37 protein-coding genes, 1 tRNA gene and 1 pseudogene are annotated in these 43,497 nt (G+C 55.5%); 24 read left to right on the top strand and 15 right to left on the bottom strand.

What is annotated here, in order from left to right; all coding sequences use genetic code 11:
• Positions 1–4,361: hemagglutinin repeat-containing protein (locus PH552_RS32350; RefSeq protein WP_285166637.1), on the top strand; the 4,361-nt coding region annotated here is incomplete at its 5' end.
• Between the two features lie 366 nt (positions 4,362–4,727).
• Here PH552_RS32350 and PH552_RS32345 read toward each other — a convergent pair.
• A pseudogene (locus PH552_RS32345) lies at positions 4,728–4,859 on the bottom strand (IS3 family transposase); the annotation flags it as partial.
• 461 nt (positions 4,860–5,320) lie between these two features.
• On the opposite strand from PH552_RS32345, the gene PH552_RS32340 reads away from it, so the two are divergent.
• Together PH552_RS32340 and PH552_RS32335 are read left to right on the top strand one after the other, a co-directional pair.
• Positions 5,321–5,779, top strand: a complete 459-nt coding sequence (locus PH552_RS32340; protein ID WP_285166636.1) for a hypothetical protein — start codon at positions 5,321–5,323, stop codon at positions 5,777–5,779.
• A 798-nt stretch (positions 5,780–6,577) separates the two neighbouring features.
• On the top strand, positions 6,578–7,411 hold the full coding sequence (locus PH552_RS32335; RefSeq protein WP_285166634.1) for a hemagglutinin repeat-containing protein: 834 nt from the start codon (positions 6,578–6,580) through the stop codon (positions 7,409–7,411).
• Positions 7,412–7,781: 370 nt separating this feature from the next.
• Here PH552_RS32335 and PH552_RS32330 read toward each other — a convergent pair whose 3' ends face one another.
• Positions 7,782–8,258: a hypothetical protein gene (locus PH552_RS32330; RefSeq protein ID WP_285166632.1), complete on the bottom strand. Its 477-nt coding sequence runs from the start codon at positions 8,256–8,258 to the stop codon at positions 7,782–7,784.
• Between the two features lie 652 nt (positions 8,259–8,910).
• Positions 8,911–9,516, bottom strand: a complete 606-nt coding sequence (locus PH552_RS32325; RefSeq protein ID WP_112341701.1) for a TetR/AcrR family transcriptional regulator C-terminal domain-containing protein — start codon at positions 9,514–9,516, stop codon at positions 8,911–8,913.
• A gap of 75 nt (positions 9,517–9,591) precedes the next feature.
• Here PH552_RS32325 and PH552_RS32320 point away from each other — a divergent pair, with 75 nt between their 5' ends.
• Positions 9,592–10,809 (top strand): TCR/Tet family MFS transporter, encoded by a 1,218-nt coding sequence (locus PH552_RS32320; protein WP_113251717.1) that lies wholly within the window; start codon positions 9,592–9,594, stop codon positions 10,807–10,809.
• 48 nt (positions 10,810–10,857) lie between these two features.
• Here the strand turns inward: PH552_RS32320 and PH552_RS32315 are convergent, their stop codons facing one another.
• Positions 10,858–11,775 carry a DUF1003 domain-containing protein gene (locus PH552_RS32315; RefSeq protein WP_113251716.1) on the bottom strand — a complete coding sequence of 306 codons (918 nt, stop codon included), beginning with the start codon at positions 11,773–11,775 and terminating at the stop codon, positions 10,858–10,860.
• Between the two features lie 451 nt (positions 11,776–12,226).
• On the opposite strand from PH552_RS32315, the gene PH552_RS32310 reads away from it, so the two are divergent.
• The gene (locus PH552_RS32310) at positions 12,227–13,183 is read left to right on the top strand and encodes a phytanoyl-CoA dioxygenase family protein (protein ID WP_285166630.1); all 957 of its coding nucleotides are present in this window, start codon (positions 12,227–12,229) and stop codon (positions 13,181–13,183) included.
• A gap of 34 nt (positions 13,184–13,217) precedes the next feature.
• Here the strand turns inward: PH552_RS32310 and PH552_RS32305 are convergent, their stop codons facing one another.
• The 5 genes from PH552_RS32305 to PH552_RS32285 all read right to left on the bottom strand — a co-directional run bounded on the left by PH552_RS32305 (position 13,218) and on the right by PH552_RS32285 (position 16,115).
• Positions 13,218–13,727 carry a DoxX family protein gene (locus tag PH552_RS32305; protein WP_183765683.1) on the bottom strand — a complete coding sequence of 170 codons (510 nt, stop codon included), beginning with the start codon at positions 13,725–13,727 and terminating at the stop codon, positions 13,218–13,220.
• Positions 13,728–13,745: 18 nt separating this feature from the next.
• On the bottom strand, positions 13,746–14,501 hold the full coding sequence (locus PH552_RS32300) for an HvfC/BufC N-terminal domain-containing protein (protein WP_285166628.1): 756 nt from the start codon (positions 14,499–14,501) through the stop codon (positions 13,746–13,748).
• Between the two features lie 10 nt (positions 14,502–14,511).
• Complete coding sequence (gene bufB / locus PH552_RS32295; RefSeq protein WP_285166626.1) at positions 14,512–15,369, bottom strand: MNIO family bufferin maturase; 858 nt, start codon at positions 15,367–15,369, stop codon at positions 14,512–14,514.
• A 145-nt stretch (positions 15,370–15,514) separates the two neighbouring features.
• Positions 15,515–15,802 carry a BufA1 family periplasmic bufferin-type metallophore gene (locus PH552_RS32290; RefSeq protein WP_112341694.1) on the bottom strand — a complete coding sequence of 96 codons (288 nt, stop codon included), beginning with the start codon at positions 15,800–15,802 and terminating at the stop codon, positions 15,515–15,517.
• Positions 15,803–15,848: 46 nt separating this feature from the next.
• Complete coding sequence (locus tag PH552_RS32285; RefSeq protein ID WP_112341693.1) at positions 15,849–16,115, bottom strand: BufA1 family periplasmic bufferin-type metallophore; 267 nt, start codon at positions 16,113–16,115, stop codon at positions 15,849–15,851.
• Between the two features lie 292 nt (positions 16,116–16,407).
• Between PH552_RS32285 and PH552_RS32280 the strand changes: the two genes are divergently transcribed.
• The 7 genes from PH552_RS32280 (at position 16,408) to rfbC (ending at position 21,631) form a co-directional block, all read left to right on the top strand.
• Positions 16,408–16,974: a sigma-70 family RNA polymerase sigma factor gene (locus PH552_RS32280; protein WP_169646416.1), complete on the top strand. Its 567-nt coding sequence runs from the start codon at positions 16,408–16,410 to the stop codon at positions 16,972–16,974.
• On the top strand, positions 16,961–17,596 hold the full coding sequence (locus tag PH552_RS32275) for an NrsF family protein (RefSeq protein ID WP_285166624.1): 636 nt from the start codon (positions 16,961–16,963) through the stop codon (positions 17,594–17,596). The genes PH552_RS32280 and PH552_RS32275 overlap by 14 nt, the downstream gene beginning before the upstream one ends.
• 240 nt (positions 17,597–17,836) lie before the next feature.
• Positions 17,837–17,910 (top strand) — tRNA-Gln (locus tag PH552_RS32270).
• Between the two features lie 177 nt (positions 17,911–18,087).
• The gene (rfbB, locus tag PH552_RS32265) at positions 18,088–19,155 is read left to right on the top strand and encodes a dTDP-glucose 4,6-dehydratase (protein WP_285166622.1); all 1,068 of its coding nucleotides are present in this window, start codon (positions 18,088–18,090) and stop codon (positions 19,153–19,155) included.
• The gene (rfbD, locus tag PH552_RS32260) at positions 19,152–20,039 is read left to right on the top strand and encodes a dTDP-4-dehydrorhamnose reductase (RefSeq protein WP_285166619.1); all 888 of its coding nucleotides are present in this window, start codon (positions 19,152–19,154) and stop codon (positions 20,037–20,039) included. The genes rfbB and rfbD overlap by 4 nt, the downstream gene beginning before the upstream one ends.
• A 100-nt stretch (positions 20,040–20,139) precedes the next feature.
• Complete coding sequence (gene rfbA / locus PH552_RS32255) at positions 20,140–21,027, top strand: glucose-1-phosphate thymidylyltransferase RfbA (RefSeq protein WP_285166617.1); 888 nt, start codon at positions 20,140–20,142, stop codon at positions 21,025–21,027.
• Between the two features lie 55 nt (positions 21,028–21,082).
• Complete coding sequence (gene rfbC, locus PH552_RS32250) at positions 21,083–21,631, top strand: dTDP-4-dehydrorhamnose 3,5-epimerase (protein ID WP_285166615.1); 549 nt, start codon at positions 21,083–21,085, stop codon at positions 21,629–21,631.
• Positions 21,632–21,645: 14 nt separating this feature from the next.
• On the opposite strand, the gene PH552_RS32245 is transcribed toward rfbC, so the two are convergent.
• The gene (locus PH552_RS32245; protein ID WP_285166613.1) at positions 21,646–22,122 is read right to left on the bottom strand and encodes a phosphomannose isomerase type II C-terminal cupin domain; all 477 of its coding nucleotides are present in this window, start codon (positions 22,120–22,122) and stop codon (positions 21,646–21,648) included.
• 184 nt (positions 22,123–22,306) lie between these two features.
• Here PH552_RS32245 and PH552_RS32240 point away from each other — a divergent pair, with 184 nt between their 5' ends.
• The 7 genes from PH552_RS32240 (at position 22,307) to PH552_RS32210 (ending at position 31,135) form a co-directional block, all read left to right on the top strand.
• Positions 22,307–23,431, top strand: coding sequence for a glycosyltransferase family 4 protein (locus PH552_RS32240; protein ID WP_285166612.1), 1,125 nt, complete (start codon positions 22,307–22,309; stop codon positions 23,429–23,431).
• A 339-nt stretch (positions 23,432–23,770) separates the two neighbouring features.
• Positions 23,771–24,745, top strand: a complete 975-nt coding sequence (gene gmd / locus PH552_RS32235) for a GDP-mannose 4,6-dehydratase (RefSeq protein WP_285166610.1) — start codon at positions 23,771–23,773, stop codon at positions 24,743–24,745.
• Positions 24,746–24,772: 27 nt separating this feature from the next.
• Positions 24,773–25,738, top strand: coding sequence for a GDP-mannose 4,6-dehydratase (locus tag PH552_RS32230; RefSeq protein WP_285166608.1), 966 nt, complete (start codon positions 24,773–24,775; stop codon positions 25,736–25,738).
• Between the two features lie 91 nt (positions 25,739–25,829).
• Complete coding sequence (locus PH552_RS32225; protein ID WP_285166607.1) at positions 25,830–26,117, top strand: hypothetical protein; 288 nt, start codon at positions 25,830–25,832, stop codon at positions 26,115–26,117.
• Between the two features lie 13 nt (positions 26,118–26,130).
• Complete coding sequence (locus PH552_RS32220; protein WP_285166605.1) at positions 26,131–29,055, top strand: glycosyltransferase family 4 protein; 2,925 nt, start codon at positions 26,131–26,133, stop codon at positions 29,053–29,055.
• A gap of 45 nt (positions 29,056–29,100) precedes the next feature.
• The gene (locus PH552_RS32215) at positions 29,101–30,222 is read left to right on the top strand and encodes a glycosyltransferase family 4 protein (RefSeq protein ID WP_285166604.1); all 1,122 of its coding nucleotides are present in this window, start codon (positions 29,101–29,103) and stop codon (positions 30,220–30,222) included.
• 139 nt (positions 30,223–30,361) lie between these two features.
• Complete coding sequence (locus tag PH552_RS32210; protein ID WP_285166603.1) at positions 30,362–31,135, top strand: FkbM family methyltransferase; 774 nt, start codon at positions 30,362–30,364, stop codon at positions 31,133–31,135.
• Positions 31,136–31,230: 95 nt separating this feature from the next.
• Here PH552_RS32210 and PH552_RS32205 read toward each other — a convergent pair whose 3' ends face one another.
• The 5 genes from PH552_RS32205 to PH552_RS32185 all read right to left on the bottom strand — a co-directional run bounded on the left by PH552_RS32205 (position 31,231) and on the right by PH552_RS32185 (position 37,152).
• The gene (locus PH552_RS32205; RefSeq protein WP_285166601.1) at positions 31,231–32,919 is read right to left on the bottom strand and encodes an HAD-IIIA family hydrolase; all 1,689 of its coding nucleotides are present in this window, start codon (positions 32,917–32,919) and stop codon (positions 31,231–31,233) included.
• Positions 32,897–34,348, bottom strand: a complete 1,452-nt coding sequence (gene rfaE2, locus PH552_RS32200) for a D-glycero-beta-D-manno-heptose 1-phosphate adenylyltransferase (protein WP_285166599.1) — start codon at positions 34,346–34,348, stop codon at positions 32,897–32,899. The genes PH552_RS32205 and rfaE2 overlap by 23 nt, the downstream gene beginning before the upstream one ends.
• A gap of 1 nt (position 34,349) precedes the next feature.
• A complete protein-coding gene (gene rfaD / locus PH552_RS32195) occupies positions 34,350–35,324 on the bottom strand; it encodes an ADP-glyceromanno-heptose 6-epimerase (protein ID WP_285166597.1) in 975 nt (324 codons plus the stop codon).
• A 225-nt stretch (positions 35,325–35,549) separates the two neighbouring features.
• Positions 35,550–36,302 (bottom strand): ABC transporter ATP-binding protein, encoded by a 753-nt coding sequence (locus PH552_RS32190; RefSeq protein WP_285166595.1) that lies wholly within the window; start codon positions 36,300–36,302, stop codon positions 35,550–35,552.
• Positions 36,303–36,330: 28 nt separating this feature from the next.
• Positions 36,331–37,152, bottom strand: a complete 822-nt coding sequence (locus PH552_RS32185) for an ABC transporter permease (protein ID WP_285166593.1) — start codon at positions 37,150–37,152, stop codon at positions 36,331–36,333.
• A 794-nt stretch (positions 37,153–37,946) separates the two neighbouring features.
• Between PH552_RS32185 and PH552_RS32180 the strand changes: the two genes are divergently transcribed.
• The 5 genes from PH552_RS32180 to PH552_RS32160 all read left to right on the top strand — a co-directional run.
• Positions 37,947–38,966 (top strand): glycosyltransferase family 9 protein, encoded by a 1,020-nt coding sequence (locus PH552_RS32180; protein WP_285166591.1) that lies wholly within the window; start codon positions 37,947–37,949, stop codon positions 38,964–38,966.
• 378 nt (positions 38,967–39,344) lie between these two features.
• Complete coding sequence (locus PH552_RS32175) at positions 39,345–40,685, top strand: glycosyltransferase family protein (RefSeq protein WP_285166589.1); 1,341 nt, start codon at positions 39,345–39,347, stop codon at positions 40,683–40,685.
• Positions 40,678–41,808 carry a glycosyltransferase gene (locus tag PH552_RS32170; protein WP_285166587.1) on the top strand — a complete coding sequence of 377 codons (1,131 nt, stop codon included), beginning with the start codon at positions 40,678–40,680 and terminating at the stop codon, positions 41,806–41,808. The genes PH552_RS32175 and PH552_RS32170 overlap by 8 nt, the downstream gene beginning before the upstream one ends.
• Positions 41,809–42,007: 199 nt before the next feature.
• Positions 42,008–42,961 carry an acyltransferase family protein gene (locus PH552_RS32165; RefSeq protein ID WP_285166586.1) on the top strand — a complete coding sequence of 318 codons (954 nt, stop codon included), beginning with the start codon at positions 42,008–42,010 and terminating at the stop codon, positions 42,959–42,961.
• Between the two features lie 262 nt (positions 42,962–43,223).
• Positions 43,224–43,497 (top strand): transposase (locus tag PH552_RS32160; RefSeq protein ID WP_285166505.1); only part of this gene is annotated, 274 nt, incomplete at its 3' end.

The following is a 43,497-nucleotide window of genomic DNA, read 5'->3' as shown; positions in this document are numbered from 1 at the left end:
CACCGGTGCTGGTGCCGGTCGTCTATCTCTCGGCCGCTGATAAGGCGAAAGTCAATGCAGGCGGCGCCGTCATTGCCGGCAACAGCGTCAGCATCGATGCCGGCTCCGTCAACAATTCCGGTGCGATTGCCGCAGCGGATGGCATGACCATCAATGCGACCGAGATCAAGGCCAATGGCGGCACTTTCCTCGCCGGCGGCAACATGAACCTCAATGCCACCAATGGCATTACGCTTGCCGCCCAGACGATGACCATCGGCGGCCAGAATGTCGTCAACACCAATGCCGGCGTGTCGGCCGGCGGCAATCTGCAGATCGCCGCGGGCGGTACGCTGAGCTTGCAGGGCACCAAGATCGCCGCAGGCGGCAATGCCCAGCTTTCCGGCACCAATGTCAACCTTGCTGCTGTCAAGGTTGATAATGGTAGCCAGCAGAATGCGACGGGGGCCCGTGTAACCACCGGCGGCAATCTCACTATCGCCGGCACCAACGACGTCAACATCATCGGATCCTCCGCAAAGTCGGGTGGGAATCTTTCGGTGACTGCTACGAATGGAGCGGTCAATATCGTCTCCACCGATGTCGCCCGTCGCACCGACGACGGCTACACCAAGACGACCAGTACCGATCAGCAGGCTTCGCAGCTCTCGGCCGGCGGCAACCTCGCGATCACCGCAAGCGGTGACGCTGGGGTCAATGCCAATACCGGTGTCCTGATCTCTGGTTCCGACCTGACGGCCAAGGGTAATGTCGGCCTGACCTCGAACGGCGACATCAATGTTACCACGTCTCAGAGCCAGTCGAACTCGACTTTCGGCAAAAATTCCTCGTCCGAGCTGACGCATAATGGCTCGACGATTACGGCGGGCGGCGATCTCGTCGCCAAGTCGAACAATGACATCAACGTCATCGGTTCGACGATGGATGCCGACGGAAAGCTTGGCTTGCAGGCCGGGAAGAACGTCACCATCGCTGAAGCGACCGACAGCGCCACCCTCGATGTCAAAAGCTCCAGCAAGAAGAGCGGTTTCTTCGGTTCGACGAAGGAGAATGCCTCCGGTCATCTGGAGACCACGACGGCGGCTGGCTCGTCACTGTCCGGCAAGGACGGTGTGACGATCATTTCCGGCGGTGACACTACGGTCTCCGCCTCCAAGGTGACGGCCGGTGATGATACTCATACCGCCGATCTCAAAGTCCAGACCGGCGGCAACCTGATCGTCTCCGCCGGCAAGGACACCGAGACCGAGCATGACAGCGCCAAGCGCAAGGGTTTCCTGCGCAGCGGCAGTTCCAGCTATGACGGCTATAACGAGACGACCATCGGGTCGCAGCTTTCAGCCTCGGGCGATGTCAATCTGGATGCCGGCAAGGCGGCAGCGATTGTCGGCTCGAAGGTCAATGCCGATGGCTCGCTGAACGTCTCCGGCGAGAGCGTCTCGATCATCGGTGCGCAGGAAAACCACCAGTCCGACAGCAAGCGCAAGGATTCAGGCCTCTTCGTCGGCTCCGGCGGCGGCTTCATCTCGCTCTACGGCAAGAACGAGAAGCAGGGACAGCAATCTTCCACGGATAACATCGGCTCTACATTGTCGGCCGGTCAGGACGTCAACCTGACTGCGAGGACGACCGATCTCAATATCATGGGCTCGTCGGTTAGCGCCGACCGCGACATCAACCTGTCGGCCGCCCGCGATGTCAACGTCACCCCCGGCGCCGAAAGCTCGTCACAGTCCGAGCAGCAGAAGAAGTCCGGCTTCGGCATCCAGTTATCCCTCGGTCAAGGCTCTGCCTCCATCGGCCTTGGCTATGGCTCGTCCACCGACAAGACATCTCAGGCATCGGCGACAAATGCGGTTTCGACGCTTGCCGCCGGCCGCGATGTCAACATCCATGCCGGCAACGACGTCAATCTCCAGGCAGCGAAGGTCGACGCCGGCCGCGACGCCAACCTCTTTGCTGCAAACGACGTCAATCTGCTTTCGGCCGAGGATCAGAGCAATTATGCCGAGATGCACCAGCGGCTTTTTGCCGGCATCAGCCTCACCGTCTCGTCTGGGCTGATCAGCGCCGGTCAGAGCATCGCCTCGGCCGCTGGTAGCCTTGGTGGCTCGAACAGCCAATATGCGTTGGCTCCAACGGCTCTTGCCGGCTACCAGACATATAATACGCTGGACAAAATGGGGCTCTTGGGCGGCGTTGCGTCGCAGCCGCTCGCATCCACCTCGCTGACGATCGGCTTTACCTCGTCGAAGACCGAGCGATCGACGACCGTTGGCACGCCGGTCGTGACGGAGATTGATGCCGGCCGAAACGCCACCATCGTGGCCAAAAGCGGCGATATCACCGGTCGCGGTACCCAGATTACCGCAGGTTCGGCCGGCGATATTGACGGCGGCAATGTGCTGCTGTGGGCCGGTCGTAACATCGATCTCGAAAGTGCCCAGGCCTTCTCGAACTCGTCGGCGAGCACCAAGTCGGCCGGTGCCTCTATCGGCATCGATGCCGGCGGCGTGACCGCCGGCGGCAGCTATGCCAAGGGCAGCGAGAAAGCCACTGGCGTCACTCAGGTCAACAGCCATGTGCTCGGCACCGGCAACGTCAGTACTGTCTCCGGTGGTGACACGACGCTTGCCGGCGCGGTCGTCTCCGGCAACAGCGTCTCGACGATCGCGGGTGGCAATCTCAATATCGTCAGCCGTCAGGATACGGCCACCTATGACGAAAAGACGCTCGGTGCCAGCCTTGGCTTCTCCAATCTCACCGGTGTCTCTGGCGGCGTGCAGGTCGGCAAGACCAAGGGCACTTACGCCAATGTCGCCGAACAGTCGGGCATCGTCGCCGGCGATGGCGGCTATCACGTCACAGCCGGTGGCAATGTCGGTCTCATCGGCGGCGTCATCGCCTCCACCGCTGATCCCGCCAAGAACGATCTGACGGCCAGCTCGCTCACCTTCTCTAACCTCGAAAACACCTCGGAGGCCTCGACCTCCAGCTACGGCTTCAGCCTGACGCCTGGCGGCTTGCCCGTTCCGAGCATCGGCCAGCCGGCCAAGCAGAGCGATACGGGTGCCGCACTCGCCACCCTGACGCCTGGCAAGCTCACGCTCTCCAACCAGACCCAGGATCTCGCCAGCCTCAACACCGATCTTTCCAAGGCCAACGACACCGTCAAGCCCTTCGACATCGACAAGCTCAAGGCCCAGCAACAGAGTGCCGCGGCGCTGTCGGCACTCTTGAACATCGGCGTCGGTACGCTCTCCGATAAGCTCGGCTTTGACGAAGGCTCCGTGGAAAAGACCGCCTTGCATGCTGCCGTCGGGGCGCTGGTCTCAAAACTTGCCGGGGGCAGTGCCCTCACGGGGGCCGCCGCCGGCGCGGCCAGCGAACTCGCCAATGGCGTGCTGCAGGACGTGCTGAAGGCCAATCCAAATCTCAGCGCCGATCAGAAGAATGCCATCACTCAATGGGTGGCGGCCACAGTCGGCGGTTTGACCGGCGGCATGCAAGGTGCTGCCACCGGCCTGGACAACGTCAATTATAATTACCTCAACCACGCCGAGGCTATTGAGCTCAAGCAGGCGCAGGATAAGTGTGACGGCGGCGATGCAGCCTCTTGCAAAGAGGCGTTCGCGTTGACCCAGCTCGACATACAGCGTGATGCAAAGCTGCATGCCGACTGCACCGCCGATAGCGAAGGCGCGGCTTGTCAGTCGGACATCGCCGATCTTCGTGTGGCGCTCGCCAGCCTCTATAAGAACAATGATGGCCTCGATCCCGTGATGATGCACTGGGTCGAGCTCTATCAAACGACGATGCAGCAGGACCTCTATGACCCCAGCGGCGTCAAGCGCGCCATGCTGAATGTCGCAGTCGGGGCACTCCTCGGTGGGGGTGTCGCGGCTGAAGGTGCCGCAGCAGCGGAGGCCAACATTGTGCAGGCCGCGCGACTGCGGCAAGCAAATATGCTCAGTAAGAATGTCGGATATAACGTAAGTCCGACGAGTTGGGACAGTTATTCGACTATTGGTCGATCGGGAACTTTTATAACCGATCAACAGGCTATCACCGATATCCTGGGGCCACTAAACATCTATGGTGACACCTTTATAACTGCTCAACAACAGGCTCAGCTTGAGACTGCTATGGGATTGCAGCCAGGTTCACTCGTAGGCGGCTTTAAAGTACGCCAGGTTACCGGAATCACAGATATGTCACCGAGAAGTCCCTTGGAAGGAAACAATCTTTTTCAGGGACCTGGGCAGCATCTACCTGGAGGTGGGCCGGAGATGGTTGTTGACTCAATCCCGACAACTGACACAAAAAACGTAATCACAATAACTACGGTCCGAGTAAAATGAGCACAAGCGACTCCTCTATGAAAGCATTCGTTGCCGAAGCTTCGGCATCTTGCATTGTGGTCGTTATTTTAGATGATACTATCTCAGAGAAACTTGCCTCATTTGGATTTACTCCAAATGAAGAGGCGGGCTTGAACTCAGTTTCCGTGAATATCTCAAGTGTTAATGAGAAAGCGATGGTTTTTGCACGTTTGCGAGATTGCGGAGTATGCTTTGCTGCGGGGCCAGATTGGTCGCCATCCGAGGTATTTGAATTCCTGAGAAGCGAAGGTCTGTTGATCGGAAAATATCGAAGAGTCGCATGGTCCGGTCCAGGGCGATTCATGATCACGGAGAGTTGCTAGTCGCGCGCATTTCGGACGATCCTCAGATGCCGGCCTCGCTAAGAGAGCCAAGGGAGATCTTGATCCGCTTTTCGTTGTACCATCGGATGTAAGCATCCACCTTCCTGACGAACTGTTCGAACGTGATGTCCTTCCAATCTCGCTGGCAGAAAATCCCGCGTATATTGGCAAGTTTAGCTTAAGAAAGCGGCAAGCGGAAAATGCTGGCACAACGGTGTCAGATATTGCTGACTGCTATCTCAACTTATTGAAATGGAAAAAAGTAGTTGAAGGGGCCGCCCGTTCGATTCCCATCACATCAGGTTTTTTGTCAATTGTTCATTCGAGTGGGATCGAATTTCTCCTAGGTAATCGGATCCGCGGTCTGAGCCCATAGCGATTACCGGCCCGGTTCTCGGGCCAGTACAACCTCACATCCAGTCGCCGCACTTGGGCGGCAAGCACCAATTTCCCGCTTTCGCGGGCGCGGGCTCAGGAGAACGGGACCAATCTCAAGACCGGCGGTTGAAGCCAAAAGGAATCCCGGTCCGTTCACCTGGGTCCGTCAGGGCTAATCACTCCCTGAGGATTAGATCTGCTCAGGACCTCTATGACCCCAGCGGCGTCAAGCGCGCCATGCTGAATGTCGCAGTCGGGGCACTCCTCGGTGGCGGCGCAGCCGCTGCAGAGGCGGCAGTTGCCGAGGGTAGCGTAGTTGCCACAAAGAACGTTGCGACTCCGTACGGACCGGCTTTTCAATCGAACTCGCCTGCTGCCCTTGATGCCATTAAACAAGTTCAACAAGGAGCAACCTTGTACCGGATAGGTACATTGGGACAAAGCCAAGCTGCAGAAGCACAATTCTGGTCCCTACAGAATCCTCTGACTACACCGAATTATCCAAGCTTGTATGGCATTCCACCTGAAAACGTGACGAACGCAAATTTTGTAGAAACTGCTATCATACAACCCGGTACACAGTTTATTACTCGCGCAGCTCCGGCAGTCGGCACCAATCTCGGAGGAGGGATTGAAGTTGTCGTTCCAAGTGGTGGTGTTCAAATGCAATCTTTCAGCACACTGGGACCCAAATGATGAACGATCCATATCAAGAGGCTAGGTCGATCGGGGATTCTCTTGACAGAGTTGGGCAGCATGAATACGCCGAGCAAATCCGACGCGCTCTTATCGAAGGTTCAACCGGAACGGAGATCTACATGATTTTACGTTTGCGATTGATAAATATAGCTAGTGACCAGGCTATCGCCATGGACATTAGAACGCGAGTACAATTTCTCCGCGACTATCTTGATCGAGCATTGGCATCGTAGTTTTGCTTGTGGCGGATGTCACAACCTATGCCGCCATCGACCAAAGTTGGCTGAAATAGTGGGGCCGCTCCCCGAGGTAGGTTGGTAGGTGGGGGCGGTGGTACCACCGGGATTTTTGGGCTGACTGCTCGAGGATAAAAACGCCGTGAACGCTTGCAATTGGGAAATAATTGGCGGATTTGATTCGCCGGGCGAATACAAGCGTTTTTGCGTTTGGCTATCGGTACAGGTCGATCTGGGCGCTGTCGAGCGCATTCCAGTAACGAAACCAAGCATCGACCTTATCTCTGGACTCGAGGAGCGATGGTATCGTTGCATAGAATCTGGAGAGATATGGCGCTTGGTTGCTCCTGAAGCACCGTTTCGGGGTATGTGGGGACCCGTGAATTGAAGAGCGTTTTTAGAACAACGCGAGAGCCTTTTGGCCCTGCTTTGGAGCAAGCCTGACGAAACATTTCTGCAAAGGCTGTGGGCTCGCCTATTCAGAATTCCGCATTATGGAGCAGTTGCCGCAAGATTCCGATGATGGCTGCTGTTATTCCGGGGTATCGTTGACAGCCATGTGCTCGGCACCGGCAACGTCAGTACTGTCTCCGGTGGCGACACGACGCTTGCCGGCGCGGTCGTCTCCGGCAACAGCGTCTCGACGATCGCGGGTGGCAATCTCAATATCGTCAGCCGTCAGGATACGGCCACCTATGACGAAAAGACGCTCGGTGCCAGCCTTGGCTTCTCCAATCTCACCGGTGTCTCTGGCGGCGTGCAGGTCGGCAAGACCAAGGGCACTTACGCCAATGTCGCCGAACAGTCGGGCATCGTCGCAGGTGACGGCGGCTATCACGTCACGGCCGGTGGCAATGTCGGTCTCATCGGCGGCGTCATCGCCTCCACCGCTGATCCCGCCAAGAACGATCTGACGGCCAGCTCGCTCACCTTCTCTAACCTCGAAAACACCTCGGAGGCCTCGACCTCCAGCTACGGCTTCAGCCTGACGCCTGGCGGCTTGCCCGTTCCAAGCATCGGCCAGCCTGCCAAGCAGAGCGATACGGGTGCCGCCCTCGCCACCCTGACGCCTGGCAAGCTCACGCTCTCCCACCAGACCCAGGATCTCGCCAGCCTTAACACCGACCTCTCCAAGGCCAACGATACCGTCAAGCCGTTCGACATCGACAAGCTCAAGGCCCAGCAGCAAAGTGCGGCTGCCCTGTCGCAGCTTGCCAATATCGCGATCGGCGACATCGCCACGCATTTCAATCTTCCCGAAGGTGGCGTTGAGAAGACCGCGCTGCATGCGGCGGCGGGTGCGCTGACGGCACTGGTCGCTGGCGGTAACGTGGGTACCGGTGCCCTGGCGATCTCGTATGGTGCGGGTGCCCGCGAGGACATACGAAGATGAGTCATTTCAGGGGAACTGGACAATCAGGAAGCGGCGCTATGTCCCGGAACATGACCAGGATGTATCTTGCACCCTCGCACTCACGGCAAAGGGTGGAGCCATTGCTCAGGTGAAGACGTTGGATGATTGGGGTGTACCGGTTGGTGAAGACGGATTGTTTCCGGCGACCACTTCGGCCTGTCAGATCGTCTTCGGATCGTGAGCGAGTTGTTCAGCCGTGGCGCAGGTATTATGGCCCATACTGCCGTTGCAAGCCGCGGCATCCGATTCGAGGCCGCTTTTCCGCTTGCGCTGTGGCCGATCACTTCGCTCCACCCATGTCGGCGGGTTGCCGCGACATCGAAGAGATCTTTCGCAAAGCAGCAGGGGTCTATTCCGGGCCTAAATGCACTGCCATGGTCGAAATTACATCCGGAATGCTACCGGTAGGCGGCGCGTAGCTGGTAATCTTAACACTGCAAGCAGGTGTGGTGTTGCTAATGATCGTCCACAGGCTGCCCGCAGGTGTGTTGATTACGCCGATCGTCCCGCGCCCTGATTGGCTCATGATTTTCATGCTTGGATCGACCATCGACATGATCCTCGCCGTGCGCTGGTAATCGCCGACTTCGGGTAAGAAGAACACAACGGTAATTCGGCTGACATTGCCAGCCTGCGTCTGAGTTGAGCCCGCCACCCCGTCGGCTATTTTCATCCAATCCGGAACAGCAATGGCGCAGGCGCCTTTAGCGGCATGGAAACGCTTCCAACCTGCTGGAGGCGGGGAGGCTACGTGCGGCGCCGTCACGCAGCTGGAGAGAGTAGCCATCAGAGCAATACCGGCAGTAAAGGGCAGCAGACGGCGCATTGTAAATTCCTGAATGAGTGCGAATGCGATGCGGCAAAGGATTTGGCGCCGACCGGCGCCAAAAGATTGTTGTTGCGAGTATTCCACCGTGCCTATTCAAAGATGCACCCTTGCTCTGGCTTTAATGGGCTTTCACCCACAAAATACGCGTATCACCTTGGATTTAGGATCAGTCACGGACTGGACTGCGGTGCCACTATGGACGAAATTCAAACGCGTAGGCGTATCGGTAGCAACCCGTTCTTCACTTCCATAGTGTCGCGAATCTGCGGGTATTTTCAGCCCCGCGGTGGCAGAGGATGGGCCCCCTACAAGCTTTTGATATCGAGAGGCACCGCAGGCATCAGAAGTCGGGCCAGCCGCCGAGTTCGATGTGGACGAAGTTGCACATGCACTCAGAGAAAAAAGGGCTAAAAATACAGGCGCGGTCAGTAAAGGTTTCAAGGCTTCCCCCTTCAGGCTGCTAACTATCCAGAACTCTGGCATGTCAGAGTCAGAATCCGGTGTCATCAGGCTATCCACTGCCCCAATCAGTTGCAAGATGACAATTTCAGGTGGCATCGGCAAAACAGCGAGAACCGCACCCTCGCGTCGTAATGTCTGCTGGTTCGAGATGCATTTTCGCCCGGAACAGCACTGAGCGAGCATGTATCTAATTGCCGGTCTCAGCCCCGCCGATCAGCAGCTCGAGCCCGGCTTCAAACAAGGCTTTATGGCCCTTGGCGCGGTAGACGGACAAGGCTTTCGCCAAGTTCGGATGGTTTTCGGCGGCCGCATCGAGCGCCGACCGATCCCTGGATTCGGCTGCATCCGCCTGCTCCTCCAATACACATCCCACCACATAGCGGCTGATCGCGATCTGCAGCGCCAGAGCCTTTTCGGAATCGAAGCCGGCGGTATACAGGCATTCGAGTTGGGCTTCGATCGCACCGAGGTGCGAAAGATCGACTTCGGTTCCCGCATGAACGCGGGCACCATCGCGCCATGCCAGCAAGGCGGAACGGAAGCTGCTGGCATTGGCGCGCAGGAATTCCTGCCAGGTCTCTCCGGCAAGAGGTATGTTGCGCGTGTGATTCCGCCTCAGCATCTCGGCATTCATCGCCGCAAGCAGCGCCTGTTTGCCCTTGAAGTGCCAGTAGAGGGCAGGCTGCTGGACGCCGAGGCGCTGGGCGATCAGCCGCGTCGATAGGCCGTCGATGCCGACTTCGTTCAGAATGGTCAGCGCCGCATCGACGATCTGGCTTCGATCGATTTTCATAGGCTCTCCGATTGACAGTCCCGCATGCATAATTTATCGGCGATAAAGTTACTTATCAACGATAAGTTTTGCACTATGAACAAGATGCTTTTGACGGTCCTCTCCGTCGTCGTTCTCGATGCCGCCGGAACTGGTCTCGTGATGCCGATCCTGCCGGAGCTTCTACAGAGCGTGGCGCATACGCCCGAGCTCGGCTGGCGCTTCGGCGCGTTCCTTTCGCTTTATGCGGCGCTGCAGTTTCTCGCCTCTCCCATCCTCGGGACGCTGAGCGATGTCTACGGCCGCAGGCCGGTGCTGCTCGTTTCGCTGGCGGGCGGCATGATCGACTATGCCTTCATGGCCTTGGCGCCGGGTTTCTGGTGGTTGTTTCTCGGGCGAGCCTTTGCCGGCCTGACGGCCGCCAATGCCGCGGTGGCGGCGGCCTGTCTTACCGACATCATGCCGGAGGAGCGCCGGGCGCGGGCTTTCGGGCTCCTCAGCGCCTGCTTCGGCATCGGCTTCATTCTGGGACCCGTGATCGGCGGCATGCTGGGCACGATTTCGCTGCGAGCACCCTTCATTGCGGCCGCGCTGCTCGTGATGGCGAATTTCATCATTGCGCTGATCGTGCTGCCCGAGACGCGGACGGCGAAGCCCGAGCGAATCGACCCGTCCGCCTTTCATCCCTTGGCGCCGCTGCGCTGGATCGGCGCATTTCCGGCGCTCCTGCCGCTTCTCGTCCTATCCATCATCCTCAGTATCGTCGGCGAGGTGGGCGGCACCATATGGGTGCTCTACGGTCAGGACAAGTTCGGCTGGGATACGGCGACCGTCGGCCTGTCTCTCGCCGGCTTCGGCTTCTTCCACGCTCTCGCCCAGGCCTTCGTTGCCGGCCCGCTGAGCGAACGCTGGGGCGAGCGTTTCGCGCTGATCGTCGCGATCGTCTGCGATAGCGCTGCCTATATCGCGATCGCCTTCGCCACGCGCAGCTTCGTTGCCTTCCTGCTTTTCCCGCTCTTCTGCCTCGGCGGTATCGGCCAGCCCGCGCTGCTGTCGTTGATGACGAAACGGGTGGGCGCGGATGAGCAGGGGCGCCTGCAGGGGGTGCTGACCAGCCTGGCGAGCCTCGCATCCATGGTGGCGCCGTTGGCGATCAGCGAGATCTATTTCGCCTCAAGGCATGTCTTTCCCGGTCTCGTCTGGATTCTGGGCGCCTTGCTCTATCTCCTGTGCATTCCGGTTCTGTTCGCGCATCGGCGGCAGGCATATGAACCGCCAGGAGGCGTGAAATGTCGGCAAGGCGAGCAGCCCTGAAGGACAGTCGGTCGCTCCATGGTGAAAGGCGCCGCCGAGTGTCGGCGGTCAGGTGGCGGATTCATCCGGATCAGGGTCCCTGGCCTTGGTGAAGAGGCTCTTCAGCGCGCTGGTCTTCGCCTTTGCCGCCTTGTTGGCCTTGATCGCCCGGGTGGCGGCTTTGGCCTGTTCCAGCATCATCTCGATCTGGATCTGCTGGATTTCGGTCAGCCGCTCCCACTGGCGATTGAGGAGATGATCGACCTTTTCATGCAGGTGGCGGATTTCCAGTTCGGCCTTCAGGTTGACCTTGTAGTCGTTGAGGGCTCGCAGGCGGTCCTTCTCTTCCTGACGGCGCTGGCTCATCATGATGATCGGCGCCTGCAGCGCGGCGACCGTCGAAAGAACCAGGTTCAGCAGGATGAATGGATAGGCGTCGAAGGCCTGTTTTTCGCCCATGAAGAGATTGATGCCCATCCAGACGGCGAGAAACAGGCAGAAGGAAATGATGAAGGTCCAGCTGCCGCCGAAGGACGCCACGCCGTCCGCCATGCGGTCGCCGATGGAGCGATGGTCCTCATAATCCTCTTCGATGTTCTCGGCCAGCGTATCATGTGTCTTCAGGCTTTCGACGACCTCGTCCTCAAGGTTGGAAAGCTCGCCGCGCTCCACCGTCAGCAGCTCGGCGATATATTGAGCGCGATAATCGTCCATCACCTTGCGGCTGATATAGTCATCGGCGCGAAGCTCCGGATGCTTCAGCCGCATGAAATCCGCCAGTGAGGGACGAAGGTCGTCGACATGCACGGCATCTTTCTTCTTGAGCACCTGCCCGGTGATGGCGTCGATAAGCTTGACGGACTTGGCCTTCGCCTGGGCGAGGCTCTTCGTATAGTCGTCCATCTCCACCACGGTCGGGGTCTCGCCCTCGCCCGCGTCGAAATCGACGATCCCTTCCGCCGGTTCAAAGGTCTTCGCTTCTGCCATATAAGGGGGCCTTTTTGACGTTTTCTCGCTCATCTAACCAATAATGCGAACAGGAATGTGACTGTTGGAAGGCTGTCGAAATCGCAGCCGAATGAAACCGCTCTCCACCTCTTCAGCATGCTTAGCGCCATTATCCTAAGTAACGGCAAATGAAATGCGCTGTTCCCCGCATCTTCCGGCGTTTCGACGGTTATCGGGCAGGAAAAGCAACCATGCCGCGCGACCTCGCAAATGCTTTCGAAAGCGCTGCGTGTTTCCGCGGAAAATTCTACGATTACGATCAAGTTTTGCCTTTCAGGACCCTTGACTGGGGCGAGGCGACCGCTATTTGCCGCGCTGCAGCAGACATTCGCTGCTGCGAATAAACTTAGAGTTTCAACGAATTATATCGCATCAACAGGGGTGTTGGGCCTGTTGCCACGGGTTTTGCAAATATGCGGAAAGGATAGCTATGCACAATCCCCCGGCAAGAGACTTGGAGTCCATCGCCCGACAGGGCGGCCGCTTCAAGCGCATGGCTGTCAGGATACCGACGTACCTGACCGATCTTAAAGAAAATCCGGCTTGGTTGCCCATGTTCCTATTGGCCAGAACCCTGCCGTTTCGGCAGATCCATTGGCTTGCGACCAAGCAGGCCGTCAGGCTCCCCATTTCCGGCGCCTCAATGTTTGCAGGTATCGAGCGTAGCGTTGTCGTCGATGCCTTGCGGACGGATGGTATCTATCCGAGCCTGATGCTGCCGGATCATATCCATCGGGAGATCGCCGAATTCGCCGGAAAAACCAGCTGCTACGGCAATTTCAACAGGCAGCTCGAATTTGTCGCCAGCGAACACGGACAAGCGGAAGCCCGCTTCGGGCGGCCGATTCTGAGCGGACACTTCTTCGAACGCTCGCTTGATTGCGAAGCCGTCCTGGCGGTGCAGCGCGATCCGTTGCTGATCGATGTCGCTCGCCAATATCTCGGCGGGCAGGCCAAGGTGATCACTACCCGCATTTGGTGGAGCTTCCCGACCCAGGCTTCCGAAGCCGACAGAAGCCTTGCCTCGCTGGATAAATATCACTTCGATCTCGACGACTGGCGGATGTTGAAGTTCTTCTTCAATCTCGTCGACGTGGACGAGGGCACAGGCCCGCATGTCTTCATCAAGGGAAGCCACCGCCGCCGCCAGCTCCGGCATCAGCTGACTTTGCTGGTGGGGCATCCCGCGAACGAGGTGCTCGATTATTATGGACAGGCGAATGCGCTGACGCTGACCGGCAAGGCCGGATCCGGCTTCGTGGAGGATCCTTTTGGCTTCCACATGGGCACCGTGCCCACGCGGAAGCCGCGCCTGATGATGGAGGTCGGCTTCGGCGTCTCGAAGCCGTCGCGGCGCCGCTTCCATGGCGAGCCAGTCCTGCGATAGGCCTTGCTTGATTGTCATGCCGGGAGCGCCGCTATCAGGCGTTCCCCTTGGTCCCGTCTCGGGACGAACGGCTGAACCGCCTGGCGATCAGGTGATCGAGCGCGATGCGCCCAGGCCCGCCAGCAATGATCACCAGAAAGCAGGTTGCCCAGGTGCCGTGCGTCGGCCAGGCATCGGGATAGACGAAAATCTCGATCACCAGCGTCATGCCGAGCAATGCCAGCGCCGACAGCCGGCTTGCGAGGCCGATCACGAGCAAGAAGGGAAAGAAATGCTCACTGAAGGCGGCGATATGAGCGGCAATCCAGGGATCGACCAGCGGCAGTTTATATTCCGTCTGAAAGAGATAGACGGCATTGTCGGTCACATGCCAGCCCTCCACCTTGGTCTGGCCGGATTGCCAGAAGACGGCGGCAATCGACAGCCGCGCTATGAGGGCGATCAGGTCGTGCGGAATGCGGTCGAGCAATCTCAGAGCGTCATGAAGCTTTTGGGGCACGGTTTCGCGTTCGGCCGGTGCGGCCGTCATCATCTGGTTCTGCATCTTCATTCCTCTTGGCGTTCAGCGAATGGCCATGAAGGCGCCTGCCGTGAACGCACCGGCGAGGTTGGCGGAAAGATCGAAATCTGCAGTTTCGGCGAGGGACGTCTCGAAGGCGCTGCCGAGCTCGGCGCCGGCAAATAGCTTCTCGAGAAAGCTGGCGCCGCCCGGAGGGAGACGATGTACTTCCACGATCATCTCCGGACGAACGACGAGAGCATCCTCGCCCGTCCAATCGGCAATATTGGCAAGCTCGATTTCGCCGGTATTCATCGCCCAGATGGTGACGGCCGGATGGGCGGAGCGAACGACGGAGGCCGAGGGATGCGGCGTGAATTTCAGCTTCGAAAGCCCCTCCGGCTCGACGATCGCCAGCAAGGCGGCATCGGCCGGCAATGCATCGGCCGCGTGATAGGCCCGGCCTCGGGCTGCCTCCAATCTCATGACGTCGGGCAGATAAGGGATTTTTCGTGTCGGTTCGAAACCCTCGACGAATTCGGGAAAATCATCGCCATAGGCAAGCAGCAGCGGCGATCGCGGCGGATGCAGCCGAATGAATTCATGCGCCATGGCTGCGAAGAATTCCTTGCCGACGATCCTTTCCGCCGCCGGAAAGCGCGAAGTGAGCGCGCCGATCAGGCCGATCGCGACATTGTTGCGATAGACGCCGAAGCGTCGCGCAGGCTGTGGGCCATTCCAGGCCATCAATCCATTGGGCACCGCGAGATCGGGATTGACAAGCGCTGCGGCGAACTCGCTTTGCGTGGTGAGAGACATCGATCCCTCCTCAGGCCGCCCGACGTGCGGCGACGGCGCGCTTCAAGATGGCTTCGGCCGCTTCGGCCTCGGCCCTCAAAACCGGCCATTCCGGCACGTCGTTATCCCACTCGACCAGGCTGGCCACTGGACCGATCCGGCCAATGAGCTCTTCATAGAGCGCCCAGACGGGATCCTTCACCGGTGTATCGTGGCTGTCGATCAAAAGCGGCGCACCTGAGTCGTCGACGGTTTCCGAATGGCCGCTCAGATGGATCTCGCGCACCCATTGCACAGGAAAGCGCTCGAGATAGGCGCGCGCATCCATGTGGTGGTTGGTGGCGGCGACGAAGACGTTGTTGACATCGAGCAGCAGGCCGCAGCCGGTGCGGCGGGTAACCTCGGCCAGAAATTCCGTTTCCTCGATCGTGCTTTCCTCGAAGAGCAGGTAGGTAGCCGGATTCTCCAGCAGCATCTGGCGGCCGAGTATTACCTGAACCTGATCGATATGGTCGCAGACCCGCGCAAGCGTCGCCTCGGTATAGGGCAGGGGCAGCAGATCGTTGAGAAAGGTCGTGTCGTGACTCGACCAGGCAAGATGCTCCGAAAAACTCTCCGGCTCGTAGCGATCGCAGACGATCTTAAGGCGGGTAAGATGTTCGGTGTCCAAAGGCTGCATCGAGCCGATGGAAAGGCCGACGCCATGGATGGACAGGGCATAGTCGCCGCGCAGCCTGCCGAGTTGGGCATGCGGCGGGCCGCCGGCACCCATGTAGTTTTCGGCATGGACCTCGAAAAAGCCGATCGGCTGCCTTTCCGCATTGATCGCGGCGAAGTGCTCCGGTTTGAAGCCGACACCGGCATGGCGAGGAAGTTCTGACGGTTTCATTGCGGCCTCCGGGTTGGAGCAGTTCCAGCAAAATACACGGCGGTCTTGGATCTGGAATTGCGTGAAAACAAAGAGATCATTCCGTTCGGGAGGCGGGCGGCGCCCCTAAAGAAAAATGCGCCGCCCACGTGTTCGCGCTGCCTTGTCAGACGGGCGCCGGACCCTGCGTCAGGGTGCCGTGACCGCTCGGCGTCTTGATCGTCTCGCAGGTTCCAGCGGGAACCAGCTTCCACGAATTGCGCTGGTAATCGACCTTCGATGTCCCGGCGCAGGTCGTGCCGGGACCGGCGGCGCAATCGTTCTGGCCCTTGAGGGCAACGCCGTAGCATTTTTCCTTGGCATCGGCGGCCGAGGCGGTCGTCGTTGTGCCGGTGACAAGCGTCACTGCGGTGGCAACCGATGCGGCCAGGGCGAGTGCGGACATCTTGCTCATGACATGTTCCTTACGAGAGATGATTGACGATCAATTCGGTCTCGGATCAGGCCGGGGTCAGCGAGCCATGGCCCTTCGGCGTCTTCATGGAGGTGCAGGTGCCTGTGGGAACGAGCTTGAAGGACATCTTGTCGTAGCTCATGGTCGATTTGCCGGCGCAATCATGCTTGCCGGCGGCGCAATCGTTCTGACCCTTGAGGGCGACGCCGTAGCATTTTTCCTTGGAGTCGGCCGCCGATGCCGGGACAGCGATGGATGCAAGTGCCGAGGCGATCGAGCCGGCGATGGCCAAGGTGATGATGCTGTTCTTCATGGATCTGTCTCCTTGATGGATGCGAGCCGCCATTGGCTTGCATCAAGGTCTACGGAGCGTCCCGGCCGGATGTTACAGCCATATCGGACTTTTTTCGAGATGACGTCCATCATGCTGCGCCGGCTATCTGCCCTGGCCGGACTTATATGCGCCCCACGGCGGGTCAGCCTGATGTCGCGTATCGGCAAAAGACGCGGGAGTTCAACGATTCCTGATCGAGACGAAAGGGCTTGAAAAATAAGTGCCGTTGCCGGTAACGAAATCCTGCGGTTCCGCGTATAGGAGATGTCGGATGAATCATTCGGCGCGCGAAGAGGAATGGGCAGTCTGGATGCGCGCCGCCATCAACGGCGATGCGCAGGCCTACCACCGTTTCCTGTCCTCGGTGACGCCGCATCTGCGCGCCATGGCGAAAAGGCGCTGCGATCAATTCGGTGCGCCGGTAAGCGAGGCTGAGGATGTGGTTCAGGAAGTGTTGCTCGCTATCCATCTGAAGCGCGGTACATGGGATTCATCACGCCCGATCGGGCCTTGGCTGTCGACGATCGTGCGCAACAAGCTGATCGACAGCCTGAGAAGGCGTGGGCGACATATGAGCGTACCGATCGACGATGTCATCGATTTCCTGGAGGCGGAAGAGCATGCCGACGCCTTGGATCGGTTCGATGTCGATCGTATGTTGGAGCAATTGAAGGATCCGCAGAAAACCATCGTGCGCTCGATTTCCGTCGAGGGAACCAGCGTGCGGGAAACGGCGGACCGGCTGAAGATGACGGAAGGGGCGGTGCGCGTGGCGCTGCATCGCGCGCTGAAGGCGCTTGCGGCCCTCTATCGGAGTGAGACCAGTGAAAACCGATGACCTCATCAATCTTCTGGCGCAGGACGCGCCGGTCCGCACGCGGATCGGCAAGGCCCTGACCATGGCGGTCGTCGCGGGCATTCTGATCAGCGGCGGCATTTTCTTTGCGATGATCGGATTTCGAGCCGACATAGACAGCGCGATGCAGACCGTCCGCTTCCTGTTCAAATTCGTGGTGACCATCGCGCTTGCGGTGACGGCTTGCGCCGTTGTCTTTCGCATCGGCCGACCGGGCGTGCCGGTGCGCATCTGGGGCTGGGCGCTGTTGGCGGCACCGCTCCTGCTGCTTGCGGCCGCTGCCGTCGAAATGGCCGTCATGCCGGCCGACAGCTGGAGTGCGCGGATGATCGGGCACAATGCCCGCTTCTGCCTGACGCTCATCCCGCTGCTGTCGATCGGACCGCTTGCCTGCTTTCTGTTCGCCCTGCGCCATGGCGCGCCGGAAAAGCCGGGAGCCGCTGGCGCTGTCGCCGGGCTGGCCGCCAGCGGCATCGCCGCGACCTTTTATGCCTCCAACTGCACGGATGACAGCCCGCTTTTCGTGCTGCTCTGGTACCCGATCGCGATCGCCATGGTGACCGCTGTCGGATATGCCCTCGGTAGGCGCCTGTTGCGCTGGTGAGGCAATCGAAGGCGTGGCGTGGACACCGGCGAAACCGCTCTTCGGGCAGTCCTCTCGGGCCATTGGGACCATATGGCTTGCAAAATCCACTGGCCGCAGGCGGATTCGTGACCTATCATGACGATCCGGCGCGACTTTCAAAAAATCGCATTTTCCGTGCGTTAAAGTGTTTGCATCCGCGGGAAATTCGATTATAGAGGCCCTGCTTCCCCGCAGGGGCATCCAACGCCCGGCGGCTGTTGGGAAATAGTTCAATGGTAGAACAGCGGACTCTGACTCCGTTAATCTTGGTTCGAATCCAGGTTTCCCAGCCAATCTTAAATTTCCTGATTTGAATGAGCATTTTGGTTTGCCTCCGTGATCGAGGCAGATATCCATCTTGCGATGATTGAAATCTTTTCGAGGGAGAAACGCCTCCTTGTCGTAAGATTGATTTGTCGCTGATTCGTGTCGACAATTTAGCTTTGTGCCTAAAATGGAATAGGCTTTAGATGACGATATTGGTTTCGGGTGGTGCTGGTTTTATCGGTGGAAATTTTGTCCTGGACTGGCTTGAGCGAGACGGTGAGACGGTCGTTAACCTCGACAAGCTGACCTATGCCGGTAACCTCGACACCCTGAAGGGATTGAAGGGTGATGATCGCCATGTGTTCGTGCATGGCGATATTGGTGATCGCGAGCTGGTGAGCGATTTGCTGGCGATGCACCGGCCGCGTGCGGTCATCAATTTCGCCGCTGAAAGTCACGTCGACCGCTCCATCCATGGGCCTGGCGATTTCATCCAGACGAATATTGTCGGGACCTTCAATCTGCTGGAAGCCGTGCGGGGCTATTGGGATGGCTTGCCGGACGGGGAGAAGCAAGGCTTCCGCTTTCTGCATGTCTCGACGGATGAGGTCTACGGCACGCTGGCGAAGGATGATGCGCCGTTCAACGAACTCAATCGCTATGAACCCAACAGCCCCTATTCGGCCAGCAAGGCGGCATCAGACCATCTCGTACGGGCGTGGCATCATACCTACGGCTTGCCTGTCTTAACGACCAACTGCAGCAATAATTACGGGCCTTACCATTTTCCGGAAAAGCTGATCCCGCTGGTGATCCTGAACGCGCTTTCGGGAAAGAGCCTGCCGATCTATGGTGACGGCCAGCAGATCCGCGACTGGCTGTACGTCCGGGATCATTGCAGCGCCATTCGCCGCGTCCTGGAAGCCGGCAAGCTCGGTGAGACCTATAATGTCGGCGGCTGGAACGAGAAACCCAATCTCGATGTCGTGCAGACGATCTGCGCTATCCTCGATGAGCTGCGGCCGAAAGCCGATGGCAGCCGTTACAGCGATCAGATCACCTTCGTGAAGGATCGGCCGGGCCACGATCGCCGCTATGCGATCGATGCGCGCAAGCTTGAGCGCGAACTCGGCTGGAAGCCTGCGGAAACCTTCGAAACCGGTATTCGCAAGACGATCGCTTGGTATCTCGAAAACCAGGACTGGGTTCGCAACGTGACGAGTGGCGCCTATCGTGAATGGGTCGGCAAGCAGTACGAGGTTGAGTTGTGAGTGCCATTCTGGTCACCGGTGCCAGCGGGCAGGTCGGTTTCGAGCTGCAGCGTTCGCTTCGCGTCCTAGGGAGTGTCGTTGCCTCGACGCGTGCGGACATGGATCTGACCAGCGAAGCAAGCATCCTTGCCGCTCTCGACGCGCATAAACCCCGCATCATCGTCAATCCCGCCGCCTACACGGCGGTGGATCGGGCCGAGAGCGACAAAGAGCTGGCGATGACGGTCAATGCCACCGCTCCGGGGATACTGGCGCGGTGGGCGGCGGACAATGGTGCTTGGCTCATCCACTACTCCACAGACTATGTCTTTGACGGCTTGAAGGCCGATCCTTATGTGGAGAGCGATCCGGTCAATCCGCAGTCCGTCTATGGCGAAAGCAAATGGCGGGGCGAAGAGGCGGTGCGCGCCTCCAGCGTACAGCATGCCATTTTGCGCACCAGCTGGGTCTATGGTCATCATGGCAGCAATTTCCTGAAAACCATTCTTCGGCTGGCCGGTGAAAGAAGCGCATTGAACATCGTTGCCGACCAGGTGGGCGCACCGACGTCAGCGGCCTTGATTGCCGATGTCACCCGCACGGTGATCGAGCGTATCATGGCTTCGCGCGCTCCCGGGGACCTCTCGGGAACATATCATCTCACGGCACGAGGCAGCACCTCGTGGTATGGTTATGCCGAGCATATCGTTCGTAAGGCATTGGCAGCAAACGTTAAGCTTGCGCTGTCTCTCGATGCGCTGAAGCCGATATCGACAGCTGAATACCCCACCTCTGCCAGGCGCCCCGCCAATTCGCGGCTGGATTGTCGAAAGCTGATGGATCGCTTTGATATTGCTCTTCCTCTCTGGCAGGAGGGCGTCGACGACGTCCTGGCGAGATTGTAGGCTGCAGGGAATTGAAAACCGGAATGTTGCCGATGGTTTCCGGGCTATGACCCCCGCCGGTGAGACATGGGCAGATGTACGAAGGACGAGACGCAAGATCATGACGAAGGCACGCAAAGGAATCATACTCGCCGGCGGATCGGGAACACGCCTCTACCCGGTGACGCTTGCAGTCAGCAAGCAGCTTCTGCCGATCTATGACAAGCCGATGATCTACTATCCGCTGACGACTTTGATGTTGGCGGGTATCCGCGAAATCCTCATCATCTCGACGCCGCAGGACACGCCCCGTTTCGAACAATTGCTCGGCGATGGCAGCCAATGGGGCATCAAGCTTGACTATGCGGTGCAGCCTAGTCCGGACGGTCTTGCCCAGGCGTTCCTGATCGGCGAGACGTTTCTGGACGGCGCGCCGTCTGCTCTGGTTCTGGGAGACAACATCTTCTACGGGCATGATTTTACCCGATTGCTGCAGGAGGCAAACGCCAAGGAAACGGGCGCGACTGTCTTTGCCTATCACGTGCAGGACGCGCATCGCTATGGCGTCGTCGAGTTCGATCAGAGCGGCCGGGCGATCAGTCTGGAGGAAAAGCCGAAGATGCCGAAGAGCAACTACGCGGTCACCGGCCTCTATTTCTACGACGAAAGCGTCGTCGATGTTGCGAAGTCCATCCGTCCTTCGGCGCGCGGCGAGCTGGAGATCACCGATGTCAATGTTCACTATCTTCAGGCCGGCCGGCTGGACGTCCAGACCATGGGCCGAGGCTATGCCTGGCTCGACACCGGAACGCATGAATCGATGCTGGAGGCTAGCCATTACATTGCAACGATCGAGAACCGGCAGGGCCTGAAAGTGGCGTGCCCCGAAGAGATTGCTTATCGCAGCGGCTGGATCAGTGCATCTGATGTCGAGGCGCTGGCGAGCCCGCTGAAAAAGAATGCCTATGGGCAATATCTCCTTGGGATCTTGCGCGATCGGATATTTTAAGTACGGCGCTCTTTACGCCGCACCTCCCTTGCTAACAATCCGAGCAGGACGACCAATGAAGGCCATCGACACCGCTATTCCCGATCTGAAGATTATCGAGCCGACGGTGTTTGCAGACGATCGCGGCTTCTTCTTTGAAAGCTTCAACAAGGCGAAGTTTGAAGCAGCGATCGGCCGTAGCGCAGACTTTGTGCAGGATAATCACAGCCGATCGGGCAAGGGCGTCTTGCGTGGGCTCCATTACCAGCTGCCGCCGCATGCGCAGGCGAAGCTGGTGCGGGTGGTGGCTGGCGAAGCCTATGACGTTGCCGTCGACATCAGGAAATCCTCACCCACCTTCGGCCATTGGGTCGGCGTTCTCCTGTCTGCGGAAAACAAGCGCCAGCTCTGGATTCCAGAAGGCTTTGCGCATGGCTTCCTGACATTGAGCGATCATGTCGAGTTTCTGTACAAGACCACCAACTATTACGAGCCCGAAAGCGATCGCGGTATCCGTTGGGATGATCCACAGATCGGCATCGACTGGAAGGTGACCGAGCCGCTCACGCTCTCCTCCAAGGATCAGCAGCAACCGCTGTTGGCGGATGCCGACCTATTCGAGTAATATCGGCTTCGATATCAGACCCGATTGTAATCGTCGCTGAGCCTAATGATATCGTTCTCGTCGAGCAGCTCGCCGTATTGAATTTCGATGAAAACGAATGGCTTATCTCCGGTGCACGAAACACGGTGCGTCGCCTTGAGCGGAATATCGACTGTATGTCCGAGCTGCAGAGCATGTTCCGTTCCGTCAATCTCGGCAATACCATGCCCCGAAACGGCGGTCCAACGCTCTGAACGGTGATTGTGATATTGCAGCGATAGCCGCTCTCCCGGATTCACAACAATGCGTTTGACGACGTGGCTGTCACCGATATCAAGCACATGCCATGTGCCCCAAGGGCGCTGATCATTGTCACCAACCTGGTATAAGCTTCCCGACTTCAATGAGGTTTCCTTTATGATAAGCCAATCGGCGAACGCGCGACCGAAAATAATGCGCGGGATTAATTCACTGGTGCCGGCAGAGCAAGGGGTTTCTGCCAATGGTGGCAAAAGCGCTCCCTTGCACGTTGCTATCGAGCTTGCCAGTTCTGACTAGTCGGCAGATTGTGCGGTCGACGTCGATGCAGCCGAAATATTCTGGCCATTGGCCTGGAGATTGCGTGGCCTCTGATGTTTTCTCCGGGAGAACGATACTCGAGGTGACGCAGCGATCACTTTTCGATACAGGAGTGGAATGCGCGTTTTACATTTTTTCAAAACATATTGGCCCGACACATTCGGTGGGGTTGAACGGACCATTCACGCGATCGCCAAGGGTACCGCCAAATACGGCGTAGAATCAGATGTTCTCTCACTTAGCAAAACACCGTTGGAAAACAGCGTCGAATTCGATGGTCATATGGCGTACAAGGCTAAGCTCGATTTCGAATTCGCATCCACCGGTTTTTCGCGCGAGGCGTTTGGACGATTTCGGGAACTGAGCCAGAACGCGGATATCGTCCATTATCACTTTCCATGGCCAGTGATGGATATCGTCCATCTGACCGTTCCTCCCGGCAAGCCGACCGTCGTGACCTATCATTCCGACATCGTGAAGCAGAAGGTCTTGCTGCAATTCTACAAGCCGTTGATGTCTCGCTTTCTGAAAAGCGTCGACTGCATTGTTGCGACGTCTCCGAATTACCTCCTGTCGAGTGATGTCCTGAAAAGGTTCAAATCTAAGACGACGGTGATCCCGTTGGGTCTGGATGAAGGGGACTATCCAAAGGCAGATGAAGCGACGCTAGCACGCTGGCGCGGCAGGCTTCCCAATCGCTTCCTCTTATTCGTCGGCGTCCTGCGATATTACAAGGGGGTTCATATCCTGCTGGAGGCCGCGAAACGCAATGGCCTCGATATCGCGATCGTCGGCAGTGGGCCGATGGAGGCGGAACTGAAGCAGGCTGCCGGGCAAAATCTGCAGAATATCCATTTTCTCGGATCCTTATCGGACAATGACAAGATCGCTCTGCTCGAGCTTTGTACGGGGTTTGTGTTTCCCTCGCATCTTCGCTCGGAGGCCTTCGGACTTTCTCTGGTCGAAGCGGCAATGTTTGGCAAGCCGATGGTTTCGTGTGAAATCGGCACGGGGACAAGCTATGTGAACCTGGACAGAGTGACCGGGTTCGTAGTGCCGCCCAACGATGTCGACGCTCTGTCGAACGCCATGAAGTCTATCTGGGACGACGAGCAAAAGACTGCCGCGCTGGGTGCCGCGGCCCGTGACCGCTATCTTGCGTATTTTACGGCAGAGAAGATGTGTTCACAATACTATAACCTCTACCGGGAATTGCGGGGCGCCGTGGTGCACGACCTTTGAGGTATCAGTTCGAGCCGTCACAATATTGTCACCTCGATATTCGAATCACCGCAAAAGGCCTCATAGGTCCAAAATCATTTGCTGGGCGCTACAACGTAAGAAACTTTGACTTCCAAAGGATTGGTGAGTGTAGTTGGAGATTGTTTCGCCCATTTTTTGTAAATGATTTAGCATCGCTTGCGGGCATGTTGAGCGAAATTGCGCTTGATCGTTGTCATCGGGCTTTATACGGGCTAAATGGCGCTGGAACATTGATAGCCAAGTGTCGCGCGTGCGGTAGAGCTCTGCGAACTTGGTGGCCCCGCGCGACGTAAATGTGGCAATAATTGGAGATGGAACTTGGCGAAGAAAGCATTGGTAACGGGTATTACGGGCCAGGATGGGGCCTATCTTGCGGAACTGCTGCTGAAGAATGGCTACGAAGTGCATGGGCTTGCACGTCGTTCCAGCACCGCGGATGTCAATCTCACCCGCCTGGAATGGCTGGGTATCGAGCGCGACGTTCGCATTGTCGATGGCGACCTCCTGGATCTTTCCGGTCTTATCCGCACGGTAAAGGACGTGAAGCCGGACGAAGTCTATAACCTTGGGGCTCAATCCTTCGTGAAATCGTCGTGGCAGCAACCTCTGCTGACCGGTCAGGTGACGGCTCTCGGCGTGACAAACGTCCTGGAGGCGGTTCGCATCGAAAGGCCTGAGGCTCGTTTCTATCAGGCTTCCTCCTCCGAAATGTACGGGCTCATTCAGGAGCCGATGCAGTCGGAAGAAACGCCTTTCTATCCACGTTCTCCCTACGCGGTTGCCAAGCTCTATGGCCATTGGATTACCATCAACTATCGTGAAAGCTTCGGCTTGCATGCGTCGAGCGGCATTCTCTTCAACCATGAATCCCCGCTTCGCGGCATTGAGTTTGTCACCCGCAAGGTGACGGACGCGGTTGCTCGTATCAAGCTTGGCTTGGCAAAGGAGCTGCGGCTTGGAAACATCGATGCTAAGCGCGATTGGGGCCATTCGAAAGACTATGTCCGCGCCATGTGGATGATGCTCCAGCAGGACGTTGCCGACGACTATGTGATCGCGACTGGCCGCACGACAACCGTTCGTGACATGTGCGCTATTGCTTTCAAGCATGCCGGTTTGAACATGGACGATCATCTTGTGATCGATCCCGAACTTTTCCGTCCGGCGGAAGTGGATGTACTACTCGGCAACCCAGAGAAGGCCCGGAAAAAATTCGGATGGGAACCTAAGATTGGTCTTGAGGAGATGATTGTTGAAATGGTCGAGGCTGATCTTAAGCGATTGACCAAGTGAGTTTTTCGGCTGAATGACGAGGCACCTATGCCGAGAGAACATCGTATTCTCATTACAGGCGCCAGCGGTTTTGTCGGATCGTGGTTACAGCGCGAATTGGACAAGCGGCGGCTGGAGCAGGGTTGTGACCTAGTCGTCTTCACCGCCGGTCAAGGAGAGGCATCGGCCTGGAAGACAGATATTACGGATCGGGGTCAAGTGGCGACCCTGGTTCGTAATTGCCGCCCAACAGCAATAATTCATCTCGCTGCGATTGCAGCTCCGGCTGATGCTCGCAAGATGCCGCAGCGGGCCTGGGAGGTGAATTTCCAAGGCACTATGAATCTCGCCTACGCCACGATGGAGTTTGCATCGGAAGCGCGCTTCATCTTCGCGGGCAGCTCCGAAGCCTATGGCGCTTCGTTCATTGATGCTGCAAATGCTCCAGTAAAGGAGAGTGCGGCCCTCAAGCCGATGAATGTCTATGGTGCAACGAAAGCAGCGGCAGACATGCTCGTCGGACAACTTGCGTATGATGGTTTGAAATCCATCCGTTTCCGTCCGTTCAACCATACTGGACCCGGCCAGACGGATGCCTATGTTGTCCCGGCGTTTTCTAAGCAACTTGCTGAGATTTCGGTGGGCGCCAAACCGCCTCGCATCAGCGTCGGGAACCTTTCGGCCTCCCGTGATTTTCTTGATGTTCGTGATGTCGTGCGTGCTTATGCCGACGCCGCTTTGATTGAGGGCGTCTCGAAAAGTCTTGGCGGCGTTTTCAACCTGTCTTCGGGCCGTTCGGTGCAGATCCAGTCGATCCTCGACACGCTTATCCAACTTTCCGGATTGAGGGTGGAAGTTGAGATAGACCCGCAGCGCCTGCGAGGACCTGAAATCGCGGCGGCCTTGGGCGACAGCGACGCGGCTCTGAAAGCTTTTGATTGGAGGCCAGAAATAGAATTAAGCCGTACGCTTGGCGATGTGCTTAACGATTGGAAGATTCGGGTAGCACGCTGAAAATCCATCACAATGGCCCGCGCGGCATTTATCGGATTATAGTAGTCTTTCGTGTTGCGTTACCCGCCTACTTCGGACGGAGAAGCTATCGTTGAGCATTGTAAAAGGACTGCCGCGACGTGTCGCGCTGGTTTTATTTGATAAGTTCGTTCGCGTACTTTCTAAAAACCCAGCGCTTAAGGATATGTGTCTTCGCCTGATGCGCCGTTCTCCTTGGATAGGGGGAAGGGTCGTAGCGTTCGCGCGAGTCCGCGGATATGGCGAGATGGCGGGCGGCCCGCTGGATAATGACGAAGCAGGCCAATGGCATATCGATGCGCCCAAGGGCGCCACTGCCAAATGGACGGCATTGCTTCAGACTATTACCGACTCGAAATGAAAGACCATCCTTGATGCGTTTGTGGATTGACGGGCAATGCTTCCAGACTGCAAGCAAGCGGCGAGGGATCGGACGTTATGTGCAAGAATTGCTCCTTGGCATCATCGACAATCATCCCGGCGTTGAGGTTCTCATTTCGCTCAATGCCGGTATGCCATTGGACGCGCTCGCGGCCCGTGACCATCTTCAGCAATGGATAAAGCCTGCCAATATCTTCATGTGGCATGGTGTTGCCGAACGGGGAGAGGCAATAGATGGTCATACCAAAAAGAGGCGGCTTAGCGAAATCGCTCTGGCATATCATGTGGCGTCCCTCCATCCCGACATCGCACTTTCCGTCAGTCCCTTTGAAGGCGCTTTTGACCGAGCCGTTCCGCTCATTCCGAATGATATATCGGACGTTCCGGTTGCATCGATTTTCTACGATGCGATACCTCATAGTTATCCCCAGCAATATCTCCCGTCACGTGGGTTGCGCGCGTATTACAGTCGACGTCTCGCTCTCTATTCACAATTCGATCTGAATCTCTGTATTTCAGAATACTCCCGCAATAAGTGTGTCGAGCTCTCGAAAAACCCAAACGCATTCAACATGCTCGCCGGGGTGTCGAGGGATTTCTGTGAGGCAATCGAACTTGCCGAAACGAAATCACCGCGACCCACGGATAAACGTTTTATCCTATATGTCGGCGGGCTAGATTGGCGAAAGAACGTTAAATCCGCCATCGACGCATTCGCACAACTGCCAGCAGATTTGCGAAGAAAATATAGTTTCGTAATGGCAGGCGACCACCCAAAATCGCAGTTAAGAGATCAAGAAGAGCGATGGAAAAAATTGGGGCTTCCGGCGGGGGACTTCATCGCTATCGGCCATGTGACGGACCGTGAGCTTGTGGCCTTATACAAGCATGCTGATTTGGCCATTCAACCCTCGCTACTTGAGGGCTTCGGGCTGACCGCACTGGAAGCCATGATGTGCGGTACGCCCGTTATTGCGTCAGATACTGGCGCCCTACCTGAGGTCATCGGAGATAAGGAGTTCCTTTTCGACCCTTCGGATGTGGCTGATATTGCGCGGGTCATGCAGGACGCACTTTGCAATCGGCAAGCGGCCAAGGCCATAGCCGAAAGGCAGCGTAAGCGTGCGGCAGAATTCAGCTGGGCGAAATCCGCCGCTATTGCGGTCACCGCGATGAAGGAAGCCTTGGTGCGAAGAGCAGTGGAGCCCCCCAGAACAGAGCCGATTCTATGGGCTCGACGTGCTGCTCTGCAGGCGATTGAAAATACGAACCTTCAGCCGAGCTTCATTGCGGAGGTGCTTTCCCGTTCGGAGCTTGTCGACTCCAGTGGACCACGCTTGATCGTTGACGCGACATCCACCTATCGCGCGGATCATAAGACTGGCATCCAGCGCGTCGTCAGGAATATTTGCGCCAATTTCTCGACACAAAAGAGCGGAAGCGATGATGGCGTCGAAAGACTCGTTGCATACAGTGATTCGCTAGACGGCTGGTTCACTATTCCCAATAGCTTGGACAAAACCAATTGCTCGGCCCCGTTTATGGAAGAAGCTCGGCTGGAATTTACTGCGGACGACCGAATTTTGATGTTGGACAGTTCATGGGAGTTTTACAAACATCATTATGCAACGCTACGTGCTGCGCGCCTGAGGGGCGCTACGGTTATCTCCTGTCTCTACGACACGGTTCCGCTGCGGTTTCCAGGTTTCTGTGATCCCGGAATGCCGCCTACTTTCTCCAGATGGTTTCAGGCGGCCCTATCTTATTCGAATGCGTTTATCTGCATTTCAAAAGCCGTTGCCGACGAACTGATCGAGATCCTTGAGGCAATCAATTTTCCCCGGCAGATGAAGATTGGCTATTGGCACCTCGGCGCTGATTTTGCCCAGATGACCGTTTCCGCCAGTGCCGTGCCTAATCATGGCAACGAGCGCCCCGAGTTCCTGATGGTCGGCACACTCGAACCGCGCAAAGGGCATGCTGTCGCCCTCGAAGCTTTCGAGAGACTGTGGGATGAAGGTATCGATATCGGGCTGACGATCGTCGGAAAGCCAGGATGGGGCGTTAAGCATCTGGTCCGGCGTATCGAGAAGCATCTTGAATACGGAAAGCGCCTTGTCTGGCTCAACGGCGTTTCGGACGAAAAACTGCAGAGAGTCTATGCCGATAGCGATGCGCTCATCGCAGCCTCGTATGCTGAGGGCTTTGGTCTTCCCATCGTTGAAGCAGGGCATTTCGGTAAGCCCGTGATTGCGAGTGATATTCCTGTCTTTCGTGAAGTTGCCGAAAGCGGGCTAAATTGCCAGTTCTTTACGCCCGGTTCGCCAGAGTCTCTCGTGAAGACGCTCCGATCATTCCTGAATGCAGCTACTGATACAATCGCGGATGCGTGTTTAGCGAAGGTGGCCGGCGGCGGACTAAGCTGGAAGGAAAGTGCTGACGAAATGCAGAGGGTAGTGCTTACCGAAGATTGGTATCGGATATATAAGCCACAGTTGGACAGGTCCTATGTGCCGATCAGCGACATAGGCGATACCATGATGGGCGAAGTGCTAGATCTCGATGAAACGCAGCACAGAATCGAGCTGGTGGAAGGACCGGTGGCTGGTGATAGTGGCGCACTGAAATACGTGGTGCGCGTTACCAATTTGTCTCCCCATTTATGGTCGAGCGTGGGCGCTCAAGATGCATCACTCGCGGTGAGTGTAGGTTATCGTGTCCTGTCGAAAGACGGAGACGCGACTTTGGGAGACGACCATAGATCTCGAATTCCATTCGTCTTACCGCCGGGCGATAGCCTATATATGGCTGTTGAAATCCCTTCAAAGTTCAAGCGGAAAGGCAGCGTTTTCGCCGACATAGGTCTGGTACAAGGTAAGGCTGGCAGGTGGAGCAATTCGCTGCGGGTCCCGTTGTGATGGCAAGACCCCGCCGTAATTTGGCGGTAGATGGGTGGTTCGTGAATGAAAATCGGCATCGATGCACGCAATTTGGTAACAAGCATGTCCGGTATCGGTCGGTACGTACTGGAGATGAGCCGGCATCTTGCGCTTCTTGGTCATGAACTGAATTTCTATTTGCCGGAATCTCCGAATGGTGAGCTGGACGATCTGCCTGCGGCGAAATTGGATGTTGCGCGCTTTCCTGGCGGAGTAAGGCGAATGATCTGGGCGCAGACGGAATTGCCCCGTCGTGCGTTGAAGGACGACGTCGACGTGTTTTGGGGACCCGCCCATCGTCTGCCATTTTTTCTCGATCGTCGGATCGCTCGCGTCATTACGATCCACGATCTTGTCTGGCGAGACATGGCTGCGACTATGCGATGGCAGACCTGGATGGCTGATCGCTGGCTGATGAAGCCAGGAGTTTCCGTCGCAGACGAGATCGTTGCCGATTCCGCCGCAACAGCCACTGCGCTGCGGGCTGAGTTTCCGGGATGCAGCGAGAAGCTTAACGTTGTCTATCCCGGCTTGACGACCATCGGCGGAACGGTGGCGCCAAGTGAGCTCTCATCGTTCGGTATCGATCGTCCGTATATTCTGTTCGTAGGAACGCTTGAGCCACGCAAAAATCTGCTCAGACTGCTGCAAGCCTATGCGGCTTTGCTTGAATCTACGCGACAAAAATTTCTTCTTGTACTCGCCGGCGGCCAAGGCTGGAGGCTCGGCGATCTGAAACGGCATGTTGCGGAGTTGCAAATTGAATCGTCTGTTCGGTTGACCGGCTATGTGTCGGATACCGATCTGGCACAGCTTTATAGCCGAGCACGGTTGCTTGCGATGCCATCGCTCTATGAAGGGTTTGGTTTTCCGATCATAGAAGCGAATGCGGCGGGAATACCTGTGCTGACCTCAAACACATCCTCTATGCCCGAGGTCGCTGGCAAAGCAGGCATTCTTGTCGATCCTACCGATACACAGTCCATTCGAGATGGCTTGGAAAGGCTTGCTACCGACGACTCGCTTCATGCACGGCTTGTTGAAAATGCAAGACTAAATTCCGCTCGGTTCGATTGGACTGAAAGTGCGCTTCAGCTGGAATGCATCTTTGAGAAGGCCATAAGTCAACGGCGCGGTGGCGTGTAGTCAAGTTATCGTAAAGCGCTGCGTTATTGCGACGAGCTGCAGCCAAAGACTTTTTTAACGTCTTTCTGCAGATTTATCCTTGTGAAACAGCCATCGCGGCCATACCCTTTTAGCAATTGCTGTTGAAGGGGGTGTCTATATGAATCGATTTGCTACCGTCGAGTATCAGCAAACAGAAGTGATATCATGCGCGCAGAATATGGAAGATGTCCTGCTGTTTCGCGCTCTATTTGGGAAGCGTGAAGGATTCTACGTCGATGTTGGCGCCGGAGACCCCAATTGGGATTCGGTAACAAACTGGTTCTATCGCCTTGGTTGGCGAGGGATCAATATCGAACCAAATCCGACAATTTTTCCGATAATTCAGCAATGGCGCCCGAGAGACATAAATCTAAATATTGGAATTTCCGACAATCAGGGAGTTCTTCCATACTACCAAGTCCAACAGAACGGTCTTGGGCATGGATGGGGACTTTCGTCATTCGATCCGGGCACTAGAGATTTGGCCGGGAAGTTTGGATTGGAGGTAAGCGTCGTAGAGGTGCAGGTAAAATCCCTTTGGGATTCAATTGTCGAGTACATTCCGGCTGCAGGAGTTGATTTTCTCAAGATCGATGTTGAGGGTCTTGAGAAGCAAGTTATTGATTCAGCAAATCTTTCAGCATGGCAACCAAAAATAATCTGTGCCGAAGCGGTCGAAGCAGCGTCCGCAAAGCCATCGTTTGGTGGCTGGGAGCATTTGATTACTGTTCAAAATTACGACTTTGCTATATTCGACGGCGTTAACAATTACTATGTTCACAATAAATATCCGGAAATTTTCAAACAGTTCCTAGCTGGAGTGAATGTTTCCGATAGGTACAGACGAGCAACTTTAGATGATTTCAATTTTGAGGATTGGCGAGCAAAATAGTTGGCATCCCGCATATATTGAGAGAGCTAAAAGGTTGTCCCCGAGAACAGCCTTTAGTTGATCGCAGATCTGCCCCATGCCCTCATAGGGCGGCCTTAAATGGAGTGGCTACCCATCACCTTTTTTATAAAGGTCAACATATCGCCGCCGTGGAAGCGATAGGGAGTGACACCGCCACGCCGAGCGGCCTCCATGTCGGTTTCCTGGTCCCCGATCATTTTTGATCGCGACAGATCGATATTCAAGTCATGGGCCGCGCGTAGGAGCATACCTGGATTCGGCTTGCGATCGGGATGCTTTTCGTATTTATAGACGTCACCGCTTGCATGCTCGTGGAATGGGCAGTGATACCACGCACTAATATCCGCTCCTTGCCGCGATAGTTCGGAAGCCATCCAGCGGTGCAGGCGCAAGACATCGGCTTCCGTCATCATGCCTCTCGCCACTCCGGATTGATTGGAAACCACGACGACCTGATACCCCGCAGCGGTCGCCATTTTGATCGCCTCGGCAATCCCAGGAACAAAGCTGATGTGGTTTGGCTTACTCGGATAGCCTGTATCCAGATTGATAACGCCGTCCCGATCCAAAAAGAGCGCAGCCGATGGCTTGGAAACGTAGGATTTCGGCGTGACAGTACCGAACACGCGGTCGCTTTCCATAATGGCCAGTGCGAAATGATAGAGGCTGCTGGCAGGCACGTCTGTGGACAAGGTAGCGCCATGCTGGTCGACTCGATCAACCCAAAGTCCGTCGACGGATGTAGACAGGAACATTTTGCGAAGCGACTTCAAACTGCTTGCCGCTCGATCAGCCCATATGCCGTTTGGGGATTGATTGGCCTCTGCCTCAGCCGCGCACGCCTTTATGAACTCGCAAGTGCCCCAGGAACGCCTGCTTACGGTCCGTTCGCGGCTTAAAACAGACACGCGTTCGATTGAGAGGCTGGCATCATCGACACCCTCGTCCAATGCGCGCGACAGCAACGCTTGAACCTGATCCGCAACGTCATCACCGCTTGCTCTCGCAAGGCGTCTGGATAACCATACCCATTCAAAGTGATGCCCGGGCTCGTACCACGCCTGGTCTACATCGGAGACCTTCCAGCCGCTATCGTGCAACTCAGGAACTGCCGCGTGATCGTGTAGGAAAATATGGCTGCAAAAGAGAGCATACATGCTCCTGGCGCGCGTCAGGTATTTTTGCCTGCCCGTCGCCTCATATAGAGCTAGATAGGCCTCGATGAGATGCATGTTCGGATTCTGGCGCAAATATCCGTCCGGGCGCGGAACGCCGTCGGTGACGCCACCCAGTTCAGTCGCCATATGGCGGTCAAGGATAGTGACAATTTCGTCCGCCAGTTCAAGGTAAAACTGGTCAGCCTTCACCCGATAAAGCCACGCCAAAGCAAAGAGCACAAAAGCCAAGCTGTAGCAGTCGGATCTCGGATCGCGGACATATCCATCAGCGTCGATCGAGAAGATCCATTTGAGGTCTGTTTCCGATTTGTAGAAACGACGCAAAACCTGGGTAAACGTTGTGTCGAGGAGCGCACGACCATCCATCAAGCCGGTCAAGGTCGCTTGTGCCACAACATATATCTGCCGGCACTGTACCATGAGCCGACGCGGTAGTCCTGCCATCGGCTCACCTGTGAAGGTGAGGCGCTCGTGGAAGAGTCCGAGTTTCGCATCGTACCCAACGGAAGTCCACAGCGGGAGGGCGGTTCTGCTCAGCCAGTTCTTGGCAAGTGCGCGCTCTTCACAAATTCCGTTGACGCTCATCATCGGCCCTACGCACATTGATTTCGTTGATGATTTTCGTTGTTGAGTAACCCTCGTGGAAGTCCAGAGCGACGACCCGACCGCCAGCTTCTGTGACTACGTCGTAGCCCACGATCGTCGAAGGCTCGTAGTCGCCACCCTTGACAAGAACATCCGGGACGACCGCGCGAATAAGTTCGAGCGGCGTCGGTGCATCGAATTCAATGATATAGTCGACGCTCGACAGCCCCTCAAGGACTTCGGCGCGATGCGAAAATGAATTGATGGGGCGCCCGGCGCCTTTGAGTTGGCGGATTGACGCATCGGAGTTCAACCCCAGAACCAGAACGTCGCCCAATTTACGGGCGGCCCGCAGCAATCTCACGTGACCGGGGTGCAGGATATCAAAGCAGCCGTTAGTAAAAACGATCCTGCGGCCATGATGACGATTGTAGCGGAGCGCCGCGGCAAGCTCTGCTTCATCAACAATCTTTCCTTCGGTCAAACTTTCGCTGAGCTGCTCAATTTCGATTTCTTTGCGACTGACGACGTATGTTCCCGGATGAGATACGGCGATGCCTGCTGCCACGTTCGCCTTCAAGGCAGCCGCTGCAACGTCGTGGCCAAGGGCAAGATCAACGGCAAGAGCGGCTAGAACAGTATCGCCCGCACCGGAAACATCGAAAACATCCCGGGCGTATGTCGGAATAAAACGGGCCGCTCCGCTAGCACTGACCACCACCATACCGAGGGCACCGCGCGTGACGACGAGATGCTGCAAGCCCAGATCGCCCACCGCCTTGCGGGCGAGTTCGACAAGCTGCTCATCGGAAGAGTAGTTACCGAACAGGCTGATAAATTCGCTATTGTTCGGCTTCAACAGGTGGGTTCCACGATAGAATTCCGGCGCTGTTCTCTTAGGGTCTATGAGCGTTGGAATCTTCAGCTCTTTGGCGACTGCCACGAATTCGGGCAGGCGATCTAGAGCGCCTTTCGCATAGTCCGAAAAAACGATGAGATCGTAGTCCGGCGCTTGCTGGCGGAACGCCGCGAGCAGCCGTTCCTGCATCTCATGTCGGAGTTGCACGTCACGATCAACACGGGCAATCTGTTGAGATCCGACGACAAGACGTGTTTTTTCGGTTGTCTGTCCCTGCGGATCGGCGATGAAGGATGTCGACACCCCAACCGAATGCAGCAGGCGTGTAAGTTCGATCGACGCGTCGTCTTCACCGACGACAGCAAGTATCGTGGCATCGCCTTCCATCGCAACGATATTGGCGGCCACATTCGCGGCGCCGCCAGGCCTGTTGTCATCGCGCACCGCCGCCAGAACTGGAACTGGTGCCTCCGGCGAAATCCGCGAGACGTTACCGATGACGTATCGGTCGAGCATGATATCGCCGACCACAAGGATCCGCGGTTGATGAGCTATGGTGCGAGTCGACATCTCAGATATAAGGGTCCGATTTTGCGAGATAGTTTACTACGTAATCGGCAACGCCGCTTTCCAATGAATGGAATTGCCCATCGTAACCGGCGGCTCTAATCTTATCCATGCTTGCCTGAGTGAAGTATTGATACTTATCCCTTATTTTTTCAGGCATGGGGACAAACTCTATCTGCGCCTGTTTCCCTGCAGCAGCGCCGGTTGCTTGCATCAGATCGTAGAATGATCTGGCCGCCCCGGATCCGACGTTGAAAATACCACTCTGGGTTGCTTTTGTGAGAAACCATAGCATTACGCTGCAGCAATCCTTCACATAGACGAAATCACGCAGTTGCTCACCATCGCGATAGTCGGGACGGTGCGATTTGAACAGCGAGATCTTTTCTTCAGCTGAAATGCGCGCGAAGTTTTTCGCGACGATGCTCATCATATCGTCCTTATGGTACTCGTTCGGTCCATAGACGTTGAAGAACTTGAACCCTGCCCAACGCGGCGGGGCCTTACCGAGCGAAGCCTGAGTTAATGCCCAAGTGTCGAAAGTATGCTTCGACCAGCCATAAAGGTTCAAGGGCCGCAATTCGTCAATGGGATTGGTATCGTCGAATCCCAGCGAGCCATCACCATAGGTTGCAGCCGACGAAGCGTAAAACAGCGGCACTCTCTCCCGCGTGCACCACCGCCAAACGTCCATCGAGGGCCTCAGATTTTTTCTGATGATCTCGTTGCCATCAGTGGCGGTCGTCGCCGAAATCGCTCCGAGATGGAAAACAGCCTCGACCTTTCCGGACGCATTCTGCAGAAATGCGCCGAAGTCGTCCGGGAAGATGAAATCCTCGAAACTGTGTTTTGCCAGGTTTTTCCATCGTTGATCAGAGCCGAGCCAGTCGACAAGAACGAGGTCTTTTCGACCAGAACCATTAAGGCTGGCGACCAAGTTTGATCCGATAAACCCCGCAGCCCCGGTAACGATAATCATTTGTGTCCTTCAAGATAGTTGAATAAGCGCCCGCTATATCTGCGATTGCGCTGAAGATCGCAAGGTTCGAACCTTGACATCCGCACGCGCTAACATAGCCAGTCATTGTTGTGTGATGCAACCGTCCCTGTTCATATCTGGAGGGTGTCGCCATGCGACACACATCGCAGCTATTATTTAACGTGGCTGCAAATGCGGCTTCTGGTCGTTAGCGTAGGAATGTCATCAAGACGCGCTGGCACCGAAATAAGCGTCTAGCACTTCGATAGGCTCACCATCGATGCGGACCTTTCCGTGCTCAAGCCAAATCACTCGATTGCAGTTTTTTTCCAAAAGCTCCCTGGCGTGGCTTGCTATTACCAAGATCTGAGTTTTTTCTACGAGCTCATTCAAGCGTTTGTTGGCTTTTACTTTGAATCCTTCGTCGCCCGTTGCCAACCATTCGTCCATGATCAAGATTTCGGGCTGCAGGATAGTCGAGATGGAGAATGCCAATCGCAGTTGCATGCCGCTGGAGTAGGTGCGAACGGGCATATCGAGGAAGCCGCCCAATTCGCTGAACTCCTCAATCTCCTCAAGCCGGCTCCTCATTTCCTCCTTTCGGAAACCCAGCAGCGCGCCTCGAAGGAAAATATTCTGCCGACCGGTGGCTTCTGGATCGATTCCTAGCGAGATATTGATTAGCGATGTGCATTTCCCCTCAATCTCAATCTTGCCGGATGTCGGCACGTAAACACCCGTTAACACGCGCAGAAGGGTAGTCTTCCCTGAGCCGTTGTGACCAATGAGGCCAATGCGGTCATGCTGCCTTAATTCGAGATTAATTGTATCCAATCCACGGACAACCACTGCGCCATGGCCTTCCGAATTGATCGAACCGCCGGTGGCGATGTTCATAACGCGATTTTTGAGCGAACGGCCACGTGCGTTATAGATGGGAAAGTCGACGGTGACATTCTGCAAGGAAATTGAGGTCATGCGTGCCTGTACTCTCTGTTGCTTTGACTCACAGCCAGTAGGCAATGCGAGCGCGGTATTTTTTCAAAAGCAGAAGCGCAATAGACCAACCGAGAATGGCAAATCCTATCGTTACGATCCAATTTTGGACTGTAACGGCCTGTCCAAGAAGCGGATTCCTGACAACTGAGATTAGGTGAAAAAAGGGGTTAAAGTCGAGCATTCCGCGGGACGCGCTCTGTGGCAAATGATTCGGCATCCACATGATCGGAGTGACATAAAGCATAACCTGCATGATATTTTGTACGATCTGGATCAGGTCGCGATAGCGTGTGCACAATATTGCCAGTATCAATGCGATCCAAGTCATATTTAATGTGACCAACGCGAACCCTGGAATCACCAGCAATGCAGAAATCCCAATCGACTTCCAGAATATCAGAAGAACGATTGGGAATATAACCAGATTGTGGGCGAGTATAACTGAATTTCTATACCATACTCTCAGTATATATGTAAAGAAAGGTATATCCAATTGTAATATTATGTCGCTATTGGATATAAATCCAGTGCATCCCTCGCTAACCATCTGAGTATAGTATCCCCAAAATATTAAGCCTACGCATATGAAAGGGAGAAATTCATTCATAGGTGAATTGAAGATTGTGCCAAAGACTAGGCCAAGAGCTCCAATTAAAACGCCCATATTAATGGTGAGCCAAAACGCGCCGACCCGCGATCTTCTGTAGCGCTGCGCAACGTCTTGCCACCCGAGCAATGCCGCTAGGCGAAAATTCGACAATGCCTCTGTAATGTCCCACGCTGCGCCATGGTAACGCGCTTCGTTTTTGACGATCTTAAAATTCTTCACCGGCAATCCGTTTTCAGGTTCGTCTTTTGCCCAAACAATAAAGCCATGCAGCCCTTTTTAAGGCGAACCCCTAGCAAAGCGTGGAAACTGAGGAAAGCCCCCGCATGCAAATATGCTGCGAAACATTCGCCGCACATTCAACTATTGGAAAGAGCTTGAGCTGAAGTTATAACACAGAGCTCGGCGGTGGTACCTGAGCCGTCAACGTTCGCGTCTTAAAATCTGGCAACCGCAACCACGGGCGATTGATACGATTTTTTGCAGCATGCCGCCGCTGCTGCCTGAAAAATGAAAAAGTATCGTTTACTTTCGCTATTGACGCGGCATATGCGCTTGTGGCCCTAGTTTACGCAAATTGCGGCAAATTCAGACAGAGACAATATAAGTGACGCATATTTCGGGACGTAGAAGAGTCGTTCGAAGGATCTTGAAGGCTTCCGGCTTGTTGGGGCCGGCGATTCGACTAAGGGCAAGGCTATCCTTTGAGCCGCCCTTGCCAAAAGAAATTGGCGATATCAGAAAGCTTGGTGGGAGTGTGGTTATGCCCCCACCGCTTTCTCCCGAATACGGACAGACCTCTGTGAGGCTCATCGCTCATCTTTCAAGTGAAGACGCTATGTCGGCAAAGGGAATTGGTATTTTATGGCATCCTAAGCGGGCACTAAGAAGAATGGCATGGAAGCATCGCCACATCATGGCGCAATCTTATGCGCTTTCACGGTCACTATGCCTTACCGCTAGCGAGCGGTCAGGAGCCGACGATCTCCAAGATAAAATAGAAAAATGAATATCCAATGCGTTCTCTTGCTATAGTTAAACCAGATCATCTGGGAGACCTGGTGCTGGCGTCGCCCGCCATCCGCTGGCTTTCATCCCTGAGCCGAGACAGTGAGCTCTACGTTCATCCCGCAAATATGTGGTTGGCACGGTATCTGTTTCCAGACATTTCTGTGAAATCGATATCTTTTTCTCATTTGAGCAAGGGCGGAAATGGCGATTCCCAATCATTCGGCGACACCCTGTTGTCGATCCAAGGACGCGATCTGGCTGTTTTTCTAAGGCAAGACGCGAGCATCAATCGAGAACACATCGGACATTTGGTCGAGCGCTGTGTCTTTACTGATGTGCTGCCAGATATTCACGAAGCTTCCAACCACCGGCGAAGCCTGCGCCCCTATTTTGGCGATCATCTTCCTGACGATTTTTGGCCAGGTAGACAACGTGAATTTCCAAATGCTCTGCGGATTGTAGGCTTGTGTATCGGTTCGGGCTTCCCGACGAATAAGTGGTCGATCGTTCGCTGGACGGCACTTGCACAGAGATTGATTGCGCGAGGTTGCACAATTCGCGTTATTGGCGGCCCACAGGAAAAGCAAGAAATCGCGATATTGGCCGACATGTTGCGTCTTTCGCCTAGACACGTCATTGTCGGAGGTCCTGACGCGCAAGACTTTCTCGCGCAGGTAGCGGAGGTGGACTTGGTTATTGCCTCTGATGGTGGGGCCGGCCACTTATGTTCACTTGCGGCGCCGGTTCTCAGCATTGCCGCCTCTGTACCATTTCGTCGATTTGCGCCGTTCGGCGTCGCAAATCGCGTGCTAAGCTTGGCTCTTCCTTGTTCGCCCTGTCTTAACGCTCACGAGACCCATTTGAATCTCTGCTTTAGTCATGAGTGTAGCTATGGCATCACAGAAGACGATGTTTTAGAGGCGATAGCCATGCCGGCGCGGAGGCCAGGCACGCAGGTTGCGGTAGGTCCAAGAGCAAAGCTCTTTTATGGTATGAGTCATATTAAGGAGACGAACGATCGCTAAATATGCACCATTTGTATCGAAAGCGCCGCTATTTTGGAGGCTACTTAGATCCAACTCCGGCCGAGTGATGCGGCTGGATGAAGCTGAAGAGTTGCTAAATCTTTTCCGACTGCAAGCTTTGGATGTCCCACGCGCTTACCGAACGCTGTGGCTTGTGGAAGAGGCGCGGGCTAAAATTGCAATCAGATCTTTGCAATGTCGCCACTGGAACAAGGACGTAAAAGCGTTTGCGAGTTTGCTCTATTTGCACATCCGGCTGCATTTGCTGATGAGGGCTATTCGGCATGTGGAATCTGCACGTCGTTCGGCCGAGTTGCCTCCTGTCACGCAAGTGTAAGTACCTCCGAGCAAGGTACAAACGATATTAGGATTTCTTGAATGTTGCTGGTTGTCAGAGGTGATTTACAAAGTGAAACTGGTTGGTCGCGAGCCACGCGGGCGCTCGTTAATTGCATAGCTGATCAGTTTACAGCAATTGCAGGAGTTGACCGTCATTTTCATCCTGACCGCTCCACCGGCCTATTTTGTGGTGGGATTGTAAATGAGTCAGCAGCCATGCGTCTGGGGTCGAGTCACCCCGGCAACGTTGTGTTACACGCCGTCCTTCCCAATGATATTGTTCGGTATGCGGGCAATATCAATCTCGGTTGGTGGTTCTGGGAGACGGACGCGTTGCCGGCGACGTCTGATTGGATAGAGCGCATCAATTCGCTTGACCATCTGTTGGTGCCTTCACCCTGGCAGGGAGAAGTAGTGAAGAACTTGGAGCTGCGCGTTCCCGTCAGCATAGTCCCTTGGCCGCACAGTAGCCTTGATTTAGCGAGCGCTTATAATAACAAAGCTAGCGTTACGCCCGCTTTGCCAATCTATCACCCATGGTCGCAATCACAGCTAAGAGAAACACTCGATATAGACCGCCGTTATCATTCCGGCTTAAGCGACCAAAAATCTCTTGCTTCACTTGTCGAGATGAAGCAGGCGCTTTTTACCGGCCAACGGCGCAGGTTGGACACTGCATTGCACGACTACGGAGGATATTTCTTTGCAGTTCAATCGGATGCCCCAAGGAAGGGACTGCCAGTGCTGATAAGTGAATGGTGCCGATATTGTGCCGAAGTTGAGAGACCCAACGCTCTAATTATTAAGTTTTCAAGTCTCAATGTGAACCACGGTGCCGAGACTGCCTTGCAGCGCTTCAGTGAAATCGCTTGCGGCGCGAGTCGCGGAGCGATCGGTCTTGAACACGTGTATGTAGTTCTGGATCAGCTCAGTGAAGAAACAATGGAGAGTCTTTATCGAGGGGCTATCGCGACCGTCTCGCCTACCTTTGGCGAGGGTTTTGGCGGTACCATTGTGGAATCAGTGCGTGCGGGGTGCCTCCCGATAGCGCCACGCCACACCGCATGCGCCCAGTTGTTGCCAGACAACTATTCCAATGCATATCAGTCAAAGCCATATATAGGGAAGCTCGTAGATCAACTCCCGATACAGCCTGCGAGCGGATCTTGGCATCTTCCAGTACCTGGCGAAATCTCCCGCCTAATGCAACGCACGGAAAAGCTCTCACAAGAGCAACGGGATTCAGAGTTAAGCAAGCTGAGACAGTTCATGCAGGAGACGCTTTCTCCAAACACGGCGCGAAATACAATCCTTGCTGCAATTAAAAGTTGTTCGAATTCAAGCGGGGCGGTTAACGCGTGTGGTTCTCTCCATGCATGATATTATCTTAGACATGACACCGACGGCTATCAACAGGACGGCCATTTTTCACATAGCGCTCGACACGGCAAAGGCTCTTACCGGAAAGGTTCGCGGTTTTCGATATATGACGAGCGATTTCACGGATCCGATCAGTGATTCGGAAAAGCTCAATACGATGCGCGGCGAAGTTTTGAATGCTATTCTCGGTGATCAAGGCTTAATTAATAGCGTTTGGCGCCCCGACAAAAAAAACGAGGAAATGACGACAAGAAGAACAAGTAAAATATTCTATTTTGATCCTCTTTATGTATTATTTGACGAATTGAGGAGCGATGATATTGTTTTAATACTTGATTTGACTCCTGTTACCAATCCTGAGTGGCATAATCCGCGGGTGTGCGAGCTTTATCGCGCTGCTTTACAGCGTGTTGCTAGCTCTGGAGCAAGAGTAGCGTCAATAAGTTACAATACAGCGCAAGCTTTGTGGGCGAATTTTGGTATTCCTTACGACAAGGTGATTGTTGTACCGCTTTATCTTCGCGACGGCGTTGGGGCTAATTCGCAAGATTTCGGGGATGAACGACCGGTCTCCAAAACGCTCCTATTTGTTGGTAGTTTGGAAAGCCGGAAGAATTTAAAGGGTTTGTTCCGCGGCTTCGAAGCAAGCGGTTTGGCGGGAGAGGGTTATAAGCTGGCAGTTGCGGGAGGTAGCGGCGCCGGTGCGGACGAAATTCGAGCTGTTGGAAAGAATGTCGAGGGTGTCGAAATCTTGGGCTTTGTTTCCGACGAAGACTTGCGTGAACTTTATCGGACAGCAAACGCTTTCGTTTACCCAAGTTACCTTGAGGGATTCGGGGTGCCAATTTTGGAAGCTGCAAGTTGGGGACTTCCTATCATGACCTCGATTACCGGCGCCACCAGCGAGGTGTCTCCTGCCGGATCAATCTTGGTCGACCCGTATAATGTCACTTCGATTTCACGTGGATTGCGTCGAATAACGGCGCTCGGAGCGGAGGAGCGGATGTCCGCCGCTGCTGTGAACCGTGAACATGCAAGTCGGTTTAATTTCCCTCGATATATGAAAGTAATTGAGCACCTTCTCTCGCCCCTAGACAAGGCAACCCTCACACCAGATGAATGATCCGCTCCTAGAGAATAGCGACAGTGTTGATTTCCATCGAGGCTGCCCCCGCATTGCTCAGCTGTGGCACTATTCTATGGTATACGCGGATGGCAAAAACTCCTTGAACCCATTGAGGATTGGGGTGTCTCTTCATTCGCCGCTTGCGTTTTGCATCTTGGAGGGGGTATCGCTTGCCCGATGAACATCGGGGGGCCGCATGGGTACATATCGATTAATTCTGGCTTTTGCCGTTTTGTATTCGCATGCCTTCGGGTCGATCGGCGGCAAAAATCCTGGCGTCGTCGCGGTGATATCCTTTTTCATTATCAGCGGTTACGTGATGACGCAGCTTATGCGGAAGTCATATCCGACTTTGTCAGATGTACCGGCGTTTTTCGTTGATCGTGCTGCCCGACTTTTCCCACAGTTTTTGTTTTACCTTGCTGCGAGTGTCATTCTGATTCCGCTGCTAGGTTTGAAAAGTGACTTCTTTTCGAACCTGGATTGGCCGGCGGTCCTGTTGAATTTTCTGATGCTGCCCTTAGGGTATTACATGTTTGGGCTGCAGCACGGGCAGATGATTCCCGCTGCTTGGAGTCTCGGCTTGGAATTGACTTTCTACCTGTCTTTTCCTCTGTTTTTCCAATCCAACGAAAAGACAAAATGGGCTATCGTTTTGATGTCGATGGCGGTCGCCACCGCGGCTTTCTATGGCTATCTGGATACTGATGTCTTTGGCTATCGCCTGTTGCCGGGAACCTTCTTCATTTTCAGTCTTGGTTCCTTTGTGGCCCGCAAAAAATGGCGATTCCCCCTCATCGCCGGAATAATATTCTTCACCGCATTTGCCTTTACGATATCGCATCAACAAGTAAACGCCAGGAGTTTTAATTTCGAAGTCTCGCTTGGCGGCATCATTGGCCTAACCGCGATAACTCTGCTTCCCAAGCTCGGGCGAAACTGGCTCGATGATTATTTCGGACAACTTAGTTACGGCGTCTTCTTAAACCATTTCCTGTTGATCTTTATTTGCGACCGTTACAGTCTTAACCCCGCCTATATCGTTCCCATTGGATCGCTCGCCCTTTCGGTGCTGACCTACCACTACATCGAAAAGCCAGTGCTCCACTGGCGGCATAGCTTCCGGCGTCAGATCACCGCCGCAGCGTAACTGCGAAAATGCGCGGATAAACGATCGCGATTACTCGAACTACGTATGCTATGGCCGCGGTCTTCACCGTATGATTACGATATAATCGGTCGACACGAGAAATCCATGGTCGAATTACATAAACAAGAGCAGCCAGTTGTTGGTAAGCGGCAAGGAGACCCCATCTGGCGGTGCTGATGCTGTGCAGGGTATCTCGGACATACGACTTCTCTGACTGTGAGGATCTATGTCTGGGCCAGCGGCTAGCCTTGGATTGATGCGGATGATTGAGGCTGTGCCCGATCGTCTTGACGGCGCGCCGCGACAGTTGCGGCGGTTTTGGTCTGACGAGTTCAAGGCGACTGCGGTCGAGCAAGCCTGTCAGCCGGGTGTGAACGTCTCGGCGGTCGCACGGCAAATCGGGATACTGCCGTCTCAGCTGTATCGCTGGCGCAGAGAACTGTTGGGCAGTGATGAGCCTGGGCAAGCAGCGGAGACAGAGTATCCGCAGGGCGTTGTATCCGGCCCCGACCCCATCGTGGAAATCATCATTGGGG

The sequence above is a fragment of the Rhizobium aureum genome (assembly GCF_030182495.1).
In the GTDB taxonomy this organism is placed as follows: domain Bacteria; phylum Pseudomonadota; class Alphaproteobacteria; order Rhizobiales; family Rhizobiaceae; genus Rhizobium; species Rhizobium tropici_C.
Note: the sequence above shows the minus strand (reverse complement) of the source record. Positions and strands in the feature narration are given on the sequence as shown.

Bases quoted from the DNA above. Each gene is read 5' to 3' on its own strand.
- PH552_RS32175 (WP_285166589.1), top strand. From the start codon at position 39,345: ATGTTGCTGGTTGTCAGAGGTGATTTACAAAGTGAAACTGGTTGGTCG.
- PH552_RS32240 (WP_285166612.1), top strand. From the start codon at position 22,307: ATGCGCGTTTTACATTTTTTCAAAACATATTGGCCCGACACATTCGGT.
- PH552_RS32340 (WP_285166636.1), top strand. From the start codon at position 5,321: ATGCTGAATGTCGCAGTCGGGGCACTCCTCGGTGGCGGCGCAGCCGCT.
- PH552_RS32330 (WP_285166632.1), bottom strand. From the start codon at position 8,258: ATGCGCCGTCTGCTGCCCTTTACTGCCGGTATTGCTCTGATGGCTACT.
- bufB (WP_285166626.1), bottom strand. From the start codon at position 15,369: ATGAAACCGTCAGAACTTCCTCGCCATGCCGGTGTCGGCTTCAAACCG.
- PH552_RS32320 (WP_113251717.1), top strand. From the start codon at position 9,592: ATGAACAAGATGCTTTTGACGGTCCTCTCCGTCGTCGTTCTCGATGCC.
- PH552_RS32190 (WP_285166595.1), bottom strand. From the start codon at position 36,302: ATGACCTCAATTTCCTTGCAGAATGTCACCGTCGACTTTCCCATCTAT.
- PH552_RS32315 (WP_113251716.1), bottom strand. From the start codon at position 11,775: ATGGCAGAAGCGAAGACCTTTGAACCGGCGGAAGGGATCGTCGATTTC.
- PH552_RS32180 (WP_285166591.1), top strand. From the start codon at position 37,947: ATGCGTTCTCTTGCTATAGTTAAACCAGATCATCTGGGAGACCTGGTG.
- PH552_RS32210 (WP_285166603.1), top strand. From the start codon at position 30,362: ATGAATCGATTTGCTACCGTCGAGTATCAGCAAACAGAAGTGATATCA.
- PH552_RS32230 (WP_285166608.1), top strand. From the start codon at position 24,773: ATGCCGAGAGAACATCGTATTCTCATTACAGGCGCCAGCGGTTTTGTC.
- PH552_RS32280 (WP_169646416.1), top strand. From the start codon at position 16,408: ATGAATCATTCGGCGCGCGAAGAGGAATGGGCAGTCTGGATGCGCGCC.
- rfaE2 (WP_285166599.1), bottom strand. From the start codon at position 34,348: ATGTCGACTCGCACCATAGCTCATCAACCGCGGATCCTTGTGGTCGGC.
- PH552_RS32285 (WP_112341693.1), bottom strand. From the start codon at position 16,115: ATGAAGAACAGCATCATCACCTTGGCCATCGCCGGCTCGATCGCCTCG.
- PH552_RS32325 (WP_112341701.1), bottom strand. From the start codon at position 9,516: ATGAAAATCGATCGAAGCCAGATCGTCGATGCGGCGCTGACCATTCTG.
- PH552_RS32170 (WP_285166587.1), top strand. From the start codon at position 40,678: ATGCATGATATTATCTTAGACATGACACCGACGGCTATCAACAGGACG.
- PH552_RS32205 (WP_285166601.1), bottom strand. From the start codon at position 32,919: ATGAGCGTCAACGGAATTTGTGAAGAGCGCGCACTTGCCAAGAACTGG.
- PH552_RS32290 (WP_112341694.1), bottom strand. From the start codon at position 15,802: ATGAGCAAGATGTCCGCACTCGCCCTGGCCGCATCGGTTGCCACCGCA.
- PH552_RS32310 (WP_285166630.1), top strand. From the start codon at position 12,227: ATGCACAATCCCCCGGCAAGAGACTTGGAGTCCATCGCCCGACAGGGC.
- PH552_RS32220 (WP_285166605.1), top strand. From the start codon at position 26,131: ATGCGTTTGTGGATTGACGGGCAATGCTTCCAGACTGCAAGCAAGCGG.
- rfbA (WP_285166617.1), top strand. From the start codon at position 20,140: ATGACGAAGGCACGCAAAGGAATCATACTCGCCGGCGGATCGGGAACA.
- PH552_RS32165 (WP_285166586.1), top strand. From the start codon at position 42,008: ATGGGTACATATCGATTAATTCTGGCTTTTGCCGTTTTGTATTCGCAT.
- rfbC (WP_285166615.1), top strand. From the start codon at position 21,083: ATGAAGGCCATCGACACCGCTATTCCCGATCTGAAGATTATCGAGCCG.
- rfaD (WP_285166597.1), bottom strand. From the start codon at position 35,324: ATGATTATCGTTACCGGGGCTGCGGGGTTTATCGGATCAAACTTGGTC.
- rfbB (WP_285166622.1), top strand. From the start codon at position 18,088: ATGACGATATTGGTTTCGGGTGGTGCTGGTTTTATCGGTGGAAATTTT.
- PH552_RS32215 (WP_285166604.1), top strand. From the start codon at position 29,101: ATGAAAATCGGCATCGATGCACGCAATTTGGTAACAAGCATGTCCGGT.
- PH552_RS32300 (WP_285166628.1), bottom strand. From the start codon at position 14,501: ATGTCTCTCACCACGCAAAGCGAGTTCGCCGCAGCGCTTGTCAATCCC.
- PH552_RS32305 (WP_183765683.1), bottom strand. From the start codon at position 13,727: ATGCAGAACCAGATGATGACGGCCGCACCGGCCGAACGCGAAACCGTG.